Source organism: Hymenobacter ginkgonis (genome assembly GCF_009755225.1).
Taxonomy (GTDB): domain Bacteria; phylum Bacteroidota; class Bacteroidia; order Cytophagales; family Hymenobacteraceae; genus Hymenobacter; species Hymenobacter ginkgonis.
This window is the reverse complement of sequence record NZ_WQKZ01000003.1, coordinates 457,218-513,811: the sequence shown is the minus strand read 5'-3', so window position 1 is coordinate 513,811 and position 56,594 is coordinate 457,218. Positions and strand designations below refer to the sequence as shown.

Below are 56,594 nucleotides of genomic sequence, written 5' to 3'. Positions count from 1 at the left end.
CGGGGTCCACGTTCAGGTTGAAGCCCGTGGTGATAAAGCTCTTGGTGAATGTGGTATTGGCGCTGCTGTAAAAGCCGTAGTTCTGGTACAGCAATGGCTTGAACAACAGCGAGTGGTAGATACCAGCCGAGGTGTAGAGGTTGTTCACCTTCCAAAACTGCTCGTACTTGTTGTAGTTCACGTTCACCGACTGGCTCACGTTGTTGTTGCCGAACAGGATGCCCAAGTCGTTGGGGTTGTAAGTATCCGACTCGATGCCGTGGTCCACGTTCCAAGTGAAATTGCCCGAAATTTTGCCGTAGTTAAGGTAGTATTTGTAGCCGTTCTGGTCGTCAATCTTGGCCTCCGAGTTTAGCGTTTGGCCGCGCCGCTGCGAGTAATTAAGTTGCCCGCTGAAGGCGTATTTGTTCTTCTTATCCACGAGGCGAAACAGGCCAGCCGTCACATTGGCGTCGTAGGTGCTGCCCGCGCGCGTTACGTTGGTATTTATCAGCGACACGTACGAATTGTGGGGTAGGCTCTGGTCGAGCACCACAATGTTGTAATTGGTTAGCGGCTGGGTCATTACCTGGCGCTGCTGGCCGCTGGCCGAGTCCTGCACCGTGGCGTAGCTAGCCGCCGACACGGCATTGAACACCCCTATTCCCAGCCCTTTGCTAGTGCGGCCCGACACCTTGGTGGCGTTCAGCAAGCGCGTCACGCCGGGGTTTTGGTACACAAACTCGCCCTTAGCTAGCTGCCCACTTACGTCGCCAAAACCCAGCGGCTGCGCCCCTACCCTGCGCGAATAAAACAAGCCACCCTTGTTGAACAGCTCGGTGCCTTCGGTGAAAAACGCCCGGTTTTCCTGGTACTGCACCTCAAAGGGCGACAGGTTAAGCACTTGGTTATCACTGATGGTTTGCCCAAAATCCGGAATCAGGATGGCGTCCAGGGTAAAGCTCTCGTTGATGCCCCACTTGATGTCGGCCCCCGCGTTGAAGCTGGTACTCGTATTGCGCTTGCCCTGCTCGTTGTAGGGGTAGTGGTTGATGTAGCTGCTCACGTAGGGGGTAAGCGAAAGGCGCAGCGGCGGGTGCAGGTTTTCGAGCCCCGTGAGCTCGCCCCACTGGTTCACGAAGCCATCGACCTCGGGCCGCACGGGGTTCCAGGTAAACTGCTGGTTGTCTGCTTTGCGCTGCCGGAAGAACTGCATACCCCAGGTTTGAACCGGCGCTTGCGCAAAGCGGATGGCCGAGTACGGAATCCGGATTTCGACGCTCCAGCCCTTGCCGTCGGGCAGCAGGGCTACCCGGCTGTCCCATACGGCGTTCCAAGCGCCGTCTTCGCCGTTGGCGGGCGAGTAGCGGCAGTCGAACTGCACGCCGGTGCTCATTACAAAAAAGCCGTAGCCGTTGAGGTGGTCGCGGTAGGGGTCCAGGAAAAAGGCAAAAAAATCGGTATTGCCAATGTTGTCGCGCTGGGTTAGCTCGCGCTTGATGCTATCGGGACTGGCTTCTACTAGCTTGGCACCCACATACATGGCGGCATCGTCGTAAAGCACGCGCACCTCAGTGGGCAGGCGCTCGGTGGGGCCGGGATGGGGCCGAAACTGGGTAAACTGGCTCGCTACTGGGGCGTTGGCCCAAGCCGCATCGTCGAGCACACCGTCGAGCTTAATGGGGGTAGGCGTGCGCTGGGCGGCCAGCTGGCGGCGCGCCACTGCCGGCGCGGCGGGGGTAGGCCCCGGTTTTTTTTGGGCAGCCACGGGCTGGGCCCAGCTCAGGCAAAGACAGCTCAGCAGCAGGCCCAGGAGGCTGCGCTTGGCTAGTAAAAAGAACATGATGGGTGGGTGAATAAACGTGCGACAGGGCCATAGACACCGGGTTTAGCTCGACCGTTGTCTGGCGTTCTAAGTTTTTTGCAGCGGTTCTTGCGCGGGGGGCGGCACGTACCCCCACTCAGGAACCGTTGCCGCAGTAGGTGGCGTAGCGGCTGGGCGCACCCGGCCGGGGCTGCTGGCCGCAGCCCTTCGTTCTGGGCCCTACCCCCGCTCCGTGGCTAGGGCTGCTTTCGAAAAAACACGTCGCCGCTCACCGACTCGAGCTTCACAAAGGGGCCCGTGCCGGTGCCGTAGCTGCCGTGCAGTTGGTAGCCCACGTAGCTGTGCTCCTTCAAGTTGCTGAACGTCACGGCCGGGTCGGCATACACTTCACCAGTGATGGTTTTCAGGCTCAGCTCGACGCCTTTGGCAGGCGGCCAGCTCAGGTCCACGTTGCCGCTCACGGAGGTAGCCTCCACGGCGCTGCTGCTCAAGTTGCTCAGCTTCACGTCGCCGCTCACGCTGCGCGCCGTTACAGCTCCGGTGAGGGCACTTAGCAAGATGCTGCCGCTCACCGTTTTGGCCGTGATGGTACCATTCAGCCCGCTCAAATCCAAGTCGCCGCTAATGGTGTTGATGCGCAACGCCGTGCCGGTGGGCAGCGTCACGTCGTAGTCCACCTTCAGGCAGTAGCTATACTCGCCCTTGTGGTAGCTGAGGGTCGGCCGCAGGCCCCCCGTCCGGCTAGAGCGGGTGTAGCCGCCGTGCACACCACCGCCCGAGTTGTTGCGGCTCCCCCCCTCACAGTCGCCCTCGTAGTGCGTTTGGCGCAGCTTCTCTTCGTCGAGCTTCTCCACCACGCTTAGCTCAGTGCCGGGCTGCAAAACCAGGCTGTATAAGTCGTTATTCTGGTTATCGTTGATGCTCACGCGGGCTTGCACGCTCAGCCCCGCGCCCGGCCGCACCCGAATGGTGTGCGCAAATTTTAAGTCCAAAAATACCCCTTGCCCAGCGGCTAGGCTGGCGGTTTGGGTAACGAGGCGCTGCGCCAGCGCGGGGGCCAGGCTGCCAAGCAGCAACAGAGTAGCAAGTAGAAAGCGAAACATCTTGAATGAGCTAAAGAGGTGAGATACTGAGTAAAAATCACTACCGCAAAGCGGCCGTTGCGCAGAAGCAGACGCGTTGCGCGCACCGCCTCCACAGCAGCTTTACACCCTCATTTACTTTGATTTACGTACATAAATGTCGCCGCTAATCGTTTTGAGCGAGAACGTGGCACCGCCGCCGTTGGCACGGCCTTCCACGGTTTGGCCGCCCACGTGGCGCAGGCCGCCTTCACTACCCAGGTGGAGGTCAAAATCGGTGTAGATTTCACCCGAAATTGAGCGCATCGATAGGCTGACCTTGGAACTGGTGGGTAGGGTCACATCCACGTCGCCGCTCACCGACGAGATGGCGCTGGGCTGCGTCGGCGTGGCACTAAACTGCACCTTTATGTCGCCGCTGATGGTGTTGGCCACCACCGGCCCACTCACGTTCAGCAATCGAATATCCCCCGACTTAAGGCTTACCTCAATGCGCCCGGCCAGGTCGCGCATCGTCAGGTCGTCGGAGCCACCCCAGGTAGCTTGCTCAAACGAGATATTGGTTTGGCGCGGCAGCCGCACCGTATAGCGGTCGTCGCCGTGCACCATGCCCGACACCCGGATGGTATTGTCGCTGGCCGGCGTCACGGACAGCCCCAGGCGGGTATTGTCGGAGGCACCGCCGCTGTAAATGGGTCGCAAGCCGGTAGTGAGGGCGGAGGCGGGCGGCGTCTCGTAGTGGCCCGAGCCCCGGATAATGAGCTCGTCGCCGTCGTAGCCCTCCACCGTCACGTCGCTGCCGCGCATGTCGAGCACTACTTTTCGGTTTTGCGTGCTGGCAAATTTCTGTTTGTACTCCTGCGCCCGCAGCTGCGCTGGCAGGGTTAGCCCGAGGGCAAATAGCGGAATTAATGCGTATTTTTTCATGATAAAGGAAGACAAGAAGGGAAAGCAATGGCCTCTAAAACGCAGTGGCACTGCGCCTCCCCACCCGCGGCCAGCGCTTGAGGTGGGTTTACTAGAAGCGAAGTGCCACTTCGCTTCGTAGGTAAGTAAGTTGTTGTTTCTAAATCAATTGCCCCAGGCCGCTTTCGGCTTGCTGGCGCACGGCGGGCAGCGCTTCGGGCTTTTGGGCCAGCTCTTCGAGCTGCGGCACGGCGCGCTTTTCGCGCAGCGTCACCAGCACTTCGATAAGGGTAATCTGCACGTTAGGGTCCGTTTGCAGGGGTAGGGCTTCGACCAGCGCCGGGCCCACGCGCGGGTCGGCCCGCAGGCGAAACAGGGCATCGCAGGCCGCGAGGCGCACGTTGGGATTGGGGTCGGTGTCGAGGGTATGAATGAGCGTGAGCACAGCGGGGTCGTTGGGCTCGACCACCATGGCCGGCGCCTGGCTCACCAGCTGCAAGCGCTGGCTAGCCGAAGCCGGCTGCTGCCGCGCCGCCGCCAGCCGCATCGACAGCGTAGGTTGTGGCGGCGCCGTTTGGGCCAGCTGCTGGCCCAGCTGGCCGCCGCGCAGCAACAAACCCAGCACCGCCCCAATGGCCACCAGCGCCACGCTAGCCGCTATGCGCAGCCACTGCTGGGTGGCAGCCCGCGGCCCCACCGCCACCGCAGGGGCAGCCGGCGCGGCGGCAAGTGGCTGCCCACCCCGCGCGGCCCGCATGCCGCTGGGCGAAGCTGCGGCCAGCTTCGCCTTTTCTTCCTCCAGCATAGCCAAAAAGTTATCGCGCAGGGCCAACGGCGGCAGCTCGGGGGGTAGAGCGTCGAGGTCGTTGAAGAGCGTGCGCAGTTCGGCAAGCTCGGCCTGGCAGGCTGGGCAAGCCGGTAAGTGGGCGGCCAGGTGCGCCACCTCAGCCGGCAGCACCTGGCCGTCGGCCAGGTCGGGCAGCCAAGGCTGCAAGGCAGCGCAGGCTGGGTCGGTGAGGTGGGAGTTGCTAGCGGAGGGCATGATTATAATGATTGATTATTAACGAGTAGGTAGTAGTACGTTAGCTTAAATAAATCTTACGAAGCGCATCCAGCGCGCGGTGGGCTTTAACGCGGGCCGCGCCGGCCGAGCAACCTAGCTGCTCGCCGATTTCGGCGTAGTCGAAGCCCTGGAAGCGGTGCAGCACCAGCACTTCGCGCTGGGCGGCGGGCAGCAGGGCCAGGGCTTCTTGTAAGGCCTGCTGCTGGTCGGTGGCGGCGCGCTGGGCCTGGGCGGCGCGGCCATGGCTAGCGGTTTTTTCCACTTCTTCCAGGTCGGCGGTGGGGCGCTGGCGCTGGTAGTGGTCGGCCCACACGTGGCGGGCCATTTGATAGACCCAGGCCCGGAAGGGCTGGCCTGGCTGGTAGCTGGCGCGGTAGCGCAGCACCCGCATAAACACGTTCTGGGTCAAATCCTGGGCCAAGTCGCGGTCGCCATTGGCCAGGCGGGCCAGGAAGCCAAACAGGGGGCCCTGGTAGCGCTCAAACAGCCCGGTTAGCTGGTCGAGGTCGCCGGCCTGCACCTGGGTCATCAGGGCTTCATCGCTGAAAGTAGTAGCGGTGGCAAGCGACATACGGGGGGTAGCAAAAGGGCCAGGAGAAGCGGGGTTTGTAGGGAGTACCGGCGGCGTAGTCATTCGTTACAGCGAGGTTACAATTATTTTAAAATAAAGCCCACGGCCCAGCGCACCGGGCACAAAAAAGCGGGCCAGCCATCTGCGTTTCAGATAACCAGCCCGCTCACTAAAGCAGCAGAAATCAGCTACTTACCGCTCGTCTACCGATATTTTAAAATTTGACTTCGTTTTTCCTTTGCCCTTGCTTGCGGGCTGGTTTAGCAGCTGGCGGTATTTCGCCACCTGGGCCGGGGTAAGGTCTTGGTCGTTCACGCGGCCGCCCTGGTCGTTCAGCTCAAACGAGAAATGCTTTTCGTCCTTTAGCAGGCCATCGCGGCGCAGCTCGTCGCGCAGCCGGGCCGTGTTGGGGGAGGCGGGGGGTGCCGGGGGGGTAGGGCCCTGCGGCGGCAGGGGTGCTAGCGGAGCCATGGGCATTCGTGGGGCGCGGGGTGCCCGCGGCGGGCGGGGGGGCGTCGGTAGGCGGGTACTGCGGCCTTCCAGCGCCCGCAGCTCGGCGGCATCGGCGGCAATGCGGGCGCGCAGCTCGGCGCGGCGCCCGGCTGTTTCGGCGCGGCCCGCAGCCCGGTCAGCTCGCTCGGCATCTCGGTCCGCTTGGGCGGCGTCGCGGTCGGCCTGCTCGGCATCCCGGTCCGCTTGGGCAGCGGCTCGGTCGGCAGCGCGGGCGGCGGCCTCATCGGCCAGGGCGCGGTCAGTCTGGTCAAATTTCAACTTCCCGCCGCGCTTGTTGTATTCGATGTGAAAGCGCGGCTGGGCCGAATAAGTGGCGCCGGCACCGTTAAGATTGAGGCGGAATTCCCGAACCTCGCGCCCATTTTTAAGCAGGCGCACTTTGGCATTTTCTTTATCCAGCTTGCGCATTTCCTTCTCGATTTCCTGACGCTGCTCCGCGTTGAGGTCGGGGCTGCGCAAGGCGTCGGCTAAGCCCCGGCGAGCGGCGAGCGCCGCCTGGTTGGCTATTTCATCCGTCGAAAAATCGAAGCTGAACGAATTGATTTCGGGGCGCTCGATTGGCTCCAAACGTTCGAGCCTTTCCAGGCGCTCGGGGCGCTCTAACTGGCCAGGCACGCGCACTACTTCTACGGTACGCACCTTTTTGTTGCGCTTAGCTTTCTTGCCCGAAACTTCGGTTTCGACGGGTTGCCCGTCTACGAGCAGGTTCACCACACGGCCTTTTTTATCCTTTTCAATTACTACGGTGCTGGCTTGGCCGCGACGCGGCCGCCCCTGCTGCAACCGGTACAGGCGGGCCGGGCGGCCGTCATCGCCGGTTACTTCCACGCGCACGTTTTTTTCCATCTGCACGGGCGTATCAGTCAGCACAGGCTGGGGGGGTAGGGCTGGCGTGGCCGGGCCGGCCACGGCCTGCTGCCGGGCTGTATCGGCCGGGCTACTGGCCAGCGGGGCAGTTTGCTGTGGGGCAGGAGTTTGCTCGGGGCGCGCCGCCAGCACTACCCCCATGCTCAGGCCCAGCAAGCCCAGCAGCGTAAGCAGGCCGGCCAGTAGCCGCTCGCTTACGGTAGGCGCCTGGGGCCGGCCCAGGGCCAGCCGCCGCACCCGCGCCAGCAGCGAGCCGCGGCCCCCTACCCCGGCCGCGGCTAGGGCCAGGCGGGGGGCCGGCTGCGCGGCCACTTCCAGCTCGGCCAAAGCGGCCAGGGCGCGGGCCACCCGCAGGCGGTCGCCGCCGCAGAGGGCAGCGGCCTGGTCGTCGCAGCAGTTTTCGCGCTCGGCACGCAGGCAGCCCGCCATAAACCACACGGCCGGGTGGTAGAAAAACAGCACTTCGGCCACTGCCAAGCCCAGGTTAAGCAGGTAGTCGCGGCGCACAATGTGCGCTAGCTCGTGGGCCAGCAAGGCCTCTAGCAAAGCCGGGCTCAGGCCCGCCACGGCGCCTAGCGGCAGCAGTATCACAGGCCGCAGGTGGCCCAGCACCAGCGGCCCCGCTACCCGCGCCGATTCTAGCAAGGCTACTGGCCGCCGCACGCCGGCGCGGTGCGCCAGCGCCGCTAGGCGCTGCTGCCACTCGGCGCCCAGTGCCTGGGTGCCGGCCCAGCGCAGCCGGTTGGCCACCAGCAGGCCACCCGCCAGCCGGCCGCTCATAAGCAGCAGGCCCAGCAACCAGGCTACCACTACTATGGGTAGGTAAGCATCTACTAGTGCGCTATTTGCTTGCAGCCAAGCCCACGACGCAGCCAGGCCAGCAGGCGAAGCGGCCGGGCTAACCACGGCGGCCGCCAGCGGCGCCAGGGCTGCCGAGGTGGGGCTGGCCGCACTTACCCCGGCCACGGCTGGGGCGGCCACTACTGCGGCGGGCGTGCTTTGGCAGTAAATTCCGAACGTTAGCCCCACGGCCACCACCAGGCTGGCCAGCATGCTCGCCGCCACGGCGTAGCGCACTTCGGCGCGCTGCCGGCGTAGCAGCGGCAGCGCGCCGGCCAGCAGCAGTGCCAGCACGCCGCCCTGCCACAGCGAGTGCAGCAGCGCGTACCCTACCCCCCGCACCAGCGCGGGCGAATCTAATTCTCTAAGCAACGGGAGCGTCGTCATCGGCGGGAGAAGTGGATTGGTTAGCGTTTTGAATTTCAATGTCGTTGAGCAGGCGGCGAATCTGGGCCAGCTCGTCGGCCGAGGTGTGGCGGTTGCCCAGGGCCTGCATCACCAGCTTCAAGGCCGAGCCGCCAAACGTGGCTGCCACAAACTTATCGAGCAGCAGCCCCTGGGTGTCCTGCTCGCGCACGGCCGCCCGGTAAATGTGGCTGCGGCCTTCGTCGTCGCGCTGCACCAGGCCCTTTTCCAGCATCAACTGCATGATTTTGAGCGTGGTGGTATAGCCTACTTCGCGGTGCTGGCTAAGCTGCTCGTTCACGGTGCGCACGGTGGTGGGGCCGTGCTGCCACAGCACGTGCAGAATTTCCAGCTCGGAGTCCGTGGGTTTGGGGGGCGCCTTGGGCATGAGAAAAGCGAAAAAAGTTTCATACGAATTATTTCGTATGCCAAAGATTGTACGACAACCTTCGTAGTTGCAAAAGCAATGTACGAATTAAATCGTATATTAAGTCAATGGGTTGATTTACAGGCAAATTATTTTACAGGCTGTAATAAATGCAGCGTAGATTTTAGCTTGCCTAGCAAAAGAGGTTACCTCCTAGGGTTTATAGCCAGTAGCCGAGAAGATGTTACCCTTTGATAGTAGGCCGTCATGCTTCAGTATGTTCAGCATGGCGGCCTTTCAGATACTGTCTTGTCTGAGTCAATATAAGTAGACTGTCACTGAATACACTGTACTTCAGATAACTGAGCGCCTACTCCCCTATTTGCGCTTGCGCACCAGCGTCACGCGCGCGCGGTGGCAGATGCCGCCCAGCGGCGGGTTGAATTTTGACACGCTCACCTGCGCCCGTCGCACCTGCGGAAACTCCGTCATGAGGCGGTCGAGCACACGGTGCGCGAGGTGCTCCAGCAGGCGGGCGGGGCGCTGCATTTCTTCGAGCACCACCCGGTAGAGAATTTCATAGTTGACGGTTTCAGCCAGCTTATCGGTGGCGCCGGCGGCGTGCAGGTCGGTTTTGAGGTGCAGGTCGACGCCATACTTATTGCCGATTTTTTGCTCCTCGTCGTAGTAGCCGTGGAAGGCAAAAAACTCTAGTCCTTCGAGTGCGATTTGGCCCATGGGTGCATTGGTAAGTTGAATGAAAAAGAAGTGCGTGGGCGCCGCCGGGTGCTGAGGCAGCGCCGACCGGCGGCAGTCGGCCCGCGCAAAGGTGCGCGGCAAATGTTGCCCTGGCCCTACCCCCCGCTGGCCGCATTAGCACGCGCGCACCTAATTTGGGCCTTTCAAACTCACTTCCCCATGGACCCTACCCCCCAGGCTACCCTGCACCGCTGGAACGACATCCCAGTCGACCAGCTTTCCGACACGATTGGCCGCCGCCTCATCACCGGCAACGACATGATGCTGGCCCACGTTTACTTGAAAAAGGGCGCTATTGTGCCTCGCCATTTTCATGTAAATGAGCAAATTACCTATATTCTAGAAGGCGCGCTGCGCTTCCAGATAGGAGAGGGAGAAGGGGAGGAAATCATTGTGCGTGCCGGTGAAGTGCTGCACATTCCGTCCAATGTGCCGCACGCCGCCGAAGCGCTCGAAGACACGCTTGATGTAGATATTTTTAGCCCGCCCCGCCAAGACTGGCTCGACGGCAGCGACGCGTACCTCCGCCAAAAATAGCCCTGCCCTCACCTTTATGAACCTCGGAATAAAAGGCAAAATCGCGCTGGTAGCGGCCGCCAGCAAGGGGCTCGGCCGCGCCGTAGCCGAAGAATTAGCGGCCGAAGGCGCTTCCCTAGTGCTCTGCGCCCGCGGCGACGAAGAACTGCAAAAGACCTGCGCCGCCATTGAGGCGGCGACCGGCGCCGCGGTGCTCGGCGTAGCCGCCGACCTCGCTACCCCCGCCGGCGTGGCCCACGTAACCCAGGCTGCGTTGGCGCACTTTGGGCGGGTCGATATCTTGGTCACCAATGCCGGTGGGCCACCCGCCGGCACGTTCGAGCAGCACAGCGCCGAAACCTGGGACCAGGCTACCAAGCTCTTGCTAACCAGCGTGGTAGAGCTGACCCGCGCCGTGCTGCCCGGCATGAAGGAGCGCGGCTGGGGCCGCATTCTCAATATTACTTCCATCGCCGTGAAGCAGCCGGTAGCGGGCCTCATGCTGTCGAATAGTCTGCGGGCGGCCGTCACGGGCTTTGCGCGCACGCTGGCCACGGAGGTAGCGCCGTTTGGCGTCACGGTTAATAATATCTTGCCTGGCTACACCCGTACCGACCGCGTTGAGCACCTGGCCCAGGCCACCGCTACCCGCGAAAATATTAGCACCGCCGAAGCCACTGCCCGCTGGACGGCCGAAATCCCGATGCGGCGCCTCGGCGAGCCCGCCGAATTTGCCGCCTTGGCGGCTTTTCTATGCTCGGCCCGCGCCAGCTACATCACCGCCAGCTCGGTGGCCGTAGACGGTGGCTGGATTAAGTCGCTGCTGTAATCTGTATTGCAAACTTGCTGTATGCAAACACATTTCGCTACGGCCTAAGAGTACGACGGAGGGGGGTAGGGCGCACTGCTTAGTCAGTGCGCCCTACCCCCCTCCGTTTTCTTTTGTTATCAGCCGCCGAGGCTACAGTAGCAAACTCACCTTTTTATTCAGGCAGTGCCCATTGGCTAGCATCAGGGTAAGGTGGTAGATACCCGGCGCCAGGCTAGCGGTAGCTACCGGCATTTGGTTGGCGCCGAGCTGTACATCCACGTGCTGTTGCTGCACCAAGCGGCCCAAGGCATCGGTGAGGGTAAGCGCAGCGGTTTGTGCATCACTAGCTAAGTAGCTGATTACAAACATACCGTCGGTGCTGGGATTGGGGTATACGCTTAGCTCCTCGAGCGCCGGGGGCGGAGTTGCCACCAGCACAACGTCCATATTCAAGCGCACGCTGATGGTGCTGCTGCGCCCATTGCTAGTCACTATATCCAGCTTGCCGTCGCCATCCATGTCGCCGAGCGCCAGGCCGTAAGCGCCTTGCTCTACCCCCACCTCCTGGCCGGCGCTGAAGCTACCAGTGCCGTCGTTGCGGCGCACACTCACCTTGTTGCTGATTTCGTCGGTGGCCAGCAGGTCGAGGTCGCCATCGCCATCTACATCGGCCGCAACTATGTTGAAAGCGCCTTGCCCCAGGGGTACTTCTAGCTTTCCGCCAAAGGTGCCGCGGCCATCGTTGAGGCGCACACTCGAAGTGCTGCTGGTGAAAGCGCCCTGCGGATTAGCAAAATCGTAGTAGTTGGCGGTGGCCAAATCGAGGTCGCCGTCCCCATCCAGGTCGGCCAGCACCACAGCTTGCGTGTTGAAGCCAATGGGCACCTCTTGCGTACCCGAAAACTGCCCGGCCCCGTTGTTGAGGCGCACGCTGGCCTTGGTGGTATTAGAGCTGGCCGTTACAAAATCAAGGTCGCCGTCGTTGTCTACGTCGCCCACAGCGATATTGATAGGGCGCGGGGCTACCTCCACATTTTGACTCAGGATGAAGCTGGGCTGGGGGCTGGCGCCATCGTTGAGCAGCACGCTCACCGTGCTGCTGGTGCTGCTGCGGTCGTCGGTGTAAAACGCCAGCAGCACATCCAGCCGCCCATCGCCGTTCACATCGCCTACGGCCAAGCCATGCGGGTTTTTGCCGTCGCCCGCTAGCTCGTAGCCAGTGCTAAAGTCGCCCTGCCCGTTGTTGAAGCGCACGCTGAGCTGGCCCGTTAGGTCAGCGCTATTGGCCGAAAGCAAATCCAGGTCACCATCACTGTCAAGGTCGGCCAGCACTACCTGGAACGGCCCGCGCCCCACTAGCACTTCCTGGCTACCCCCCAAAACGCCGTGGCCATCGTTGCGGCGCACGCTGATGGTGCCGCCGCTCGGAGGGTTACTTAAGTTATTAGCCGTCAACACGTCCAGGTCGCCATCGCCGTCTATGTCACCCACCGTCACGCCCGTGGGGTCAAGGCCTACCGGCAAGTCGGAGCCCCCACCAAAAGTACCCAGGCTCGGGGCCGTAGCCGTCGTAAACTGAAAGACCTGCGGCTTGAGCAGGTTTTGGGTTTCGCTGCTGTTTTGCACCGCCGAGGTGAGGGTAACAAAGACCGTTTCGCCGGCCCCAAACGCTGCATTAGGCGTCTTGGTCAATGTATTACCGCTCACCGTAGCCGGGCCCGCTTGCTGGCCGCCCACCTGCTGGCTGAATATTTTTAGGGCCTGGCGGGTAGCAAGGCTGGTGCCTATCGGCTGGTCGAAACTGATGGTAACGGGAGTAGCACGCGGCACGGCAACCGCGTTGCGCAGCGGTAGCAACCCCGTCACAACCGGCCCTTGGGCAGCCACAGCACCAGCCATTAAGGTTAGGCACCCTGCTAGCCAACTAGTGCGTGAAGCATAAGAGCATGTAAAAGTAAATAAATTCATAATGGCAAAAAGCAGCAGTCAGCTGCTGGCAGGGTGGAAAAAAGGTATACTTCTGACTTTTATAAAAGCTACTATCCCAAAACTATCAAAATTCATTCCATAAGATTCAATTTACTCTTGGCATCCTTATATCGTGGGTCACCCCCTATCTGTTGCCTAATTAATATTTCTACCCTAGCATATACAGGCTTCACAACGGTTTTGAACCCCTAGCAAGCCAACTTCACTAAACTTAGCGAACCAGCTTTAAAGACGTGCTTACTAGTTTTCAGTCAATAGTATACGACTAGGCTTTCAGCTGTTCTTACCCCCCAACAGCGCAGTGGATAGATATGATTTCACCGCATTTTTAATACACCTAAATAGAGACTTGGTAATTAATTATAGTCTAATAGCACACGAAAAAGCCTTCTTGGACTAGCAGTAGCGTTGACTATTGCTAGCCCAAGAAGGCTTTTTATCTGATAAATCTTTTCTAAATCTCGTCGAAAAAAGATTTCTCGGCTACTGGCTCTTTTGCAGCCTGCATACCAGGGTGGGTTATGGGCTCGGGCTGTTGAATTTCGGGGTAGCTCGGGCCGATGGGCTCAAACTCGGGCCGGGCCGGCTCCACGTAGGGCGAGGGCGAATTGGGCACCTGCTCGGGGCCGGGCTGGTCGATGCGGGGCGGTGGCGCAATGCCGGGGTTTTCAGCTGGCGCATGGGGCCGCTCGATGTCGGGGCCGGGCGCCTGGTCGGGGTTGCGGGGGTCGGGTTGCTGGCCCGGCTTGGGGTTATACGCGCTGGGCGCGGCGCTAAAAGCGGTGGGGGCCGCCGCTACCGACGAGGCAGGCGACGCGGCCGAAAGGCGGGCGGTGGGCGAAGTAACCATGGCAGAGGGAGCGGGGGTAGGTTCGGGCGCGGCCGATTCCTGGGGCCGCTCTATCTGTACGCTAGCTGCCCGCGAAAGGATGGCCGACGCACCATTTTTGGGGCGTGCGTGAGCGCGTTGCGCTTTTTCGAGGGCCTCGGTGGCCAGGCGCTGGAGGTCGCGCACCAGCGTGTCGAGGTGTTGCTCCAGCTGCTGGCACTCTTGGCCCAGGCCAGTTACTTCTTTCTGCATATCGGCCACGGTGGTGGCCGCTTTTTGGTAAGCTTCGTCCACAATAGCGCGGGCACGCAGGCGGGCTTCGGCTAAGGTTTGTTCGGCTAGCAGCTGGGCTTCGCGGCGGCGCAAGTCGGCATCACGTTGGGCCTGTTCGGTGATGGAGTTGCCAGTGTCTTCGGCCGTTTTGAGGGTGCGGTAGAGTGAGCTTTCTACCTCGCGCATTTTTTGCACATCCTGCTGGGCATGGTCGAGCTTGAGGCGCAACTCGCGGTTTTCTTCGCCCATTCGCTCCCACTGCTGCGAAATAGTATTCAGGAAAGCCTGGACTTCGTCTTTATCGACGCCCCGAAAGGACTTTTCAAAGGTTTTCTGCCGAATATCAAGGGCGGTAATTTTCATGGTAGCTAGGAGCTGCTGACTTATAAGTAGTAGCCTGTATTTTAATAAATTAGGGAATAGTAATGGGGCATCAACACCTCTTGTCGCTCGCGGCCAGCTGCCGCGGGCTACGCACTTTCGACCTGCCACACGGCTAGGCTGCGGTCATCGCTACACGAAACTAGCCGATGCTGCCCACCCGGCCAAACCACCTTGTTGACGGAAGTGCCATGGCCCGACGCCCGCGCCTTATCCAGCACCCGCAGCAGGGCCAGGCTGGCCGCATCCCAGAGCTTGATGCTTTTATCGAGCGAGCAAGTGGCCATGTACAGCCCATCGGCGCTGAAAGCCACGTGATTAATGGTGTACATATGCGCTACCACGGCATCGGCAAGGGCATAGTTTTCGGCTACCGCGTAGCGGCGCAGGTGTGCATCGCGGCCGCCCGCCAGCAGCGCCGCGCCATCGGGCGAGTAGGCCACCGTAAAAACCGAGTTGGTCGCGTCGCAGAGCGTTGTCTTTATAGCGAGTGAATCGAGGTCTAAAATGTACGTTTGCCAGTCGGAGCTACCTACGGCTAGTTCGCCACGCCCTTCGTGCAAGGCTAGGCAGCGCAGGCTTTTTTGGCTAAGGCGCAGCAGGTGTTCGAGGCGAAAATCGAGGCCGCGCAGCACGGCCAGTGTGCCATCGGCCAGGGCGCAGTATAGGCGCTGGCGGCTTTCGGAGTACACCAGGTCGAAGATGGCAACGGGGGGTAGGGCCGTGGCGTAGGCCAGCGTTTTGCTCTGCAAATCAATGGCCTGCACGCCCTGAAAGTTGTGGCCTAGCAGCAGCAAGCCCCGCGTAGGCAGCTCGTGCAGGGCATACACCGAGTTCTCGACCCGCGCCAGTAGCTCGCCATCCTGCGCGGGGTTGGCGGCATTCCAGGCTACCACCATGCCATCGGCACTGCCCGAGAAAACCTGGTCGGAGCCGGCCCGGCCGGCTAGCGCGTACACCGCATCGCGGTGCCCGGCCAGCGTGCCAAGGCGGTGCGCAGTGGGGCGGGGCGAAGGGGTAGTTGGCAGCATAGCAAAAGCAGGGGGGAGGAAACGCCCGTCAAAGGTCGGGCAGCGCGGGCACTACCTTCGCGCCCGCGTCCTTATTTATGCCTTTTCACCTGCTCCAACCCCTGCCCGGCGGAGCCACGCTCGGCCTTTGGCACCTCACCGAAGCGCCGGCCGACCTCTGGCCCCAGTTAGCCGATGCGCCTACCTACGCGCCGCTGCTGCCCGCCCGCGCCGATGGTCCGCGCCAGGCGCAGTGGCTGGCTGGCCGGCTGCTGGTGCAGCACTTGCTGCGCACCGCAGCGCCGGGCCAACCCCTACCCCTTTTGCACAACGACACGCACGGCCGGCCTTTTTTAGTCGGTACTGGGTCGGTGGCGGCGGTATCGCTGTCGCATTCCGGCAACTGGGTGGCGGCCTTGCTGGCCCCACCCGGCGCGGCCGTTGGCGTCGATGTGGAGCTAGTGCGCGACAAAGCACAGCGCATTGCTCGCAAATTTTTGAATAACCCTGAACTAGCTGCTGTCGAACAGCTTACAGCACCCAGCGCCGTATCCCCTACCCTCGCCCCGGAGCTATACAGCCTGCTCTGGAGCGCCAAGGAAACGCTATTTAAGCTGGCTAACCGGCGCGGCATCATCTTCCGCGACAACCTATTGCTGGACCTGCCGCCCGGCCCTTGGCCCGCGGCCGGCGAGCTGCCCGCTACGCTTCAGCTAACCGGATGCAACTCCCGGCACCAGATTTGTTATCTTCGGCCAGCAGCGGGCTACGTTCTCACTTACTGCTACCAAATAGCTTTGTAGCAATCTTCTAGTCCTTAATCCCTACCCATTCGATTCTTCTTTACTTATCTAATGTCTTTTCGCAAATTCCCGTTGTTTTTGGCGGCGGCCCTGCTAGTGGCAACCGTTACTTTCGGCATCGCGCGGGCTCAGAGCGGCACCGTGAGCGATTTTACCGTGCAGAAAAGTGGCGGGGGTAGCGCCTCGCTCAGCGCTTACGCTGGCCAAAAGGCTGTGGTCGTGGTGTTTGTCAACCCGGCCTGCGCCTTTACCCGGCTCTACCAAGAGCGTCTGTCGGCTCTCAACAGCGCCTATAGTGGCCGCGGCGTGCAGTTTATGTTCATCAACGTGCCCATCAACCTCGATGCGGCCGAGGGCAGCGGCGCCTCGCTGGCCACCTTTACCGATGAGGGGGCGGCCAGCGCTGCCCTCGGCGTAAGCAAAACCACCGAAGCCGTGGTGCTCCAGCCGGCAAGTGGCTCGTTTGCGGTGCGCTACCGGGGCGCCATCGACGATAACCCCCAGGTAGCCAGCGGCGTGCAGCAGCACTACTTGCAGCAGGTGCTCGATAACATTCTAGCGGGCCGCGCGGCGGGCGTGGTTGATAAGCGGGCGGCCGGCTGCCTTATCAAGCGGTAAAACCGCGGACGACAAACCAACAAAAAGAACGTCATGCTTCGCTTGGCTCAGCATGACGTTCTTTTTGACTCCCTTAGACGTGGCTGCTACTCTTCATCGTCCTCATCATTCGCGGGCTCTTCGGTAAGGATGGTTAGTAGCTGGCCCACCTCCTCGGCTTTGGCAGGTTCTTGCAGCTTCTCAAAGCCAACTTGCAGGTTGCGCATGGCACGGCGCACAATATCGAGGTGCGAGCAGGGCTGGTAGAAGCTCTCCTGCGAAGTGATGCCGAGCTGACCCACATAGTGCTCAATATCAGCGCGCGACAGCACCACGCCCCGGTTGTAGCAATTGATGTAGAAGCTCAGCGGCTGGTCAGCCAACTGGTAGGTGAGCACGAACAGATTAGGCAAATTCACCCCAAAAACCGGCAAATCGAGCCGCTGGGCCACTAACAGGTAGATGACGCAGAGCGTGAGCGGGTTGCCGCGCTTCGACTCAATCACGCGCTGCAACATGGAGTTGGCCGGCGAGTGAAAGTGCTGGGTGTTGGCCGAAAACTTGTGGTTGCGAAAAATAACGTGGTTGAGCACCCGCACTTGGTCGGCGGGGTGCATTTCGGAACGCAGCAGCGTCCACGCCTCGAAGCGGAGCTGCTCGATGGCCCGGTTGAGGGCCTGTAAATCAGCGTCGGGGTACTGGTAAGAATTCAGTAGCCACATACCCTCCAGCAAATCCTGGGCGCCGGCATCGCGCCACACGCGCAGGCGTTGCTTCAACCCCTCAAACTGTAGCTGATGAATCAGGTCTTCCAGGCGTTGCTGCTGCTGCGGGTCGAGGGTCTCTTCCCACGATTCTTCTAGAAAAGGGATAATGGCCTCGCCCATATTCTGAATTTCGCCTTGGATTTGCGGCGCAATTTCGGGGTCATCCAGCAGGGAAATGAGGGCTTTTATTTCGTTGGTCGTCATGTACGCAAATTCGGCCCCGTAGCGGGTGGCAGGGCTTAATCCAACACACGCAAAGCGCCTTTTTGTTCAGTAAAAATGTCGAGCAGGCGCCCAAAAAGTCCCTACCCGGCATTTAATGCGCAAACGCTTTGGCTGCTAACGGAATAAATTTGCCTTGGCCAATTCCACCAATTCATCGCCGCGGCCGTTCATCAGGGCTTTCAGCGCATACATACTAAAGCCTTTGGCCTGAGCCACTTCAATATGCGGCGGCATGCTCAGCTCCTGGCGCTTCACGATGGCATCGACGACCACGGGGCCGTCGTGAGCTAGGGCTTGGCGCAGCACACTTTCTAGCTGGGCTGGGTCGTGCACCTGGTAGCCGGTGATGCCCGCCGCTTCGGCCAGCTGGCCAAAGTTGGGGTTGTCGAGCTGGGTGCCGTATTCGAGGGTGCCGGCGGCTTTCATCTCCAGCTCCACAAAGCCGTACGCGCTGTTATTGAAGATAATAACCTTGACGGGTACCTTCAATTGGCGCAACGTGAGCAGCTCACTCAGCAGCATGGCAAAGCCGCCATCGCCGCACAGCGCCACCACCTGCCGGCCGGGGTTGGCCAGGGCCGCGCCGATGGCCTGCGAGAGTGCGCCGGCCATGCTGCCGTGCACAAACGAGCCAATGAGCCGGCGCCGGCCGTTCATGTGCAGGTAGCGCGCCGCCCAGATGGTAGGCGTGCCCACATCGCAGGTAAAAATGGCGTCTTCGGCAGCTAGCTCGTCGAGCAGGCGCGCCACGTGTGGCGGGTGCAGGCTGGTATCGCCGGCGTCGCCGGTAGCCAGGTCGGCCAGGTGCTGCTCGTCGTGCTGGTGGCGCTCCTGGGCGGCTTGCAAGTGCGCCGAATCGGTACGAGGTCTTAGCTGGGGTAGCAGTTGGTGGAGGGTTTCGATTACGCTGCCGTGCAGGCCAACTTCCACCCGGGTACGGCGGCCGAGGTGCTCGGGGCGCAGGTCAATCTGCACTACCCGCGCCTCCTCCGGAAAAAACTGCCGGTAGGGAAAGTCAGTCCCCAGCATCAGGATGGCGTCGGCGTCCATGAGGGCGTGGTAGCCGGCGGGCATCCCCAATAGGCCTGTTAGGCCCACATCAAAAGGGTTATTGGGCTCGACGCACTCTTTGCCGCGCAACGCGTGCACTACCGGCGCTTGCAGCGCCTGGGCGGCTTGCAGCAGTTCGGCGTGGGCACCCGAGCACCCAATGCCGGCCAGAATCGTCACCTTGTCGCAAGCGTTGAGCAGCGCGGCAGCCTGGGCTATTTTGTCGGGGGTAGGCACAATGCCGCTGGCCTGGCCCAGCGAGAAAAGGCGCGGCGCGGGGGCTTCGGCTTCCAGGTGCGCCACATCGCCCGGAATGACGACTACCCCTACCCCTCGCAAACCCAGCGCCGCCTGAATGGCGCCTTCTACCATGCGCACGGCCTGCGCGGGCGTGGCAATTACTTCGCAGTAGTGGCTGCACTCGCGAAACAGCCGCTCGGGGTGCGTTTCCTGAAAGTAGCCGGTGCCAATTTCCTCGCTCGGAATTTGGGCGGCGATGGCCAGCACGGGCATGCGGCTGCGGTGGCAGTCGTACAGCCCATTGATGAGGTGGGTGTTGCCCGGCCCACACGAGCCGGCGCACACGGCCAAGCTCCCCGTGAGGTGCGCCTCGGCGCCGGCCGCGAAGGCACCCGCCTCCTCGTGGCGCACCTGAATAAATTCGATGCCTTCGCGGGTGCGAATGGCATCCGTAATGCCATTTAATGAGTCGCCTACCAAGCCGTAGACGCGCTTAACGCCCGCCGCTTGTAGCGTATCGATGATAATATCGGAAACTGTTTTTTTAGACATAAGCTAACTGCTGAAGGGCTTTGGAGTGCCAGGCGGCTGCCTAAGCATACGGCTGCCAAGCCTTCGCGTTGGCCGGGCAATGGCAACTGACCACCTCTCTTCAGCCCAGTTTATGGCCTTCATATAAAGCTCAGCTAATCTTCATAACTACTTCACCAACAAAAGAAAAGCACAAAAATTTCAGCACTCGGCGGGTGGTTTGCGTACTGTGGCAATCCACCCGCGCGGCGCGCCCTACCCTCCTTTTTTGTTATATGCCTGCTCCTCAGTTTCTTTTCGCCACTGGCATTGAAAATAGTAACCCAACCATCCAGAATGGCAAGCTGCGCCAGGATGAGTTGGAGAAGTGCGGCCACTACAAGTTCTGGCAAAAGGACTTCGACCTGGTGCAAGAGTTGGGTATTCAATTTTTGCGCTACGGCCCGCCCATCCACACCACCTGGACGGGGGTAGGGAAATACGACTGGTCGTTTGCCGACGAAACCTTCAATGACTTGCGCCGGCGCAATATTATGCCCATCGTGGACCTGTGCCACTTTGGCGTGCCCGACTGGCTAGGCAACTTCCAAAACCCTGATTTTCCGGAGCTTTTTGGGCAGTATGCCGGGGCGTTTGCGCAGCGCTTCCCGTGGGTGCAACTCTACACGCCGGTAAATGAAATGTACGTTTGCGCCGAGTTTTCGGCTCTTTACGGCTGGTGGAATGAGCAGCTCAGCAGCGACCAGGCCTTCGTGACGGCCCTCAAGCACATTGTGAAGGGCAATGTACTGGCCATGCACGCTATTTCGGCGGTGCGGCCCGATGCGCTATTTATCCAGAGCGAGTCATCAGAATACTTTCACGCCGATAGCCCAGCCGCTATCAAGCCCGCCGAACTGCTCAATGCCAAGCGGTTTCTCTCGCTCGACCTCAACTATGGCCGGCGCGTCGATTCGGATATGTATGAGTACCTGATGGACAGCGGCATGACGCGCGAAGAATACCACTTCTTCTTGGAAAATAACCTCAAGCACCAGTGCATCATGGGCAATGACTATTACAAGACCAATGAGCACCGCGTGCGGCCCGATGGCAGCACCACGGCTTCGGGCGAAATATTTGGTTATCATGTCATTACTACCCAGTACCACGACCGCTACCGCCTGCCCGTAATGCACACTGAAACCAACCTCTGGCAAGGCCCGAAAGGCACGGAGGCCGTGGATTGGCTTTGGAAAGAGTGGGCCAATGTCCTGCGCGTGCGCAACGACGGCGTGCCCATCGTAGGCTTTACTTGGTACTCGCTCATCGACCAGGTGGACTGGGATACTGCATTGCGCGAAAATAATGGCGTCGTGAATCCACTGGGGCTCTACGATTTAAACCGCAACATTCGCCCCGTGGGCGAGGCCTACAAAAAGCTCATTAGCCAGTGGCAGCAGGTGCTACCCGCCCAAAGCATGTGCTTGCAAATGCCGCTGGTGATGCCCAACGAAAGCAACGATGCCTGGGCCCAAAAGAAACGGCTCGACGCGCAGCTAGCGCAAGACGCCCCCATCGCTTCGGCCGATACACCGCTCCAAAGCGCCTCTTAACGTTGCTCGTAGCGCAGCCTTTGCGAGTCCGCTACGAGTAAGCCTGGTTTTTCTTCTTTCACAGCTTACTACCTCCCATGAGATTTCAGGATAAAGTGGTCATTATTACGGGTGGGGCTGGCGGTATTGGCCTAGCCACGGCCAAGCGCCTAGCCTCGGAAGGCGCCCGCATTGTGCTGGCCGACCTCAGCCAGGACAACCTCAACGCCGCCGTGCCCGACGTGCAAAAAGCCGGCGCCCCCGATGTGCTGGGCAGCGTTTGCAACGTGGCTATCGAAGAGCAGGTAATGGCCACGGTGCAGGCTACGTTGGCCAAGTTCGGCCGCCTCGATGTTATCGTCAACAACGCGGGCCTTATGCAGTTTAAGCCCCTCGAAGAGCTGACTGGCGACGACTGGCTGCGCGTGTTGAACGTGGATTTGCTGGGCACTTTTTACTTCACCAAGCAAGCGTTTTTGCATATGAAGCCCGGCGGCGCGGTCGTCAACGTGTCAAGCATCCACGCTATTGCCACCGAGGCACTGGTGGCGCCCTACGCCGCTGCGAAGGCCGCCGTGCTTTCGCTCACGCGCTCGGCCGCCATCGAGGGCAAGCCTAAAGGCCTGCGTATTAACTCGGTGCTGCCCGGCGCCGTCGATACCCCCATGCTCTGGAATAACCCGAACGTGAAGTCGGGGGTAGAGAAAATCAATCCCGACGACGTGGGCAAACCCGAAGATATTGCCGCTGCCATCGCTTACCTCGCCTCCGACGACGCGGCCTTTGTGCAAGGCACTGAGGTGCGCGTAGACGGGGGCAGGCTCGACCATTTGTAGCCCTACCCCACCCGGTAGGGCTCATGCCCGGCTATTGCTTAGAGGTACTTAATCAGGCTGCGAAGGCAGCGATTCCGTGGGCGTATTGGCCGCGCTGCGGTGCGATAGCTTGTAGGTAAAGTTGAGCACCACGTTGTTTTTGGCGGCGGTATTTTGCAGAATAAACTGGCCCTGGGTAGTTTGGTAGTTGTAGTTGGCTTGGTTGACGTAGCCAGCCTGCACAATAATGTGCGGGTTGAACTGATACCCTACCCCCAGGTACACGCGGTTGCGCTCAAATACGGGCCCCTTGGGATTGAGGAAAATCTCGTCGTAAGCCGACAAAAAAGCCGTGCCCGGCGCGATGGTCTTGGCATTGAGGGGTAGGAAGCCATTAAGCCGGTAGCGAAAGCGCTGCCGAAACTCGGTGGCGCCGTCGCGAAATGCCAGCCAGCGCTGCTCGATGCGGTAGCGGTGTTCCAACTTCAGCCGGTGCGAATACTGCGTGAGGGTAAATTGCTCCCACAGGCGTTTCTCCACGTTGAGCGGGCCGGCGCCCAGGTCTTGGTAGTCGGAGGTGGAGTAGCGCCCACCGGCCACCGTCACCGTAAAGTTGGGGTCGATGTCGAAGCTCCCCCCCGCTTTCAGCTCGTTGTAGAAGTAATCGTGAAACACGCCATTGGTGCGCGCCTGCACCTCAGCAAAACCGCCCCACTTATTGCTGGCGCTACCCGGCAGCTGCACCGTGCCTACCAGCCAGCTGCCCCACGGCTGCACAGGGTTTAGGGGCGTTTGGGCCTGGGCCGAGCCGGCGGTTAACAGCACTAGCAAGCCCGCGATAGTAGAAATGCGCATTTGTGAAGCAGCAGCTAACATTTCACTACTGCTTCACAAAGGTACCAAGGCTTGATAGGTAGTATGGGGATAGGGTATATTTCACTAACGCCTAACTAAGCTTGCGTCAGCTCAAGCAAAACCAACAAGCCGTTTATGCCTTACTGACGCAAGTTTAATGCAGCATAACTTGTGCTTTTCTAATCGTGGATGTTGCACCTCGACTGTCGTGCAAGCGGCAAGGCAATACTACGCAGGCAAGCTATCTACCCGCCCTATTACAGCCAGCGATGACATAGATGATTTCATATTATTGCCTATAATATCGGAGATACCTATCCGGATTAATTGTTCGAAACATCTCCTCCCATAGGGGTAGCGCAACAGCAGTTTCCCACGTATCGTCATCAAATATTATCCAGCTATCTGCCCCTTCCAATAGCTGTTTTAACTGCGAAATTGTTTGCTCGTCGATGAATTTATGGCCATAATTAGCCGGTCCATGAAGTATTGTATACCACAGCACATATTCTAAATCTTCCATCCAGCTAGCATGCCATGCTTCCTCTGAGATTTCGCTCATGAAGTTGCTCAACGCTTGCTGTTTTTCATTTAGCCAGTTGCCCATACCTACTAGCCCATACCTACTAATAATCACACTTGAATAACGCCCACATTATACGCCTTTTCAATTGGTGCGTGGTTCGCGGCTGCAATGCCTTCTGAAATAACCTTGCGAGTTTCGAGCGGGTCAATGACCGCGTCGACCCAGAGGCGGGCGGCGGCATAGTAAGGTGATAATTGCTCCTCGTAGCGGGCTTTGATACGGTCAAGTAGTTCCTTTTCAGCTTCGGGGGTAATGACTTCGCCCTTGGCTTTGAGGCTGGCGACTTGAATTTGCAAGAGTGTATTGGCCGCGGCTGCGCCGCTCATTACGGCGAGTTGGGCGCTGGGCCAAGCCACAATGAGGCGCGGGTCGTAGGCCTTGCCGCACATGGCGTAGTTGCCGGCGCCGTAACTGTTGCCAATGATAACGGTGAACTTAGGTACTACGCTGTTGGCCATGGCGTTGACCATCTTCGCGCCATCCTTGATGATGCCGCCCTGCTCGCTCTGGCTACCCACCATAAAGCCCGACACGTCGTGCAAAAACACCAGCGGGATGCGCTTCTGGTTGCAGTTCATGATGAAGCGGGCAGCTTTGTCGGCCGAGTCGGAGTAGATGACGCCGCCCATTTGCATACCCGTTTTCTTCGACTTCACGATTTTGCGTTGGTTGGCCACGATGCCCACTGCCCAGCCATCAATGCGCGCCAGGCCGCAAATGAGCGTTTGGCCATACAGGTCTTTGTAGGGCTCAAATTCCGAATTATCAACCAGCCGGTTGATGATTTCCATCATGTCGTAGGGCTTGGCACGGTCCGACGGTAATTGGCCGTAAAGCTCCTGCTCGGGCAAGGCCGGGGGGGTAGGCGCTTTGCGGCTAAAACCAGCCGTGGGCTGCGCGCCCAGTTTGTCGAAGATGTTGCGGATGTGGGTGAGCGCTTCCTCGTCGGTATCGAACTTATAGTCCGTTACGCCCGATACTTCGGAGTGCATGGCCGCGCCGCCGAGCGCCTCGTTATCAATCGTTTCGCCGATGGCTGACTTTACCAAATACGAGCCGGCCAGGAATACTGACCCGGTGCCGCTCACTATCATGGCCTCGTCGCTCATGATGGGCAGGTAGGCGCCGCCCGCCACGCACGGCCCCATAATGGCCGAAATCTGCACAATGCCCATGCTCGACATCACCGCGTTGTTGCGGAAAATGCGACCGAAGTGCTCCTTATCCGGAAAAATCTCGTCCTGCATGGGCAGGTACACGCCCGCCGAATCAACGAGGTAAATAATAGGCAGCTTGTTTTCAATACTAATTTCCTGGGCTCGCAGGTTCTTTTTGGCGGTGATGGGAAACCAAGCGCCGGCCTTCACGGTGGCATCGTTGGCCACCACGACGCACTGGCGGCCCTGCACGTAGCCGATTACCACCACTACCCCCCCGCCGGGGCAGCCCCCCTCTTCCTGGTACATGCCTTCGCCGGCAAAGGCCCCGATTTCAACCTGGGCCGCGCCCTTATCTAGCAGATAATCGATGCGTTCTCGGGCGGTGAGCTTGCCCTTGGCTTTGTGGGCAGCCAGGCGTTTTTCGCCGCCGCCGAGGGCCACACGCGCCAGCTTTTGGCGCAACTGAAAGGTGAGTTGTTTGAGTTGGTCTTCGTTGCGGTTGAACTCGACGTTCATAACTGTACTAGGGGTGGGTGGGGGTAGGGAGCAAGAAAAAACCCGCCCTTGTGAGGCGGGTTTCAAAGATACGGAGTAGGACAGCCGCCAGCTTTAGCGTACTACGGCGGGCACAGTGCTCACCTGCTTGGTTTCGGTAGTGACGGTGCCGTCGGGGCTTTTGGTGGTTTCCTTTTTGGTTTTATCCTTACCCCCACCAAATACCGAGAAGTGCACGTAGCGCTTCGGGTTTACCTTGAAATCGGTAATCAGGGCATTGGAGCTAGCGGCCGTAGCATTAAGGTTGTTATACAGCAGCGTGTCGTTAATAAGCTTGCCGAGCGAGCCTTTTTGGTCAGTCAGGGCTTTGTTGACGCCGCTCATCGTGGTTTGGGCTTCGGCTAGCGTAGAGTTGAGGCGGCGCAGTGCCGGGCCAACCGGCGCGCTCTTCAGCGAGTCAGAAAGCTGCCCAAAGTTGGTGGCAATGCGGTCGAGCTTGGCCGTGCTCTTGTTGAGGGCCGCGCTCATTTGCGCGAAGTTGCGGGTAATCTGGTTGATGTTGGCCTGGTTGGCGGCAATCAGGCGTTGGAGCGCCTCGGTGCTTTGGCGGGCGCCCACCAGCGTGCCCTGAATGTTGGTTTGGGCATCCTTATTCAAGAAGCCGTTGATGTGCGCCAGCGTAGCGCCCACCGTGTCAAGCACGGGGAGGGCCTTGGCCTGGAAGGCATCGGCGATGCCGATAGCGGTAGTAGTGCGAATAGTTTCGCCGCCGGTGAACTCCTTGCTGTTGCGCCCCAATATCAGCGTAATGGTTTTGGAGCCAAGCAATGAGCCGCTGAGGCCGGCCTTGGTCGAGTCGCCAAGCGTAACGCCCTTAGCTAGTTCCAGCGAAGCCCTAATGTTGTTGCCTTGTTCGGGTTGCAGCTCCAGGTTTTTGACCTGGCCAACCTTGATGCCGTTGAGCACTACGGGCGCCCCCACGTTGAGGCCGTCCACATTCGGGTAAATAGCATAGTAGGTGCGGTCGTTAGAGAGCAAATTACTGCCTCGCAGAAAGTTGAACCCCACGGCCAGGGCTACCAGTGCCACTACGGCCAACAGGCCCACTTTTATTTCTTTAGACACAGGAGAGTAAATTTAAACGGAAGTAAGCCGACTAGAAGATGGTGGGGCCGACCAAAAAGGTTGCGTTGGGCCCGCTTATGCTGCCCTTAACGGCAAACGGCCTCCGGATGTTGGGGCCGGCCCTACCCCCCATCCTGGCTTACTCGGCTGGGCCGCCTTCCAGGTCGTGCTTATACTCGCGAAAAGCTCGGTAGATTCCGCCGGCAATCGCTTGCTGCCCAGCTTTATCATCCAAATAATTTTCTTCGGTGGGGTCGGTCAAAAATCCGGCTTCGACCAGCACGGAAGGCATCGTGGACTTCCAAAGCACCAGAAAACCAGCTTGCTTCACGCCGCGTGAATTGCGCCCCACGCTGGTGCGAAATTGCCGGTCGATGCGCTGGGCAAAGCGTAGCGAATTGGTGATATAGGCGCTTTGAAAGAGGGAAAACAGGATGTGCGACTGCGGCGAGCGCGGGTCGAAGCCGTCGTAGCGGCGCTGATAATCTTTTTCTTGCAAAATAACCGAGTTTTCGCGCTGCGCTACCCCCAGGTTTGCTTCGGTCTTGTGCAGGCCCATCGTCCAGACTTCGGTACCGCGCGAGCCGCGGGGGCCCGCATTGCAGTGCACCGAGATGAAAAGGTCGGCGTGGTTGCGGTTGGCAATGGCGGCGCGCTCGTCAAGCTCCACAAACACGTCGGTTTTGCGGGTGTAAATAACCCGCACGTCGGGCATACTGTCCTCAATTTGGCGGCCCAGTGCCCGGATAATCGACAGCGCCACGTCGGCCTCGTGGGCATCGGCGCCGTTGCAGCCAATGTCCTTACCCCCGTGGCCCGCATCGAGCACCACGGTGCGCAGGCGGTAGCGGCCGGGCGTGTGCAAGCTGCCGGCCGCCTTGTAGCGACTGACGTTGGCCTGGGCGTGGTATATGGTTTTGGGGGCTTTGGCGCGCTTGCTAGCTGTGGCGTGGGCCGTGGCTTTGGTGCGCGCAATTACTTTGGCGTGAGCAAGTTTCTTTGCACGAACAACAGCTTTGGTGTGGGCAGAAGTTTTTACGCGGGCAGCCACTTTGGTACGTGAAAAAGTGCGGACGCGGGTAGCCTTCTTGGTATAAGCAACTGCTTTAGCGCGAGTAGCGGCCTTAGTGCGGGCGTTGGCTTTGGCTGCTTTTGCGTGCGTGGTTGCCTTAGTGCGCACAACGGCTTTGGCGCGCTTGCTGGCTTTGGCATGGGTAGCGGCCTTGGCGCGCTTGCTGGCCTTGGTGCGCGCGGCAGTTTTGGCGCGGGTAGCGGCTTTGTGCGTGGTGATTTTGGAGTGCCTGGCGCGCTTTTTAGCCATTGCCACGCTACCCAGGCGGCGCTGCGCCGCATTGCCTTGGCCAGCCAACAGGCTACCAGCTACCAGCCAAAAGCAAAAAGCCAACCAGGCAATAATCCGCACGTCGGTCGTTGGGGGAAAAACCAAGGCCAGGGCAACCATTTGGAGGGTAGCTGGCCTCTTATCTTTGTGTTGAGCCTCAAAAGTAATTCGCTCGGTGGCTTTATTTAATTTGCTTTCTTCTAACGTTCTCTTTTTGGGTCTTTTTCGGGGCGGGCGCCGGGCGCTGACGGGCACCCTGTGCCTGGTGCTGTGGCTGCTGGGTAGCGGCCTGTTCGGCGCGCAGGCGCAGACCACTACCGATTCGACCAGCACCAACCCGCGCCGTGCCGGCTCGGCGCCGACCCAGCCGGTGCGCAACCTCAATTTTGACCGCAACGCGCCCCAGACGCCCGCCCCGGCCGGCGAGGTAAACCCCGGCCAACCTTCGGTGCCGGGCACGCTGCGCAAGGCGGCGCCCAGTATTAGGCCCGACAGCGCTGGCCTGCTGGCCGATACCAGCCGCCGCACCCGCGACTCGCTCAACCTAGTGGTGCTCAAGCGCCGCAGCCAGGTCGAAACGGCGGTGAAATACGCGGCCAAGGACTCGATTCAGTTCGACGTTAACAGCAAGATTGCCAAGCTCTACAACAAGGCTACGGTTGACTACGGCAAAATGGGCCTCAAGGCAGCCCTCATCACCGTCAACTACGGCACCAACACGGTGCAGGCCGCCGGCCGCCGCGATACGGTGAAGAACAAGATGGAGGGTACGCCCGTGTTTCGCGACGAGGCCGGCACCTACCAGGCGGGCGCCATCAACTACAATTTCAAGTCGAAGAAAGGTAAAATCGCCGAAGTCGTAACCCAGCAGGGTGAGGGCTACATTCACGCCGAAGTAGTGAAGAAGCTGCCCGACAACGAGTTCTACGGCTTACACGGGCGCTACACCACCTGCAACCTGGCGCACCCGCACTTCTACATCGAGGCGGGCAAAATGAAGGTGGTGCCGGGGCAGAAGGTTATTACCGGGCCCTTCCATATGGTGATTGCCGATGTGCCGCTGCCCATCGGGCTGCCGTTTGGCTACTTCCCTACCCCCCACAATGGGCGCGGGTCGGGCTTTATCATTCCCACATTTGGGCAGGGCGCGCAGCGGGGCTACTCGCTCACCAACGGCGGCTACTACTGGGCGCCCAACGACTACATCGGCGTGCGCCTGACCGGCGACATCTACGCTGGCCAAGGCGATGGGTTCGGCGGCTACGGCCTCGCCAGCGAGGTTACCTACCGCAAGCGCTACAAGTACCAAGGCAGCTTCCGGTTCACGTTTGCGCAGCAGTCTGCCAACCTCTATAACACGGCTGGCGTGGTGGGTACCGACTACACGTCGCCCTTGAAAACCAATACGTTCTGGGTGAGCTGGAGCCACACCCCTACCCCCCTGCCGGGCGGCGGGGTGTTTTCGGCCAGTGTGCAGGCGGGCAGCAGCTCCTACAACCGCGTCAACACGCTTAATGCCCGCCAGCTGCTATCGGCTACGTTTAGCTCGACGGTAAGCTATAGCAAAACGTCGCGCACGCTGCCCATCAACTACACCATTCAGTTGGCGCAGAGCCAGAACGTGCAAACGGGCGTGATGGACTTTACGCTGCCCAACTTCAACCTGGGTGTGGCGCGGCAGTACCCGTACCAGTGGCTGGGCATTCAGCCCAGCGGCAAGTTCTACGAGCAGTTTGCCGTCAGCTACAACCTGGTGGCCCAAAACCGCATCAGCAGCCTGGTGCCGGCGCGCACGCTCGGCGGCGATATTCCGCTGCTCGGTGGCAATAGCACGAGCTACACGATTCCGGTGAGCTTCGGCAACCTCGGCAACTTGCTGCGCAACGCCCAGAACGGCGCCCAGCACCAGTTTCAGATTACGCTGCCTTCGGCGGCCGTCCTGAACCGCCACATCCAGATTCAGCCCTCGGTGAACTACGGCGAAACGTGGTACGCCCAGCGGCTCAACTACGAGTATAAGTCTGCGGCCCGCGCTATTGAGATTGATACTATTACGGGCCTGAAAGGCTTCAGCCGGGCGTATTCGTACTCGGCTAATTTGGCGGCCACGACCAACTTCTACGGCTTGGTGCAGATTAAAGGCGACCACTACGTGAAGGCCATTCGCCACAAGGTAACGCCCAGCCTGACCTACTCTTTCTCGCCCGATTTGTCGAATAGCAGCGCGTTCCAAACCATTCAGACCTCTGAATTTCAAGACCTGCGCGATGCCTACGGGCGCTTCCTCGACCCGCGCGTGTTTTCGCGCTACCAGGGCTTTGTGTACGGCACGCCCACTAGCTCGCGGGTGAGCCAGTTGGGCCTCAGCATCCAGAACAGCATCGAGATGAAGGTGCGCAACAGCCGCGACACCACCGGCACCAACCCCACCAAAAAGGTGAGCCTCGCCGATGGCATCGACGTGAGCCTGGCCTACAACTTCGCGGCCGACTCGCTGCGCCTCTCGCCCCTCAACCTGAGCTACCGCGTGCAGGTGGCCAAGAAGCTGAACGTGGTGTTTTCCAGCTCGTTTGAGTTTCACCAGCGCGACTCGACCGGGCGCCTGCTCGACCGCTATCTGTTCAACCAAAGCAAAATCCGCCTGGCTCGCCTAGTAGCCGCCAACCTCAGCCTAGGCTACCAGTTCAACCCCGCCGCCAAGCCCAAGAGCAAGGCCAACATCCCGCGGGCCGTGGCCCCGTCGAACGACCCCACGCTGGGCTCGCCCCTATCCCAGGCGATGTACGCCGACTACATCGACTTCGACATTCCGTGGGAGGCCAGCGTGCAGTACACGGCTAGCTACACCACGGCGTCGGCGCCCATCCGGCCTACCCTCATTGGCGTCACGCCGCTGCTGTCGGGCAATGCCGTCACGGCCAGCGGCTCCGTCAAGCTCACGCCTAATTTGCGCCTGAGTACCAGCCTCAACTTCGATTTCCGGGCGGGTACGCTGGTATACCCTACCGTCAATTTCTACCGCGACCTGCACTGCTGGCAGATTTCGGGGCTCTGGATTCCGGTGGGGCCGTACCGCGGCTACAACTTTACCATCGCCGCCAAGAGCAGCCTATTGCAAGACCTCAAGCTAAACCGCAACAAGACGATTCTTAACCGGTAAACGCAACGTAGCAGTTAAGTTAAATACAGCCCGTCATGCAGACCGAAGGGAAGCATCTCGCGCGCTTCGTTGGATTAGTAACCCAACGGCGCAAGCGAGATGCTTCCCTTCGGTCTGCATGACGGGCTGCTTTAATGCTGTTCTGGTTATCCAGAACAGCATTAATCATTAACCCCTACCCCCAAACTCAAATACGTCCTCGCGCACAAACATGTCGCCTTCGGGGCGCAAGATGGCGAGGTTACTGATTTCCAACTCCAAGTTAAACGTTTGGTTATTAAGGAACTGTAATACCGGGCCGAGTAGCTCGGGCGTAGTGTCGTGCAGGGCCAGCGACACGTGGGGCAGCCAGAGGTCGGGGGCGCTGAACTTGTCGGTGCGCGAGCACAGCGGAGCCGCAATTTCTAGGATGCGGTGGTGCAGCTGGTTGAGGTAATCGGAGCGCAACACCGGAATATGAATCACCGGCCGCTCGCCCGGAAACATACCCAGCCCGGTGGTGTGGGCGATAAACGGCTGGCTGGTAGCCGCAATCTCGCGCAGGCCAGCCTTCAGCATCTCCAGGTTGGCGGGCTCCACAATCTGGTAGGTAAGGTGCGGCTCGGGAGTAGCCTGCACATCGGTGAGGCCAAATTCCGTTTCGAGGCTCTTGATGAGGGCGTTGATGTGGTCGGAGGCCGGCGAGGGCAGCAAGGAAGTTATGGCGAGCATGAAGGAGAGCCGCAGCAAAAAGAGAAAAGCCGGCGCAATCCTGGCCAGGACTACCCGCGGCCCAAAGCTATGTGCCACTAAGGGATATTACTCAAAAAGCAATCCGCGTGAGGCTGAATTGTGAAACTGGTGGCGACTGCATTTTTTGCAAAGCGTTTAGGTATGAGTACAATACGTAGCTCTCGCTGCCGCGCCGCGCCAGCGTAGTGGGGTACACATCGCCGGTGGCAAAGCTGCCCGTGCGGCTCACCGTCACAAAATCGTCGGTGCTGCTGAGGCGATACACCTGGCCCTGGGCGTTGCAGGCGGCCAGCAGCGTGGTGTTGTCGAGGAGTTGCAGGCCATCGTCGCCGGCTAGGTTAAGGCCCGTGGCCGTAACCTTGGTGAAATTGGCGGGGGTAGCAAGCGGCACCTTAAGCAGCGCGCCCTCATCAGACTTGGCCACGAGGAGGTAGCCATTGGGGTGGTACACAATGCCATTGAGGCCAAACATACCCGCTGGGGCTGCCAGGGCGCTATTTTCAAGAAATACGGACGCCGTGCCGTTCACATCAATCTTGTAGATGATGGGCGCATAGCTATCCGTGACGTAGGCATTGCCCGCGTTGTCGACGGCAATGTCATTGGCGAAGTGCGCGGCGGCGCTGGGGCGCAGGGCCCCCAGGTTGACGTAGCCGGTTTTGGCGCCGCTATCGCGGTTGAAGATGGCCACGGCGGCCAGTTTTTTTAGGGTTGCCGCCGTGGTACGAGTTGCGTTGTAGCCGGGGTCCGACACGGCTACTAGCAAGCGGCTGCGGTCGGCGTCGAGCTTCATCCCAATGGTTGAAATCAGCTGCGCATCGTCGGCAAACTGCGTGTAGGTGCCATCGTCCAGCACCTGCCCAATGCGCCCGGCCGTTTGGGAACTCACCAGAAAGTGGCTGTTTTTTTCGTCGTATTGAGTCCCCTCGGGGTAAAGCGCAGTTTGCGTAAAGTTTACCTGGCTCGGGGCGCTAGCGGTATTCTCATCTTTATCGCAGGCCGTGGCAAAGAGTGCCGCAGCAGCTAGCACACCTAAGCGAGTGGCCAGCAAGGGGGTAGGGAAGCGCAGCATAGCAAAAATTAAGCACGCGTGAAAACTGCCCCCTGTACGGCAAGCAGGGGCAAAAAGGTTAAGCCCAGCCTAGCCCGCGACAACCCTTGCTGTCCAGTTTTCCGTTAGCAACAACTTCATCTACCCTGTTGCTGCGCTGTGCCTACTCAAGCTACTACGGCCCCCGCGGCTATTGCGCCTTCTCCTCACCGGCGCTGGGGCCGCTGGCTGCTAGTGGGTCTGGGGCTATTGGTAGTAGGCTTCGCGCTGGCCATCTGGCTGGGCCTCGACCCCTGGCTGCGCCGCACCCTCGAAAAACAGGTAGCTCAAAAGACCCACGGCCAGTACCAGCTGACTATTAGCCGCCTAAAAACTAACCTGTGGGCCCGCACCCTGCACCTGCGCGGCGTGGCCCTGCACCCTACCCCCCGGCCACTGGCCGACACGCTGCCCCGCGTGCAACTGCGGCTGGCCCGCCTCGACCTCAGCGGCGTGGGCCTGCTAGCCCTGCTGCGCCGGCAAACGGTGCCCGTCGATAGCCTCACCCTCGACTCGCTGCAAGTAGCTGTGTTGGCGCTGGCTCGGCGGCCAGCGCCCCACCCTACCCCCCCTTTTTACCAGCAGCTACCCGTGCGGCTGGGCTACCTGGCCCTGCGCCACGCGGGCGGCAGTTGGGGGCCCGCGGCGGCACCGGTAGCGCAGCTGCCCAGCGCCGAGGTGGTGGCCCATGAGGTGCTATTTACCTCGGCAGGGGCCACCGATACCCAGCGCTTAGCTTTTGCCGCTGCCTGGCAAGTGCTGCTGCGCTACCCCCGGGGCCAGGTGGGCGGCCACACGCTGGCGCTCGCCAAGGCGCGTTTTTCTACACAACGCAAGTCGCTGGTACTAGACTCGGTAAGTATAGAGCCTCCCGCGCCGCGCCAAGGCAAGCCGGGCGCCACGCAGGTAGCCTTGCTGCTGCCCCACTTGCGCTTTACCCGCCTGCGGGCGGCTACCTGGCAGCACCAGCACCGCTTCCGGGCCGACTCGCTGGTGGTGCAACAGCCGCGGCTGGCGTTTCGGCCGCCCGTGGTAGCCCCGCCGCCCCTGTGGCAGCTGATAGCCCCGCTGGCGCGCCGCGCCGACATTAGCCATTTGCTTATTAATGATGCTTTTATGGCAATTACGGGGCTGCGCCACCAGCCGGTGGCACGGCATATTTACGCCGCGGGCCACGCCATTCGGGTTGACTCGCTGGGCGGCCAGGCTGACCAGGGCCGGGTGCTGTATGCCCGCAACTGGACGGCCCGCAGTGGGCGCCTTACGGCTGTGTTTCAGGCGCCGGCCTACCCCGCCAGCATCGAGCGGGTGGCGCTCGATACAAAGGCCGGCACGCTGCGCCTGACGGGCCTGGCCCTACGCCCGGTATTTTCACCCGCTCAGCTCAACCAGCGCAGTGGCCATCAAACCACGCAGTTGCGCGTGTATATGACTGAGCTGCGGGCGCAGGGCCTGGACTTCGGTTTGCTTTCCGACCACAGCCACGTGCGCATTGCCCGCCTCACCGCCGAAAGCCCCTGGATTGGCCTGAGCAGCGATGGGCGTGGCCCCCTGGGCAAGCGGCCCTCGGTGATAACCCCGGAGGCTATGCGCAAGCTGCACCTGCATATGGAGGTAGGCCGGCTCGACCTGCGCAACGGCACCATTGCCACCCGCTACCGCGGCATCGAAACGCCGCGCGTGGGCACCCTCAACATCAATCGCTTGAACGCCACGCTGCGCAACGTCAGCAATAACCCGCGCCACCAGACGATGACCCACCCCCTTACGGGCTCGGCCACGGCCTACGTGCAGGGGCGCAGCTATTTGCAAGTCCACCTTACGGCGCCGCTGCTCGACCCCGAAGGCCGCCACCACCTGTGGGGCAGCTTCGGGGCGTCGCCGCTCAGCATCCTCAACCCCATGGTTACGCCCACCAAGCTACTGGCTTTCAAAAGCGGAGAGGTGCAGCGCATTGCTTTCGATATGCAGGCCAGCCGCCGGGGCGTGGCGGGTACCATGTGGGCCAGCTATACCGACCTGAAAATTGAGTTTTTTAAATACAAAGAGGGCGAGCTGAAAAAGCCGCTTTTCACGCGCCTCACCAACGGGTTGCTCAACGGCCTCGTCATTCGCGACAACAACCCACGCCCCAGCGGCCGCTTCGTGACGGGCGACATGCGCACGCGCCGCGAACCCCGCAACTCGGTGTTTTCGGCGTGGCGGCAGGGCCTCATCAGCGGCGGCCTCCACAGCGTGGGCGTGCCCCAAAAAATGGCCCAGAAGCTGAGCCAGAGCCAGAAAACAGTTCCGCTTCCCTAAGGGCCGCCGCGCGGCGCGGCATCTTTTAGCTTCGGCGCCTACCCCCTCCAAAATAGCGCAGGCCGCGGCCCAGCGCCCGGCACTACTACGCCTAAAAGGCTGTTCTATCTTTAGAAACGGCTTTTTTGTGGTCGCTTTAGTAGCTTTTACCGGCTCTTTTGGCGGCTGACGCACCGGGCGGGGGGTAGGGAATTGCGCCGCCAAGGCAGCAACCCCTACCCCCGGTGCCGTACCTTTGCCGCTAATATCTTCTGCGCAATGATTTCTATCTCTGACCTCGACTTTCACTTTGGCTCGCGTACCCTCTACGATGGGGCGAGCCTGCACATTAAACCCAAGGATAAAATTGGCCTGGTGGGCCTTAATGGCACCGGCAAATCGACCTTGCTGCGCCTGCTGGTGGGCGAGTACAAGCCCGACGGCGGCTCCATCTCGATGAGCAAGGACGTGAGCCTGGGCTTTCTCAACCAGGATTTGCTGAGCTACGACTCGCACGAATCTATCTTGCTGGTGGCCATGCAGGCCTTTGCCGAAGCGCTCGAATTGCAAAAGAAAATCGACGCCGTGCTCTTAGAGTTTGAAACCGACTACCGCGACGAGCTGGCCGATAAGCTGGCCGTGTTGCAGGAGCGTTTTGAGGCGCTGGGCGGCTACACTATGCAGTCGAAGGCCGAAGAGATTTTGGAAGGCCTGGGTTTCTCGACCGACGACTTGCAGAAGCCACTCAAGACGTTTTCGGGCGGCTGGCGCATGCGCGTAATGCTGGCCAAAATACTGCTGCAACAGCCTTCGCTGCTGCTGCTTGACGAGCCCACCAACCACTTGGACTTGCCGAGTATTAAGTGGATTGAGAACTACCTGGCGGGCTACGAAGGCGCGGTCATCATCGTGAGCCACGACCGCGAATTTTTGGACGGCACTACCAATACCACCGTGGAAGTGAGCGGCGGCAAGCTCAACCCCTATGCCGGCAACTACTCCTTCTACCAAGAGGAGAAGGTACTGCGCACCGAGATTCAGCAGGGTGCCTACGACAACCAGCAGGCCGCCATCAAGCAGGCCGAGCGTTTTATCGAGCGCTTCAAGGCTAGCGCCAGCAAGGCGAAACAGGCCCAGAGCCGCATCAAGGCACTCGATAAACTGGAGCGTATCGACGCAGTAGCGCCCGACGCGGCCAAGGTCAACTTCAAGTTTACGTTTACGCAGCAGCCCGGCCGCCACATCCTGCGCATGGAGCACGTGGGCAAGAGCTACGGCGACAAGCTCATCTTTCGCGATACGCACGTACACATCGAGCGGGGCGATAAAATTGCGCTCATCGGGGCCAACGGCAAAGGCAAATCGACGCTGATGCGCCTCGTAGCCGGGGCCGAAACGCCTACCGCCGGCAAGCACCAGTTGGGCCACAACGTCATTATGGCGTTCTACGCGCAGCACCAGCTCGAAAGCCTGACCGTGGACAACGAGATTATCCAGGAGATGAACGAGGCGGGCTCGAAGCGCAACGAGATGGAATTGCGCGGTGTGCTGGGCTCATTCCTGTTCACGGGAGACGACGTGTACAAGAAAATCAAGGTGCTGAGCGGCGGCGAAAAAAGCCGCGTGGCCCTGGCCAAAACCCTGATTTCGGAAGCCAATTTCCTGCTGCTCGACGAACCGACCAACCACTTGGATATGCAGTCGGTCAATATCCTCATTCAGGCCCTGGAGCAGTACGAAGGCACGTTCATCGTGATTAGCCACGACCGCTACTTCGTGGAGAACGTGGCTACCAAAATCTGGTTTATCGAAGATTTCCAGCTCAAAGAATACCCCGGCACCTACCACGAGTTCGAGCGTTGGCAGGACGACCGCGCCAAGGCGGAAAAGCTGAACGGCGGCGCGGCGGCCAAAGCTGCCCCAAAGCCCGAGCCAAAACCCGAAGCCGCCAAGCCTACCCCCCCTAGCAACAGCAACGCAAAAAGCGCCCGCGAGCTGCAAGAGGTTGAAACGCGCATTACCAAGCTCGAAAAAGAGTTGGCCCAATACGAAGCCCAGCTGGCCGACTCCACCATCTACACCAATGCAGCGAAGCTGAAGGATGCCACTGTCAAGTTTGAGCAAGTGAAAAAAGAGCTAGCAGCCCAAACGAAACGCTGGGAGGAGCTAGTGTAAGCAAGCCGCTTACTTGTGACCCATAAAAATTTATAGCCAACGGCCGCCCCTAGCAAGTAGCTAGGGGCGGCCGTTGGCGTTGGCAAGGGGCTGAGTGGGCTGGCAGCAAAGCCTACCCCCTTCCTACACTGCCACCTTCTTTTTCAACCACTGCCGAACGGGTTCGTCGTAGAATTTCAGGCAGGCATAAGCAATGCCGACCGCGAGTAGGAATACCAGTACGGCCACTGGCAGCGCGTCTCGCCACGGTATCTTTTTGTCCTGCACCCAAGCGGTGTACGTGTAAATGAGGGGGTAGTGGGTGATGTAGATGGGGTAGGAAATATCTCCTAAAAAGCCGCACAGCTTTTTGGAGAAGGAGGTCACCACTTCGCCGCTAGCGCCTAAAAACACGATGAGCGGAAAGACGAAAATGATGCTTAGCGAGTCGTACAGCCCGTTCATCCACAGGTGCTGCGGGCCGCCCACCCGGGGCATGGCCAGCGCGGCAATGACCAGTAAGCTGCACCACAAAAAAGCGTTGTTGACGGTGCGCAGCTTGGCCACGCGAAAGAGCAGCAGCCCCGCAAAAAACGGGTACGCCATGCGAGCAAAACCGATGTGCAGTTGCAGCGGCTCCAGCGACCAGCCCCCAATAACGTCGCCCGCAGGGCTCGTGACGGCCAACTGCACCAAGGCCACCGCGGCCAAAAATACCAGGATGCCGAGGGCAAGCTTAGAAAATTTTCGGACCACCGTGGCGTAAAGAATATTGGCTAAGTACTCAAAAAACAGCGACCAGCCCGGTCCATTGAGGGGGTAGGTTTCGTTCCAGCCTCTAATGTCGAGGGCGGGCGGTACGGGCAGCATCAGGCAGCCTACTACCATGATAAGCAGCACCTTCCACCCCGGCGTCTGGCCGATGGCAGGCCACAAGGCCGAGGTTTGCGCATAAAAAAGCACGGCCCCAATCACCATGCCCAGCACCACCATGGGCTGCAACCGCACCAACCGCCGCTTAAAAAAACTACCCACCGTCATGGCCTGCCACCGGTCGTCGTAGGCGTAGCCAATGACAAACCCCGACAGCAGGAAGAAAAAATCGACCGCCAGGTAGCCGTGGTTGATAACCTGGTCAAGGTGGCTGGTGGCGTGGGCCTCGCACAAGTGGAAGGCCACAACCACCAGGGCGGCCACGCCGCGCAAGCCATCGAGGATGGGGTAGTGAGGTTTTGATACCAGAGAAGTAGGCGGCATACGGGGCGGTTTTGGGTGGGAAGTAGCGGGCACGAATATCGGGGGCGGCGCGTTTGCACCCGCGGCCCGGCGCGCTCCTGGTAGTAGCCAGGGCTGCCGCCGGCTTGCGCCGGCCGTAACTTTCGCCATATGCGCCTTCGCCCCTACCTGCCCCTGCTGCTGTTAGCCACGAGTTGCGTGCCCCTGGGCACCCCCATCACCAACCCCAACGCGCCGTCCAGCCAGCAGGCCAAACCCGCCGAATACTACGCCGAACGCACCCTGCGCTACCAAGACTACATCTACGACCCCAGCGTGCGCAGCGTGCAGTGCTACGTGCCCACGGCGCAGGTCAACGATATTTTCAACCCGCCCATCGTGCCGCTGAGCCAGGACCAGCCTATCCGGCTGGAGTTTGATATTCTGGGCGAGCAAGCGCCGCGCCTCACGGCCAAGCTCATTCACTGCGACCTCAACTGGCAGCCCTCGCAGCTGACGGATATGCAGTTTTTGAGCGAGATAAACGAGTTTACGCTCACCAATTACCAAACGGCCGTCAATACCAAGGTGCCCTACTACCACTACGCCTTGCAGGTGCCGCGCGTCAAACTCAGCGGCAACTACGTGCTGGTGGTGCAAAACCAAAGCGGCGCGCCGCTGCTTTCGCGCCGGCTGCTGGTGTATGAAAACCAAGTGGTTGCGCGGCTAGAGCAAGGTATCTTGGCCGGTGGCCAAGCCGACCGCTACGCCTACCAGCAGCTCAATTTCAGCATCAATTACAGCGCCGTCAACCTCGTGAACCCGGCCGCGGAAGTGAAGGTGGTGCTGCGCCAGAATTTTCGCTGGGACAACGCCCACTACAACCTGCGGCCCACCTTCGTGCGCGATGCCGACCGCCTGCTCGAATACCAGTATTTCAACTTCGAAAATGCCTTTCCGGGCCTCAGCGAGTACCGCTACTTCGATGCCCGCTCGCTGCAAGCCAATGGCCTGGGCGTGGCGCGCCTGCTGCGCCAGCCTACCCCCACCCAGGTAGAACTGCTGGATGAAACTACCCGCAACGGCCTAGCCTACAACCAATACGTGGATGCCAACGGCCAACGTGTATTCGAGAACCGCGAGTTTGGCAACGGCGCCTACAACGCCGACTACGCGCAGGTTACTTTTCACCTCAAGGCTACGCAGCCGGCGCCCGGCCCCGTGTACATCTTCGGGGCGCTCAGCGACTGGCAGCTCAAGGAGGAGTTTCGCCTGGCGTATGACTCGTTGCAGCAGCGCTACACCGGCCGCGCGCTGCTCAAGCAGGGCTACTACAATTATAGCTACGCCTTGGCCCCCAAAACCCCGGGCGCGGCGCCCGACGAAGTGTACTTCGAAGGCACCCACACCGAGACGGAAAACCAGTACGATTTGCTCGTGTATTACCGCCCGCCGGGCACCCGCACCGACCTGCTCATCGCCTACCAAACGCTCGACCTCAACAAGCGCTAAGTATTGCGGCTGACCGTCTGGCTCCTACCCCCGCCTGCTGCGTTGAGGCTGGGCAGTGGCAATCCAATAGACTGGTTTTTGGCGTAAGTAGAAGCGTTCGACTAACGTTCGTTAGCCAACAATATTAGTTCCCGCTGGCGACGCTATTTTTTATAGGATAATCGCGTAGGGGTCAGGCAGGTTATTAAGGCCGACAATAGCATTTATTTGCCAGATTTTTTACCTAATATTATTAGCTTTTCGGCAATTTATTTGTATCTTTGGACATGCGTAAGACCCAGCTCCCTACCCCCCCGCCTGTGCAGCAATATGCCCGTTGCATCGACGATACTGCCCGCCCCGCCGGCTACATCGGCGACTGGCCCCAGGCCGGCCGCGTGTACCCCGTGCGCGTGTTGCCTCACGTGCGTACCGGTAAGGCCCATGTGCACGTGCTAGGCTTTTATGCCGAGCGCCCCTACGGTGCTTTTGCCGCCCACCGCTTCGAGGAAGTGGCTACCGTGTGGCTCAATTAATAGTTCGCCCGAGGCCGCTAAGCACCCGCTTAGCGGCCCTTCTTTTAGCTGTTTTGTTGGGCCCACCGTGCTGCGCACGCTGGGCTTTTTTGGCGCCCTACCCTACTCGATTACCTGCGCCGCCACGTCGAACGTAGCCGCTGGTGGTTGAGGATTCATGTCGGCTAGGGCTGCCACTACTATTTCGGCAATGGCCAAGTCGCGGGCGCGTTTGTTGTTGGCCGGAATGACGTACCACGGGCACTCGGGGGTGGCAGTGGCTGCCAGCGCCTCCTGGAAGGCTACCTGGTACGCATCCCAAAGCTTGCGCTCGACAAGGTCGCCGGGCTCAAATTTCCAGCGTTTCTTAGGGTTGTCGAGGCGCGCTTGCAGGCGACGGGCCTGCTCATCCTTCGAGATATGCAAGAAAAACTTTAGCACGCGCGTACCGTTGCGGGTTAGCAGCTGCTCAAAATTGGTGATATCCTGGTAGCGCTGCTGCCAGGTGTGCGGCTCAATGAGGCCGTGCACGCGCGTCACAAGCACATCTTCGTAGTGCGAGCGGTTGAACACACCGATGTGGCCGCGGCCCGGCGTGTGCGGGTGAATGCGCCACAAAAAATCGTGGTTCAATTCCTCCGAACTGGGAGTTTTAAAGGACGTTACTTCCACGCCGGCCGGGTTCACGCCTGTCAGCAAGTTGCGGATGGTGCCGTCCTTACCCCCCGTATCAATGGCCTGAAACACCAGCAGCAAGCTTTGGCGGTGCTCGGCGTAGAGATTTTCCTGGTAGTCGCTTAGCTGCTCACGTAGTTCTTCGAGGCGCTTATCAAGCTTCTTTTTGAGCGGAAACGGTTCCGTATTCGCGGGGTCGATGTCGGCGAGGCGAAACGGAGTGCCGGGTTGTACGCGCACGGCCGGGGTGAGGGGGGCAGCAGAGGTAGCAGTCATAGAGAAGGGTAGGAACTTGACAAAAACGGCGCGCAGCGGCCGCCAATCGGTTAAACGAAAGAGGCCTAGGTTACCGTTATGCTACTACGGTTTTTAGGCGCTGACAACCGGAATTTTTAGCGCTGAAATTGCCTTCCAGTAGTAGTCTTTTTTCGCTTACTGCCATGCCCTTGCTTCCTCGCTTTTTCCGCCAGCTGGCGGCGGCCTTTGGGCTGCCGGCCCTGGTGCTGCTTGCTGCCCCGGCCAGCCGGGCCCAGGCGCCTACCCCCTCCTCTTCGGCCGATGTACCTGCTAGCCAGGCGGCCGGCATCATCCGCGAAATCACGGAGGCGGTAGGCTTGCAGCCGCGCTTCGAGCTGCGCGCCACCTCGCAGGTAGACAATGCCGCCGCCGTGGTGTACAGCGGCAAGCGCTACTTGCTCTATAACCCCACGTTTTTAGCCGAGGTAAACCAAGCGGGCCACACCGACTGGGCCGGCATTAGCATTTTGGCCCACGAAATGGGCCACCACCTCAACGGCCACACGTTGCGCCCAGGCGGCTCGCAGCCGGAAGATGAGTTGGAGGCCGACGAATTTTCGGGCTTCGTGCTGCGGCGCCTGGGGGCTAGCCTGGCGCAGGCCCAGGCCGCTATGGCGGCCGTGTCGCCCGATGCGGGCTCGGCCACCCACCCCGGGCGCACGCCGCGGCTGGCAGCCATTAGCCGCGGCTGGGCCCGCGCCACGGCCCAAATAGTGGCTAGCACCAAGGCCGGCGCGGTGCAGCCTTCGGCCCAACCCATTGCCCTGGCGCCGCGCCCTACCCCCCGCCCCAACGCTGAGGCGGCTGACGCAGCTACCCCGGCCCTGCTGGCCCGCGGCGGCAGCGATGCGCCCGTGCGGCTGGTGGGCCAGCTTACATTTCGCAACAACCCCGAGGTGCCTTTCTACCTCACCAGTGCGCTGAATGTGGTGCGCTTGGCCGACGAAAGCAGCTCGGATGAAGACGACGCTACCCGCGTGCGCGACGCCGAGGTGGTGGGCCGCCTGCGCCGCACGGGCAATGCGGCATTTCCATTTGTGCTCGAAGACGGCCAGCAGCGCCCCCTTTTCGTCACGCCTCGCGGCGATGTATACGACCAAGAAGGCCAGCGCGTAGCCAAGCTGCACGATTAGAATTCAGGGTATTGAAGCGTGCGCAGTGAACAATGGGGCTAGCCTCAGGTGTTTACTGCGCACGCTTTACTACGCTCTGAATTCCTTATGCCCGAATTACCCGAAGTCGAAACCTACCGCCGCTTTATCAATGAAGTGGCAGTAGGCCAGACGATTGCTGGCCTAACAGTGCACGACACGCACGTGCTGGCCGTGCCCGAAGACGAGCTGCGCGCCGCCCTGCTGGGCCGCACCATCACCGGCACCGGCCGGCTAGGCAAAAACTGCTTTTTGGAGCTTGATAACGGTCGTTTGCTGGTGCTGCACTTCGGCATGACCGGCGACATTGGCGCCTACCGCGACGAGGCCGATGCCCCACGCTTCACCCGCGTGGCCTGGCAGCTCAGCGATTCGGGGCTCAACCTGGCTTTTATCGACCCGCGTAAGTTTGGCCGTATTCGCTTGGCCGACAGCGCCGCAGCCTATCAAAAAGCCAAGAAGCTCGGCCCCGATGCCCTGCAAATAACCGCCGCCGAACTGCACCAGAAGCTGAGCCGCCGCAAAGTATTCGTGAAGCCGCTGCTGCTCGACCAGGCCCTCACCGCCGGCCTCGGCAACTGGATTGTGGATGAGGTATTGTTTCAGGCTAAAATCCACCCCGAGCGGCTCGGCAATTCACTTTTGGAGCCCGAAACAACGGCCTTGCACGACGCTATCCAGCTGGTGCTGAGCACGGCGATTGCCCACGAAGCTAATTACCGGCATTTCCCAAAGTCGTTCCTCATCCATGCCCGCGAGTGGGACGATTCGGCCACCCCTGGCAGCGACGCGCATACCTTCTGCCCCCGCCACCCCAAAACCAAAATCGACAAATTTTATGTAGGCGGCCGGGCTACGTACACTTGCCCGCAGTGCCAGCCCGCGCCGTCGGTGTAGCCTTTACAAATACAAAAAGAACGTCCTGCTCAGACAAGCTCAGCAGGACGTTCTTTTATTAATGCGCTATTCTTCATTCGGTTAAGAAAGGCTAGTGCATGTTGCCCATATTCGATAGCAGCAGCGCGCATACGCCTAGCCCAATCAGCAGCAAGGCCAGTACGGAGAGTACAAAGGCGATGACGTAGTGGACGCGCCCTTTGGAAAAGCTGACGATAATGGCTGCCAACCCGTTGATAATCACCAGCCCAAACACGCCGCTGGCTATTGCGCCAGCATCGCCTCCACTGAAGCCAGCCACTACGAGCAGGAGCCCCAGATTAAGCACAATGGGCCAGGTAATTGGCTTTTTGCCTTCGGGCGAAGGCGGCGGCAGTTGCTGGGGCTCGCTCATATAATACCGGTTCGTTCGCTACGTAACTCTTCGAGGCGCGCCAGTTTTTCGGGGTCGCGGTAAAAGATGTTCATCGTTTCAAACGGAACGATTTTCAAATCCTTACTCACGATGTGCACGCAGGATTTTTTCACGGCCCGCACGTCGAAATTCCAGGCGTCCATGAATTGCAGAATAATCACCCGGAATAAGTTATCGTAGCTCAGATGGGGCGCCGACACCTGGGGTAGGCAGCACAGCAGCTGGTTGATTTCGGGCACCACCGTATCCACGGTATTGGCGGTGCTAAATAGCTTGAGCATGTGCTGGCGCAGGCGCGGGTCGCGCTCATACACAATGGTATTGCCGCCGCTAGTGAGCAGGTCGGCGGGGTCTACGTAGCGCGTAAGCGGAAATACTTCGCCGTCGAGCTTCAGGGCGTAGGCCATGGCCAGCGCGTCGGGGTTGCAGGGCACGGGCAGCAGGTCGTCGGCCGTGAAAACCGAGCTTTGCGCGATAATGCCCTGGCGCACCTCGGTGAGTGAAAACGAGTCGGTTTCGGGGTTGAAATTGTCGAGCCGCCCGGCCGCCTGGGTGGGCTGAAACGTGACGCCGCGCACGCAGCGCTGCTGCAAGGCAAAGTCGATGATGTTGCCCATCTCATCGTCGTTCAGCCCCTTTTGCAGCGTCACAACCAGCGTAGTGCTGAGGTTGTATTTGTTGAGGTGGGCCAGCGCTTGCATGCGCACCTCGCGCAAGTCGCGGCCGCGCATAGTCAGCAGCACATTTTCGCGAAACGAGTCAAACTGCAAATACACCTCGAATGCGCCCGCGTAGGTAGCCAGCCGCGCCACAAAGGCTTCATCCTTTGCCAGGCGTACGCCGTTGGTATTCACCATCAAGTGCTTGATAGGCTTGCGCTTGCACATATCCAAAATCTCCCAAAATTGCGGGTGCAGCGTGGGCTCGCCGCCCGAAATTTGGATAACGTCGGGCTCGCCCTCGTTGGCCACTACTAAGTCGAGCATGGCCTCGATTTCTTCGAGGGTGCGGTGGCGGCCGTGGGTAGGGCTGCTTTCGGCGTAGCAGGTGGGGCAGGTGAGGTTGCAGCGGTCCGTCACCTCAATCACAGTGAGGCAGGAATGCTGCTCGTGGTCGGTGCAGAGGCCGCAGTCGTAGGGGCAGCCGTAGTGCGTGGCCATGTTGAAGCGGCGCGGCGTCTCGCTGGGCTTCACGTAGTTGCGGATGCTTTTGTAATACTCAATGTCGGTGGCGATGCGCACCTTCTGCCGCCCGTGCTCGGGGCAGCGCTTGAGCATATACACGGCCCCGTCCTCAAACACGATTTTGGCTTCGATGCGCCGCAAGCACTGCGGGCACAAGCTTAGGGTGAAGTCGTAGTAGGTGTAGGGGCGTTCGGGCATGGAAGGTTAGACAATGAGGTGCTTATTCAAAAGACCCTTTTCTTCCTCGGTAAGCTGGTCAGTCCGCAAGTAGATAGTGGCTTTATCAGGCAATTTTAATGCATAATAGCCGGTTTGCCACCTAATGCTTTTGAACGCTTTGAATTGGACTACTAACTCCGCATCCGCTTCCTGAAATTTTAATTCCGCTACCCCTATCTTCACCCCGAAGTTGAGAGATTGAAATAGCGCTGGGCGCACAGCAATAATTAGTAAAGGCTTGAGGGTGTAGTAAATACCATATAAGAAACAGAAGCCACCATACGCAACCAATGACCGATGGGCATTAAAATAGAATTCTGCTCCTGCACCAATTATAAGCGGCCCGCCAACCAAGCGCACTGTTTTAATCCAAGCTGTTTGACCTAAATAATACTCACGTAAAAACAGCCTGATACGCTCAGACTTACTCAGTATTTGCTGTGACACTTTGTATTTAAAATAGCATTTGATATAGTCACTGCTCTAGCCGCAGGCGAGCGCGCAACCACAGCCAAACATAATACCCTACCCCCGCTACGCACGCCCACTGTAGCGCCGTGAGCCCTACCCCCGGTAGCGCCGTTGTAGGCTTTAAAAACTCCACCAGCAGGCGAAAGACTAGATACCCCGCCAGAAACAGCTCGAAGCGGCGGCCATTGGGTAGCGGCTGGCGGCGCTCCAGCAGCCAAAGTGCGCCGCCGAGCAGCAACAGAAACCCGATTTCGTACAAGTTGGTGGGGTGGCGCCGGATACCATCGCCAAAATTGATGCCCCAGGGCAGGCGGGTAGCGGTGCCGAAGGTGCCATCGGTGAGGCCGCTAAGGTGGCAGCCGAGCCGGCCTATAGCCAGCCCCAGCAGCAATGGAAACACCATGAGGTCGCCGCTACTGGCCGTGATGCCGAGGCGCTTTTTGGTCAGCTCTACCCCTATCAAACCGCCCAGGAAGCCGCCCACAATGGTTTTGTTGGTGGTGTAGTAGAGCCAGCCGCCGGGCGGGTGCAGCAGCAAGGCCGGGTGTTCGAGCAGGCCCAGCAGGCGCGAGCCGAGCAGCGCGCCGGCCGCCGCACCCACGAATATCCACTGCCGGCCCTGGTCGCTGATGCGGTCGGGGGTGCGGGCGCGCAGCGCCGTATAGAAGCGGTAGCCCAGCGAATAGGCCAGCACCTCGCACAGCAGGTGAATGGGCAGGTGAAACGAGCCTAGCGTAAGTTGAACGGGGTAAGTCAAACGAGTGGCAGAAAACAGGCCAGACGACGCTGCCGGCAGCGCGGGCGGCAGCCCCCAAAGCTACAAGCTGGCGTAAGTTAGCCGGTATGAGGATTCCAGTAGGCTTTATGCGCCCGTCATCTGCCAGCCTTGTGCTGCTGGGGTTACTCGGGCTGCTGCTGTGGGGGCAGTGCGCGTTTCACCTCAACGAAAGCGGGTCGAAGACGCCAGCAGCGCCTAATCTGCACCTCAAGACAACCGTGCGGGTGGTCAGCGTTGATAGCCTGAGCACCCACGGGCCCGAGCTAGTCTACCTCAGCATCGGCCTGCGCAACCAGGCGCGCCAGCCCCTGCAAGTGGTGAGCCTGGACGGCGCGCTGTTTTTTGACAAGCAGCGCCTGGGGTTCAATCGCCACCCGGTAGGGCGTGGGGTAGTGGTACCCGGCGGAGCCGAGCGCGTTTTTGCGGTGGCTATGCGGCCTTATCAAGCTGATGATACTCACCAGGGCACAAACTTCGTTCTATTGCGCGCGGCCTGGCAGCAGCGAAAGCTTGCGCGCCACCACAGCCAAGTAACTGTCTTTTACGCCTATCAGCCCTACCCTGGCACACCGGAGCAAGCCAACTGGCGCCGCCGCACCGTGCCTTTGGTACGCTAAGCCACGGCGGAACAAACGGCGAGTAGGCGCTACTCCCTACTCGCCAACAAAATATTCACCTAGGCAAGCGGTAAGTTAGCCGCCGTGTTTACTCCGCGTTTACCCCGCCCTGGGTCGGCTAGCCTGTTGCTTTTGGGCCTAGTGGCGCTGCTGCTGTGGGGGCAATGCGGCGGGCGCAGCGGCCCCGATTATGCCGTACGCGTGGTGCGCGTCGATAGCCTGCGGGCGCCTTTCGCGGGTGCGCCGCCTAGGTTGTACCTCACCCTTGGCCTGCACAACCGCGAGCGGCACGATTTTACGGTGGAAAGCATGAGGGGGGTGCTGGTTTTCCGGGGGCTTTACTGGAATGACGTTAACGACCCGCAGCGCCCGGCCGTGGTACCCAGCCACACCGAACTGCTTGTGCCGCTGGTGCTTTGCCTCACCGACTCGCTGGCTTGCGTGCCCGACTCGCTGCGCCTGCTGCAACGGGCGCTACGCGGCGGCACCGCCCGCGATTCTACCCTAGAACTGGAATTTGGCTTGGACCTAAATACCGGCAGCAATGTTTCGCTCCATTACCTGGACCGCAGCTATCCGCTGCCCGCCATGCGCCCGCGCGGCCGCCCCTAACGCCAAGGGGCGGGACAGCTACGGCTACCCCGCCCCTGGCGACTCATGCTACTTCGCCACTTGGATTACTCGCGTAAAATCTTCAACGTTAGCGGCCTATCATGGCCATCATGGCCTCGGGGTAGCGCGTGCCGGCGGCCGCGCCTAGGGGTAGCAGCTCGTCGAGGTGGCGCAGCTCGTCGGCACTTAGTTTCACGTCGAGGGCGCCCACGTTTTCTTCGAGGTAGTTGACACGCTTGGTGCCAGGAATGGGCGCCAGGTCGTCGCCCTGGGCCAGCACCCAAGCCAGAGCCAGCTGGCTGGCCGATACGCCTTTTAGCTTGGCCAAATCGCGCAGGTGGTTGACGAGGTGCAGGTTCTTGTCGAAGTTATCACCCTGAAAGCGGGGCGAGAAGCGGCGGTAATCGTCGGGCGCGAAGTCTTCAAACTTCTGGATTTCGCCCGTCAGGAAGCCCCGGCCGAGCGGCGAATACGGCACCAGGCCAACGCCCAACTCGCGCAGCACGGGTAGGATATCTACTTCCACATCGCGGCTCCAGAGGCTATACTCGGTTTGCAGCGCCGAAATGGGGTGCGTGGCGTGGGCGCGGCGGATGGTATCAGCGCCGGCTTCGCTTAGGCCGAGGTAGCGCACTTTACCTTCTTCCACGAGGCGGCTCATCGCGCCCACGGTTTCCTCGATGGGCACAGTGGGGTCGACGCGGTGCTGGTAATATAGGTCGATGTAGTCGGTGCCCAGGCGCTTGAGGCTACCTTCGGCGGCCTGCCGCACGTACTCGGGCCGGCCGCTGATGCCCCGCTTGGCGGGGTCATGGGGGTCGCGCACGATGCCGAATTTAGTGGCCAGCACTACTTTGTCGCGGCGGCCGGTGCTTTCCTTAAAAAAGCGGCCCAGCAGCTCCTCGTTGGTGTAGGGGCCGTACATATCGGCCGTATCGAAGAAGCTTATTTCCAGTTCTAGCGCGCGGGCCAGGGTTCGCAGGCTTTCGGCATCGTCGGTGGGACCGTAGAAATCGGACATGCCCATGCAGCCGAGGCCGAGGGCAGAAACGCGGAGGCCGGAGCGGCCGAGTGGGCGAGTTTGCATAAAGTACAGAGAATAACTTGCAGGGAACACTTGACGGTGAATAAAGGCGCAACGGGGCCGATTGTTCACCACTAGCCTGTTCCCTGCAAACGATTCCCGACCCCCGCCGCCCCGGCCGGCGTTACCTTTGCGGCATGAAAAAAATGCTGCTTCTGCCGCTGTGCGCGGCCTTATTCGCATCGGCCGCCACCCTAACTAGTTGTGGCAACGGCGGCACTACCGCTCAGGCTCCGACTACCCCCGCCGCCCAGGCCAAGGCGGCCGAAGACAGCGTAATGGCCCGCCACGACCGCCTCATGGGCCAGTCGGAGCAGGTAGTGGAGCTGGCGGCCAAGCTGCAAGCCACGCCGCGCCCACCCCGCCCCCTGCTGGCCAAGCTGCAAGCCGCCGACCAGGCTATGATGACTTGGATGCACCAGTACCAGGCCCCCGACAGCGCCGCCCCCGCCCCACAGCGCCTAGCCTACCTGCAAGACCAGCAGCAGCAGTTGGCGGCCATCGAAAAGCAACTGACTTCGGCCCTCGACTCGGCCAAAGCGGCCGTGGGGCGCATGCCTGCCGCGGCCACCGCGGCCCCTACCCCCGCACCGGGGCAATAGCCTTTTCGCGGACTTGGCCGGAACCGGATGGCCTTCATTTTTGCTTAGTAATTTGATGCTCTACCACGCTTTTTGTCGCCTTGCGGCGCCGGCTTTGTTGGCTGGCCTGCTCCTGGCTAGTTGCGGCGGCCCGGCCGCCACCCAAACCGCCCGCCTACCCTACCTCGGCGAGCCCGAGGTACGCGCCCCCGGCGATACGGTGTACCCTACGGTGCCCGCTTTCCGGCTGCACGACCAGGATGGGAAGCTCGTCACCAACCAGAGCTTGGCGCACAAGGTCTATATCACCGATTTCTTTTTCGCTACCTGCCCCGGCATTTGCCCCAAAATGCAGAGCGAATTGCTGAAAGTATACAAGCAATACGCTACCAATCCGGGGGTAGTTTTTGTGTCGCACACCATTGACCCCGACCACGATAGCCTACCCGTACTGCGCGACTACGCTCGCCGCTTGGGCGTGGCCGACAACGGCGGCCACTGGCAGTTTGTGCGCGCCAGCCGCGACACGGCCTACGCGCTGGCCAAGGCCTATTTCACCGGGGCCATGCCCGATAAGGCGGCGCCCGGCGGCATTGCGCACAGCGGCACCTTCGCGCTGGTAGACGACCAGGGCCACGTGCGTGGCCTCTACGACAGCCTCAACCCCAACGAAACCGCCCGCCTCCAGAAAGAGCTGCCCGAGCTGCTGGCCGAGGTGAAAACCCGGCAGGGCCAGCCGGCCACGGCGCAGCGCTAGGTGGCTATGGTGCTGGCTGGCCGCTCGTTTGCGCTTCGTTACCTGCTGCCACTGGCGGGGCTGCTGGCGCTGCCCAGCTGCTTCACCAACAAGGGCCACCAGGGCGAGCGCCTGTATGGCCAGCACTGCGCCAGCTGCCACGGCGAGCAGGGCCAGGGCATTGGCCAGCTGGTGCCACCGCTGGCGGGCTCCGATTATTTGGCCCAGCACTCGGCCTCGCTAGCTTGCATTGTGCGCCAAGGCCTGAAAGGGCCTATTGTGGTGAATGGCGTGAGCTACAACCAATTGATGCTGGGGGTGCAGGACACGACCTCGCACCGCCACTTATCGCCGGCCCAGATTACCAACTTGCTCAATTATATTGAAACCCACTGGGGCAACCACCCTGGTCCGGCGGGTGCCCGCACCATTGCGGGCACCGAGGCCGAATTGCAGGCCTGCGGCGAACGCTAAGCTACCTTTGTTTCATCTGTTCATCTCTCTGTTATTATGGGTCTCTTCGACTTCCTAAAAAAACCTGAGTCGGCCCCGGCCACCCCTACCCCTCCCACCCCGGCCGAAGGCACGGCGGCCCCGGCTTCTAAGTCGGGTCCCCGCTACCAGGGTTCCAACTATGTGGCGCCGCCTACCCCCGGCATTCCGCCCATGCCCGAGCCGCTGGCCCAGCAGGCCCCCGCGCCGCCCGAGCCGGAGTTCCCCTTCGAGCCCCAGAATATTCTGGAGCACTTGCTGCTGCTGGCCCCGGTGGATGAAAACGCCCGCCCGGCGTTTTACCAGGCTCTGCTGCAAGAAAACATTCTGATGGTGCTGGCGCCCGACGAAAACCTTAAGCCCGGCGAAGTACAACTCGAAGAAGGCCAGCAGATTCAACTACAAGTATTGCAAGATGGCCGCCTGCCCATCTTCACCTCGGAGGCACGCCTGCACGACGGCGGCCTCGACCACAGCGACATGAGCTGGGTGCCGATTCCGGGCCAGGCGTTCTTCGCCATGGTGCAGGGCCAAGACTGCGTGCTGAACCCCTTTTCGCCAGCTGGCAAGCTGCTGCCGGCCGCCGAAATCCAGGCCCTGCTGGCGGGCCAGCTCAGCCAGGGCGGTGGCCTACCCGCCGATGCCCAAGTGACGCTCAGCACCCCCGACCCGCTGCCCGAAGGGCTGGTAGAGTCGCTGGCAACTTTCGCCGCCACCCAGCCGGCTATCAACGCTATCTATGTGGCGCAGATGCAGCTAGCCGGCGACACCAGCCAGCCCCCGCGTCTGCTGCTAGGCTTTGCCACCACCGACCAGAACCCCGAGTTTATGAGCCAGCTTGGCCAAGCGCTGGAAGGCCGTACCGGCGATTTCCAGCACGTGGATTTGATGCTGCTCGATTTGACTTCGGACGAGGGTGTGAACCCGTACTTCCGCCAGCCCGAAGTAGCGCCTATTTACCAAGCGTAGGCTAAGAGCTAGTCTAAACTAGCACGTCCTGCTAAGCTTGCCGAAGCATCTCGCTCGCGCCATTGGGTTACTAATCCGACGATGCGGCCAAGATGCTTCGGCAAGCTCAGCAGGACGTTTTTATTTTTTGATTACTCAACTCCTACCCCTACTTTAGAACTACCGGCACCACTGCTTCGGCTTCTTCGTGGCGCTTCACCAGCTTGCGAAATAATGGTTGCAGCCCCACATAAAGTGCAAGCACCACGGGTATGGCGGCTACGGCCCAAATCAGGAGGGCCCCCAATTCGGCGCGCCATAATAGGTGCAGCACGCCCCAGCCTTGGGTGCTGATGAGGTGCTTTATCTGGTCGATGCTCAGGTGAGCCACTTCTTGGCCGTGGCCGAGCAGCGCGGCGCCCCAGCGCAGCAAAGGCAGCAGCAGCAGCACTTGCAGCGGGCTTAGCAGGTGGCATACTAGCTGCATAGCTGCCACATTGAGGCGCAGCCGCAGCGACACCAGCGTGCTGATAAGGGTGGTGAGGCCAAAGATGGGCGCCAGCCCAAACGCTACCCCCAGCCCCACCGTGAGCGCCAGGCTACTGGGAGCTAGGCCTGCCTTAAGCAGGCTCATAAACGGGTCGAGGAGCCGGCGCTGCACCCAAGTGCGAGGGGGCGGCTCGGGCAGCGCCCGCACGCCAGCGGCTGATATAGAAGTGATAGTCATGCGTAACTAGCCGAGATAATACGTGTTAGGTCCTACCCCCAGCCAGCCCGGCGGGGGTAGCGGCCAAGGTCAGCCGTGCTTTTTTACCCAGTCTGGCACAAAATGTTGTCTGACTGGCGTTAAGTTTCCTATGCCTAAGCCCCAAGCTTCCGTTTCTATCCTCCCTCCCCACCACCTGCCCTGGTGGCTAGAGCAGTGGCTGTTACTGCGCCGCGCTGCCCGCGAGCTGGGCGACAACGACCCCCTGCGGCTGGGCGCGGCCACGGCTTTCTTTACGTCGTTTGCCCTACCCCCCATCGTCATCATCTTGGTGCAATTGCTGGGCTCGGTGTACTCGGCGCGCGGCGCCCGCATGATGCTGCTAACCAAGCTGAGCCAACTGCTAGGCGCCTCGGCGGCCGGCATGGTCGAGCAAACGGTGCACAACGTGGCCAATGCGGGCCGCACCCGGCTCATTACGTGGCTGGGGTTTGCCTTTTTGGTGTTCGTAGCCACTACGCTATTCACCGTTATTCAACACTCGCTCAATCAGTTATGGCACGTGCGGCCGCGGCGTCAGCTTAGCCAGGTGGCGGTGGCGCTGCGCGAGCGCGTGCGCTCGGCGGGTGTGCTGCTGGCCACGGCGGGGCTATCGGTTCTAGCTTTTTCGGCCGATGCCGCGCTGGGGTTTTTCGCCAATGCCATTGCCGGCTTCGACGCCACGTTTGCCTACTACTTGGTGCAGGGCCTGAACGCAGTGGTGAGCCTGCTCATTCTGGCGGCGTGGTGTGGCTACGTGTTTCGCACGCTCAGCGCAGCCAAAGTACCCTGGCGGGCAGTGCGGCGCGGCGCGGTGCTCACGGCAGTGCTCATTGAGGCGGGCGAACGGGTACTGAGCTTGCTGCTGGTAGGCCGCGACCTAGGCCCCATCTACGGCCCAGCGGCCAGCTTGGTGCTGGTGCTGCTGTTCGTGTTTTACTCGGCCATGATTTTTTATTTTGGCGCGGCTTTTACCCAAGCCTACGCGCACCATGTGGGGCTCGACATCCGGCCCAAGAAGTCCGCTGTGCGCTACCGGTTGGTTAATATAGCGGAGTAAGTCACGGATGTAGCAGGTGGAATTATAGCCTCAACTTTGCTCATTTCTCCTTCCAAACGCCTGATTTTAAACTCCAAACCTTTCCTGCCAAATTCCCCATTGCCGCCGGCCGTACCTTTGCTGAGTGAATACCCCCGCATCTTTCGCCGATTTTAACCTCTCGGCCCCGCTCCTCCAGGCACTGGCCGAGCTGAACTTTACGCAGCCTACCCCCGTGCAGGCGCTCGTGCTCGCGCCCGCCCTCGAAGGGCAGGACGTGGCTGGCCAAGCGCCCACTGGCTCGGGCAAAACTGCGGCCTATGGCCTCGCCATCTTGGCCCAAATTGACCCCAAGGTGAAGGCCGTGCAGGCCATCATTATTGTGCCGGCCCGCGAGTTGGCCTTGCAAGTACGCGAGGCGCTCAAGTCGCTGGGCAAGTACCTAGAGGCGCCCGGCCTGCGGGTAGCGGCCCTCTACGGCGGCCACGCCATGCGCGACGAGGTGAAGACCTTGCAGCAAACGCCGCACATAGTGGTGGCTACCCCCGGCCGTTTACTCGACCACCTAGAAAAGCGCAATATCATCCCGAACCAGCTCAAAGTCATGGTATTGGATGAGGCCGATAAGTTGCTGGAGCTGAAATTTCAGCAGGAAATGGCGACCATCGTTAGCCGCTTGCCCCGGCGCCGGCAAACGCTCTTGTTCTCGGCCACCATGCCCGATAAGGTGATGGCCCTGGTGCGCGATTACCTCACTCGCCCGCGCATGCTGGCCGCCTCCGGCGGCCTGGGCAACGACGCCCACGGCGAGGCGGGCGCGGCCAGCATGCCGTCGTCGCTCACGCTGCGCGGCCACTTGTTGAACGCCGTGGAGCAAAAGCCCGCCGCCCTCTACCACCTGTTGCAGCAGCCCGGCACCGGCCAAACGCTCATCTTCGCCAATACCCGCGAGTTGGTGCAGGAGCTGGCGCAGTTTCTGCGCGGCCGGGGGGTAGCTGCCGAGGTACTGCACGGCAAATTGCCCCAGCCCGAGCGCGACAAAGCCCTCATGAAGCTGCGCAATAACTCGGCGCAGGCCTTGGTAGCCACCGACGTAGCTGCCCGCGGCCTCGATGTGCCTTCGCTCGACACGGTCATCCAGTACGACCTGCCGCATGATGCCGAAACCTTCCAGCACCGCGCCGGGCGCACGGCGCGGGCGGGCGTAGCGGGCACCGCCCACCTGCTCGCTACCCCCCCCGAGCAAACCAGGGTACAGGGCTGGCCCGCCGCCCAAGATGTGCAGTGGGCCCGCCTAAGCCCGCCGCCTCTGCCCGCCGCCAGCGCCCCGCGCCCGCCCCGCCCCGAAACGGTGACGCTCCACGTTACGGCCGGCAAAAAGCACAAAGTGAGCGCCCACGACTTGGTAGGTGCCTTCGTCAACGTGGGCGGCCTCGACCGCGAAGCTATTGGCCGCATCGAAGTGTTCGATTTTTATTCGTACGTGGCCGTGCCGCGCGCGCAAGCCGCGCAATTGCTGGAGCGCCTGAATGGCGCCAAGGTAAAAGGCGTGAAAGTGCGCGTAACGGATGTGGATTAAGTAAGGAATTATCGTAAAAAGGGACCGTTATGCCGAGCGCAGCGCAGCATCTCGCGTGCAGCAGTAATTTCTAACGCCAGGGGTTACTGCCCCACGCGAGATGCTGCGCTGCGCTCGGCATAACGGTCTATTAGAAAGCTGTCTATCCTTGCTTTCAATTAATGCCTCTATCGCCAACCCCTACCCCCTCCCTACCACGCCAGCTGCTTTTTATTTGCAGTCAAAACCGCTGGCGCAGCCTCACGGCCGAGCGCCTTTTTGATGAGCATCCGCTGATGCAGGCCCGCTCGGCAGGCACCGAGCCGGGCGCGCGGATACGGGTTTCGGCCGGGCACCTGGGCTGGGCCGACATCGTATTTGTGATGGAAAAACGGCACGCCGACCGCCTGCGCGCCAAGTTTCAAGACGAGCTGCGCGGCAAGGCAATTATCAACCTGCGCATCCCCGACGACTATCCCTTTCAGGACGCGGCGCTTATCGACTTGCTGCGTGCGCGGCTGCACGATTACTTCGGCACCGATATTCTGCACCTGCCGTAGCGGGCGCGGCCCGTACTTTTGCGGCCTATGGAATTTACCGTTGGTCAGATTGCCCACGTGCTGGGCGGCACCGTCGAAGGCGACGCCACCGCTGCCGTTACCGGCCTGGCAAAAATTGAAGAAGCCGGCCCCGGCTCCTTGGCGTTCCTGGCGAATGCCAAATACGAGCCCTACCTCTACACTACTGGCGCTACCGCCGTCATTGTCAGCCCCGAGTTGATTTTGCGCCAGCCGGTAAGCCCTACCCTCATCCGGGTAACCGAGCCCTATTTGGCCTTTACCAAGCTGCTCGAATTTTACCAGCAAGCGACCCGCACGGCGCGGCGCGGCGTTGAGCAGCCCGCCTTTATGGGCGAGAGCTCCACAATTGGCGCCGGGCATTACCGCGGCGCTTTTTCGTACATCGGCGAGGGCTGCGTGCTGGGCGAAAACGTGCTGATTTTTCCGCACGCCTACATCGGCGACCGGGTGCGCATCGGCGACAATAGTATTATTCACGCGGGGGCCAAGATTTATTCCGACACCGTCATCGGCCAGCGTTGCGTGGTGAAGGCCGGCGCAGTCGTGGGCACCGATGGCTTTGGCTTCGCGCCGCAGGCCGACGGCTCATACAAGGCCATTCCGCAGATTGGGAACGTGGTGCTCGAAGACGATGTGAGCATCGGCGCCAACGCCACCATCGACTGCGCCACCATGGGCAGCACGGTGGTGCGGCAAGGCGCTAAAATTGACAACCTTGTGCAACTGGCGCACAACGTGGAAATTGGCCGCCACACCGTGATAGCGGCTCAAACCGGTATTGCGGGCTCGGCCAAAGTGGGCGACTATTGCGTGTTGGCCGGGCAAGTAGGCATGGCTGGCCACGTATCGCTGGCCAACAAAACCACCGTCACAGCGCAGGCTGGTATCGGCAAAACGGTGCGGCAGGAAGGCCAGATTTTGCAAGGCTCTACCGCCTTCGATTTTAAGCAGAACCAGCGGGCCCAGGTTGTTTTTCGGCGCCTGCCCGAGCTGGAACAACGCGTGGTGAACCTCGAAAAAAACCAGCCAGCGCCGGAAAAGCTTTAGCTTTGCACCCGGTTTGAGCCGTTGGCTGTTAGCTGTTAGCTGTTAGCGACGTTCTGACTTCTTTTTTTAGCTTTCCTGACCCCAAAGCTATTAGCCAACAGCTGACAGCTAACAGCTTCTAAATGAACGACAAACAACACACCATCAAGGCCCCCGTTACGGTGCGGGGCATTGGCCTCCACACTGGCGCCGAGGCTACCATGACTTTCTGTCCTGCGCCCGTGGGCCACGGCTACAAGTTTCAGCGCGTTGATTTGCCTGGCCAGCCCCTCGTGGATGCCGACGTCGACAACGTGGTGGACCTTTCACGCGGGACGACCATTGAGCAGAACGGCGCTCGCATCAACACCGTGGAGCACACGCTGGCGGCGCTAGTGGGCTTGCAGCTCGATAACGTGCTCATCCAGCTCAGTGGCCCCGAGCCGCCCATCATGGATGGCTCGTCGTTTGAGTTCATCAAGGCCCTTAATACGGTGGGCTTTGAGGAGCAAAATGCACTGCGCAACTATTACGAGATTCCCGACACTATCCGCTACATGGATAATGCGCGGGGCGTCGAAATAGCAGCCCTACCCCTCTCCGACTACCGCCTCACGGTGATGGTTGACTACAACTCGCCGGTCCTAGGCTCGCAGCACGCGTCGCTCACCGATATTGGGCAGTTTAGCGACGAGATTGC

52 protein-coding genes (2 of these 52 cut by a window edge) are annotated in these 56,594 nt (G+C 60.5%); 24 read left to right on the top strand and 28 right to left on the bottom strand.

Annotated features, from left to right (window positions below; translation table 11 throughout):
• The 8 genes from GO988_RS13655 to folB all read right to left on the bottom strand — a co-directional run.
• Positions 1–1,822, bottom strand: partial view of a DUF5916 domain-containing protein gene (locus GO988_RS13655; RefSeq protein ID WP_157566353.1) — the 5' portion only. 773 nt of this gene lie to the left of the window's left edge; only the first 1,822 of its 2,595 coding nucleotides appear in the window; its start codon is at positions 1,820–1,822; its stop codon lies off the left edge, out of view.
• Between the two features lie 218 nt (positions 1,823–2,040).
• Positions 2,041–2,907 (bottom strand): DUF4097 family beta strand repeat-containing protein, encoded by an 867-nt coding sequence (locus GO988_RS13650; protein WP_157566351.1) that lies wholly within the window; start codon positions 2,905–2,907, stop codon positions 2,041–2,043.
• 114 nt (positions 2,908–3,021) lie between these two features.
• Positions 3,022–3,813, bottom strand: a complete 792-nt coding sequence (locus tag GO988_RS13645; RefSeq protein WP_157566349.1) for a DUF4097 family beta strand repeat-containing protein — start codon at positions 3,811–3,813, stop codon at positions 3,022–3,024.
• A gap of 139 nt (positions 3,814–3,952) precedes the next feature.
• Positions 3,953–4,834, bottom strand: a complete 882-nt coding sequence (locus GO988_RS13640) for a HEAT repeat domain-containing protein (protein ID WP_157566347.1) — start codon at positions 4,832–4,834, stop codon at positions 3,953–3,955.
• Positions 4,835–4,874: 40 nt separating this feature from the next.
• A complete protein-coding gene (locus GO988_RS13635; RefSeq protein ID WP_198172723.1) occupies positions 4,875–5,426 on the bottom strand; it encodes an RNA polymerase sigma factor in 552 nt (183 codons plus the stop codon).
• Between the two features lie 192 nt (positions 5,427–5,618).
• Positions 5,619–8,033: a M56 family metallopeptidase gene (locus tag GO988_RS13630; protein WP_157566343.1), complete on the bottom strand. Its 2,415-nt coding sequence runs from the start codon at positions 8,031–8,033 to the stop codon at positions 5,619–5,621.
• Positions 8,011–8,439: a BlaI/MecI/CopY family transcriptional regulator gene (locus GO988_RS13625; protein WP_157566341.1), complete on the bottom strand. Its 429-nt coding sequence runs from the start codon at positions 8,437–8,439 to the stop codon at positions 8,011–8,013. Before GO988_RS13625 ends, GO988_RS13630 begins: the two co-directional genes overlap by 23 nt.
• Before the next feature lie 357 nt (positions 8,440–8,796).
• The gene (folB, locus tag GO988_RS13620) at positions 8,797–9,156 is read right to left on the bottom strand and encodes a dihydroneopterin aldolase (RefSeq protein WP_157567310.1); all 360 of its coding nucleotides are present in this window, start codon (positions 9,154–9,156) and stop codon (positions 8,797–8,799) included.
• Between the two features lie 180 nt (positions 9,157–9,336).
• Here folB and GO988_RS13615 point away from each other — a divergent pair, with 180 nt between their 5' ends.
• Positions 9,337–9,714 carry a cupin domain-containing protein gene (locus tag GO988_RS13615; protein ID WP_157566339.1) on the top strand — a complete coding sequence of 126 codons (378 nt, stop codon included), beginning with the start codon at positions 9,337–9,339 and terminating at the stop codon, positions 9,712–9,714.
• A 16-nt stretch (positions 9,715–9,730) separates the two neighbouring features.
• Entirely contained in the window at positions 9,731–10,522 is a 792-nt protein-coding gene (locus tag GO988_RS13610; RefSeq protein WP_157566337.1) for an SDR family oxidoreductase, read from the top strand.
• Positions 10,523–10,654: 132 nt separating this feature from the next.
• On the opposite strand, the gene GO988_RS13605 is transcribed toward GO988_RS13610, so the two are convergent.
• From GO988_RS13605 to GO988_RS13595, 3 genes are all read right to left on the bottom strand, one after another.
• Positions 10,655–12,403: an FG-GAP-like repeat-containing protein gene (locus tag GO988_RS13605; RefSeq protein ID WP_198172721.1), complete on the bottom strand. Its 1,749-nt coding sequence runs from the start codon at positions 12,401–12,403 to the stop codon at positions 10,655–10,657.
• A 544-nt stretch (positions 12,404–12,947) separates the two neighbouring features.
• Entirely contained in the window at positions 12,948–13,958 is a 1,011-nt protein-coding gene (locus tag GO988_RS13600) for a DivIVA domain-containing protein (RefSeq protein WP_157566334.1), read from the bottom strand.
• Positions 13,959–14,065: 107 nt separating this feature from the next.
• A complete protein-coding gene (locus GO988_RS13595; protein WP_157566332.1) occupies positions 14,066–15,007 on the bottom strand; it encodes a WD40 repeat domain-containing protein in 942 nt (313 codons plus the stop codon).
• 77 nt (positions 15,008–15,084) lie between these two features.
• On the opposite strand from GO988_RS13595, the gene GO988_RS13590 reads away from it, so the two are divergent.
• Together GO988_RS13590 and GO988_RS13585 are read left to right on the top strand one after the other, a co-directional pair.
• Entirely contained in the window at positions 15,085–15,789 is a 705-nt protein-coding gene (locus GO988_RS13590; RefSeq protein WP_157566329.1) for a 4'-phosphopantetheinyl transferase family protein, read from the top strand.
• Positions 15,790–15,840: 51 nt separating this feature from the next.
• Positions 15,841–16,407, top strand: coding sequence for a thioredoxin domain-containing protein (locus GO988_RS13585; RefSeq protein WP_157566327.1), 567 nt, complete (start codon positions 15,841–15,843; stop codon positions 16,405–16,407).
• 86 nt (positions 16,408–16,493) lie between these two features.
• On the opposite strand, the gene GO988_RS13580 is transcribed toward GO988_RS13585, so the two are convergent.
• Both GO988_RS13580 and poxB read right to left on the bottom strand, forming a co-directional pair.
• Positions 16,494–17,357, bottom strand: a complete 864-nt coding sequence (locus GO988_RS13580; protein WP_157566325.1) for a transglutaminase-like domain-containing protein — start codon at positions 17,355–17,357, stop codon at positions 16,494–16,496.
• Between the two features lie 135 nt (positions 17,358–17,492).
• Positions 17,493–19,220 carry a ubiquinone-dependent pyruvate dehydrogenase gene (gene poxB, locus GO988_RS13575; protein ID WP_157566323.1) on the bottom strand — a complete coding sequence of 576 codons (1,728 nt, stop codon included), beginning with the start codon at positions 19,218–19,220 and terminating at the stop codon, positions 17,493–17,495.
• 254 nt (positions 19,221–19,474) lie between these two features.
• On the opposite strand from poxB, the gene GO988_RS13570 reads away from it, so the two are divergent.
• Both GO988_RS13570 and GO988_RS13565 read left to right on the top strand, forming a co-directional pair.
• The gene (locus tag GO988_RS13570) at positions 19,475–20,794 is read left to right on the top strand and encodes a family 1 glycosylhydrolase (RefSeq protein WP_157566321.1); all 1,320 of its coding nucleotides are present in this window, start codon (positions 19,475–19,477) and stop codon (positions 20,792–20,794) included.
• A 77-nt stretch (positions 20,795–20,871) separates the two neighbouring features.
• Positions 20,872–21,609, top strand: coding sequence for an SDR family NAD(P)-dependent oxidoreductase (locus GO988_RS13565; protein ID WP_157566319.1), 738 nt, complete (start codon positions 20,872–20,874; stop codon positions 21,607–21,609).
• A gap of 48 nt (positions 21,610–21,657) precedes the next feature.
• Here GO988_RS13565 and GO988_RS13560 read toward each other — a convergent pair whose 3' ends face one another.
• From GO988_RS13560 to GO988_RS23785, 5 genes are all read right to left on the bottom strand, one after another.
• The gene (locus GO988_RS13560; RefSeq protein WP_157566317.1) at positions 21,658–22,443 is read right to left on the bottom strand and encodes a DUF2490 domain-containing protein; all 786 of its coding nucleotides are present in this window, start codon (positions 22,441–22,443) and stop codon (positions 21,658–21,660) included.
• A gap of 289 nt (positions 22,444–22,732) precedes the next feature.
• Complete coding sequence (locus GO988_RS13555) at positions 22,733–23,050, bottom strand: hypothetical protein (RefSeq protein WP_157566314.1); 318 nt, start codon at positions 23,048–23,050, stop codon at positions 22,733–22,735.
• A 26-nt stretch (positions 23,051–23,076) separates the two neighbouring features.
• A complete protein-coding gene (locus GO988_RS13550; RefSeq protein WP_157566312.1) occupies positions 23,077–24,705 on the bottom strand; it encodes an acyl-CoA carboxylase subunit beta in 1,629 nt (542 codons plus the stop codon).
• Positions 24,706–24,798: 93 nt separating this feature from the next.
• Positions 24,799–25,809 (bottom strand): MlaD family protein, encoded by a 1,011-nt coding sequence (locus tag GO988_RS13545; RefSeq protein WP_157566310.1) that lies wholly within the window; start codon positions 25,807–25,809, stop codon positions 24,799–24,801.
• Between the two features lie 139 nt (positions 25,810–25,948).
• A complete protein-coding gene (locus GO988_RS23785) occupies positions 25,949–27,271 on the bottom strand; it encodes an N-acetylmuramoyl-L-alanine amidase family protein (RefSeq protein ID WP_232341514.1) in 1,323 nt (440 codons plus the stop codon).
• Positions 27,272–27,365: 94 nt separating this feature from the next.
• On the opposite strand from GO988_RS23785, the gene GO988_RS13535 reads away from it, so the two are divergent.
• Positions 27,366–30,311 carry a putative LPS assembly protein LptD gene (locus GO988_RS13535; RefSeq protein ID WP_157566308.1) on the top strand — a complete coding sequence of 982 codons (2,946 nt, stop codon included), beginning with the start codon at positions 27,366–27,368 and terminating at the stop codon, positions 30,309–30,311.
• 168 nt (positions 30,312–30,479) lie between these two features.
• Here the strand turns inward: GO988_RS13535 and GO988_RS13530 are convergent, their stop codons facing one another.
• Together GO988_RS13530 and GO988_RS13525 are read right to left on the bottom strand one after the other, a co-directional pair.
• Positions 30,480–31,022 carry a 2'-5' RNA ligase family protein gene (locus tag GO988_RS13530; protein ID WP_157566306.1) on the bottom strand — a complete coding sequence of 181 codons (543 nt, stop codon included), beginning with the start codon at positions 31,020–31,022 and terminating at the stop codon, positions 30,480–30,482.
• A 91-nt stretch (positions 31,023–31,113) separates the two neighbouring features.
• Complete coding sequence (locus tag GO988_RS13525) at positions 31,114–32,115, bottom strand: hypothetical protein (protein WP_157566304.1); 1,002 nt, start codon at positions 32,113–32,115, stop codon at positions 31,114–31,116.
• Positions 32,116–32,253: 138 nt separating this feature from the next.
• On the opposite strand from GO988_RS13525, the gene GO988_RS13520 reads away from it, so the two are divergent.
• Both GO988_RS13520 and GO988_RS13515 read left to right on the top strand, forming a co-directional pair.
• Positions 32,254–34,434 (top strand): hypothetical protein, encoded by a 2,181-nt coding sequence (locus tag GO988_RS13520; RefSeq protein ID WP_157566303.1) that lies wholly within the window; start codon positions 32,254–32,256, stop codon positions 34,432–34,434.
• A 258-nt stretch (positions 34,435–34,692) separates the two neighbouring features.
• Positions 34,693–36,588, top strand: coding sequence for an ABC-F family ATP-binding cassette domain-containing protein (locus GO988_RS13515; RefSeq protein ID WP_157566300.1), 1,896 nt, complete (start codon positions 34,693–34,695; stop codon positions 36,586–36,588).
• A 123-nt stretch (positions 36,589–36,711) separates the two neighbouring features.
• On the opposite strand, the gene GO988_RS13510 is transcribed toward GO988_RS13515, so the two are convergent.
• Positions 36,712–37,824, bottom strand: coding sequence for an acyltransferase family protein (locus GO988_RS13510; protein ID WP_157566298.1), 1,113 nt, complete (start codon positions 37,822–37,824; stop codon positions 36,712–36,714).
• A 129-nt stretch (positions 37,825–37,953) separates the two neighbouring features.
• Here GO988_RS13510 and GO988_RS13505 point away from each other — a divergent pair, with 129 nt between their 5' ends.
• Together GO988_RS13505 and GO988_RS13500 are read left to right on the top strand one after the other, a co-directional pair.
• Entirely contained in the window at positions 37,954–39,294 is a 1,341-nt protein-coding gene (locus GO988_RS13505) for a type IX secretion system plug protein (protein ID WP_157566295.1), read from the top strand.
• A gap of 266 nt (positions 39,295–39,560) precedes the next feature.
• Positions 39,561–39,809, top strand: a complete 249-nt coding sequence (locus GO988_RS13500; protein ID WP_157566293.1) for a hypothetical protein — start codon at positions 39,561–39,563, stop codon at positions 39,807–39,809.
• A gap of 102 nt (positions 39,810–39,911) precedes the next feature.
• Here GO988_RS13500 and GO988_RS13495 read toward each other — a convergent pair whose 3' ends face one another.
• On the bottom strand, positions 39,912–40,739 hold the full coding sequence (locus GO988_RS13495) for a polyphosphate kinase 2 family protein (protein ID WP_157566291.1): 828 nt from the start codon (positions 40,737–40,739) through the stop codon (positions 39,912–39,914).
• A gap of 164 nt (positions 40,740–40,903) precedes the next feature.
• Here GO988_RS13495 and GO988_RS13490 point away from each other — a divergent pair, with 164 nt between their 5' ends.
• Both GO988_RS13490 and mutM read left to right on the top strand, forming a co-directional pair.
• Positions 40,904–41,893: a M48 family metalloprotease gene (locus tag GO988_RS13490; protein ID WP_232341513.1), complete on the top strand. Its 990-nt coding sequence runs from the start codon at positions 40,904–40,906 to the stop codon at positions 41,891–41,893.
• 87 nt (positions 41,894–41,980) lie between these two features.
• The gene (gene mutM / locus GO988_RS13485; RefSeq protein ID WP_157566289.1) at positions 41,981–42,808 is read left to right on the top strand and encodes a DNA-formamidopyrimidine glycosylase; all 828 of its coding nucleotides are present in this window, start codon (positions 41,981–41,983) and stop codon (positions 42,806–42,808) included.
• Positions 42,809–42,899: 91 nt separating this feature from the next.
• On the opposite strand, the gene GO988_RS13480 is transcribed toward mutM, so the two are convergent.
• The 4 genes from GO988_RS13480 to GO988_RS13465 are packed head-to-tail and all read right to left on the bottom strand — an operon-like array spanning position 42,900 to position 45,854.
• Positions 42,900–43,202 (bottom strand): hypothetical protein, encoded by a 303-nt coding sequence (locus GO988_RS13480; RefSeq protein WP_157566287.1) that lies wholly within the window; start codon positions 43,200–43,202, stop codon positions 42,900–42,902.
• A complete protein-coding gene (locus GO988_RS13475; protein WP_157566284.1) occupies positions 43,199–44,605 on the bottom strand; it encodes a radical SAM protein in 1,407 nt (468 codons plus the stop codon). The genes GO988_RS13480 and GO988_RS13475 overlap by 4 nt, the downstream gene beginning before the upstream one ends.
• A gap of 6 nt (positions 44,606–44,611) precedes the next feature.
• Positions 44,612–45,073 (bottom strand): hypothetical protein, encoded by a 462-nt coding sequence (locus GO988_RS13470; RefSeq protein WP_157566282.1) that lies wholly within the window; start codon positions 45,071–45,073, stop codon positions 44,612–44,614.
• Positions 45,074–45,101: 28 nt separating this feature from the next.
• Complete coding sequence (locus GO988_RS13465; RefSeq protein WP_157566280.1) at positions 45,102–45,854, bottom strand: prolipoprotein diacylglyceryl transferase; 753 nt, start codon at positions 45,852–45,854, stop codon at positions 45,102–45,104.
• A gap of 107 nt (positions 45,855–45,961) precedes the next feature.
• On the opposite strand from GO988_RS13465, the gene GO988_RS13460 reads away from it, so the two are divergent.
• Positions 45,962–46,492 (top strand): hypothetical protein, encoded by a 531-nt coding sequence (locus GO988_RS13460; protein ID WP_157566278.1) that lies wholly within the window; start codon positions 45,962–45,964, stop codon positions 46,490–46,492.
• A gap of 84 nt (positions 46,493–46,576) precedes the next feature.
• Positions 46,577–47,104, top strand: coding sequence for a hypothetical protein (locus tag GO988_RS13455; protein WP_157566276.1), 528 nt, complete (start codon positions 46,577–46,579; stop codon positions 47,102–47,104).
• An 88-nt stretch (positions 47,105–47,192) separates the two neighbouring features.
• Here the strand turns inward: GO988_RS13455 and GO988_RS13450 are convergent, their stop codons facing one another.
• Complete coding sequence (locus GO988_RS13450) at positions 47,193–48,191, bottom strand: aldo/keto reductase (RefSeq protein ID WP_157566274.1); 999 nt, start codon at positions 48,189–48,191, stop codon at positions 47,193–47,195.
• A 134-nt stretch (positions 48,192–48,325) separates the two neighbouring features.
• On the opposite strand from GO988_RS13450, the gene GO988_RS13445 reads away from it, so the two are divergent.
• From GO988_RS13445 to GO988_RS13430, 4 genes are read left to right on the top strand one after another with little or no spacing between them, the layout of a single operon-like run.
• On the top strand, positions 48,326–48,790 hold the full coding sequence (locus GO988_RS13445) for a hypothetical protein (RefSeq protein WP_157566272.1): 465 nt from the start codon (positions 48,326–48,328) through the stop codon (positions 48,788–48,790).
• Positions 48,791–48,845: 55 nt separating this feature from the next.
• Positions 48,846–49,526 (top strand): SCO family protein, encoded by a 681-nt coding sequence (locus tag GO988_RS13440; protein WP_157566270.1) that lies wholly within the window; start codon positions 48,846–48,848, stop codon positions 49,524–49,526.
• A gap of 6 nt (positions 49,527–49,532) precedes the next feature.
• Positions 49,533–49,979 (top strand): c-type cytochrome, encoded by a 447-nt coding sequence (locus GO988_RS13435; RefSeq protein ID WP_157566268.1) that lies wholly within the window; start codon positions 49,533–49,535, stop codon positions 49,977–49,979.
• A gap of 36 nt (positions 49,980–50,015) precedes the next feature.
• Positions 50,016–50,966 carry an enhanced serine sensitivity protein SseB C-terminal domain-containing protein gene (locus GO988_RS13430; protein ID WP_157566266.1) on the top strand — a complete coding sequence of 317 codons (951 nt, stop codon included), beginning with the start codon at positions 50,016–50,018 and terminating at the stop codon, positions 50,964–50,966.
• 148 nt (positions 50,967–51,114) lie between these two features.
• On the opposite strand, the gene GO988_RS13425 is transcribed toward GO988_RS13430, so the two are convergent.
• Positions 51,115–51,672, bottom strand: coding sequence for a DUF2062 domain-containing protein (locus GO988_RS13425; protein WP_157566264.1), 558 nt, complete (start codon positions 51,670–51,672; stop codon positions 51,115–51,117).
• Positions 51,673–51,802: 130 nt separating this feature from the next.
• Here GO988_RS13425 and GO988_RS13420 point away from each other — a divergent pair, with 130 nt between their 5' ends.
• From GO988_RS13420 to GO988_RS13400, 5 genes are all read left to right on the top strand, one after another.
• Positions 51,803–52,750 (top strand): YihY/virulence factor BrkB family protein, encoded by a 948-nt coding sequence (locus GO988_RS13420; RefSeq protein WP_157566262.1) that lies wholly within the window; start codon positions 51,803–51,805, stop codon positions 52,748–52,750.
• Between the two features lie 124 nt (positions 52,751–52,874).
• Positions 52,875–54,308: a DEAD/DEAH box helicase gene (locus GO988_RS13415; RefSeq protein WP_157566260.1), complete on the top strand. Its 1,434-nt coding sequence runs from the start codon at positions 52,875–52,877 to the stop codon at positions 54,306–54,308.
• Between the two features lie 161 nt (positions 54,309–54,469).
• Positions 54,470–54,847 (top strand): low molecular weight protein tyrosine phosphatase family protein, encoded by a 378-nt coding sequence (locus tag GO988_RS13410; RefSeq protein WP_157566258.1) that lies wholly within the window; start codon positions 54,470–54,472, stop codon positions 54,845–54,847.
• A gap of 27 nt (positions 54,848–54,874) precedes the next feature.
• A complete protein-coding gene (gene lpxD / locus GO988_RS13405; protein WP_157566256.1) occupies positions 54,875–55,915 on the top strand; it encodes a UDP-3-O-(3-hydroxymyristoyl)glucosamine N-acyltransferase in 1,041 nt (346 codons plus the stop codon).
• A gap of 122 nt (positions 55,916–56,037) precedes the next feature.
• Positions 56,038–56,594, top strand: partial view of a bifunctional UDP-3-O-[3-hydroxymyristoyl] N-acetylglucosamine deacetylase/3-hydroxyacyl-ACP dehydratase gene (locus GO988_RS13400; RefSeq protein WP_157566254.1) — the 5' portion only. 841 nt of this gene lie beyond the right edge of the window; the window shows 557 of its 1,398 coding nt (coding positions 1–557); its start codon is at positions 56,038–56,040; the stop codon falls past the right edge of the window.

Coding starts and splice junctions, on each gene's coding strand:
- GO988_RS13605 (WP_198172721.1), bottom strand. CDS start 12,403: ATGGCTGGTGCTGTGGCTGCCCAAGGGCCGGTTGTGACGGGGTTGCTA.
- GO988_RS13430 (WP_157566266.1), top strand. CDS start 50,016: ATGGGTCTCTTCGACTTCCTAAAAAAACCTGAGTCGGCCCCGGCCACC.
- GO988_RS13640 (WP_157566347.1), bottom strand. CDS start 4,834: ATGCCCTCCGCTAGCAACTCCCACCTCACCGACCCAGCCTGCGCTGCC.
- GO988_RS13435 (WP_157566268.1), top strand. CDS start 49,533: ATGGTGCTGGCTGGCCGCTCGTTTGCGCTTCGTTACCTGCTGCCACTG.
- GO988_RS13500 (WP_157566293.1), top strand. CDS start 39,561: ATGCGTAAGACCCAGCTCCCTACCCCCCCGCCTGTGCAGCAATATGCC.
- GO988_RS13450 (WP_157566274.1), bottom strand. CDS start 48,191: ATGCAAACTCGCCCACTCGGCCGCTCCGGCCTCCGCGTTTCTGCCCTC.
- GO988_RS13410 (WP_157566258.1), top strand. CDS start 54,470: ATGCCTCTATCGCCAACCCCTACCCCCTCCCTACCACGCCAGCTGCTT.
- GO988_RS13615 (WP_157566339.1), top strand. CDS start 9,337: ATGGACCCTACCCCCCAGGCTACCCTGCACCGCTGGAACGACATCCCA.
- GO988_RS13595 (WP_157566332.1), bottom strand. CDS start 15,007: ATGCTGCCAACTACCCCTTCGCCCCGCCCCACTGCGCACCGCCTTGGC.
- GO988_RS13505 (WP_157566295.1), top strand. CDS start 37,954: ATGCGCCTTCGCCCCTACCTGCCCCTGCTGCTGTTAGCCACGAGTTGC.
- GO988_RS13480 (WP_157566287.1), bottom strand. CDS start 43,202: ATGAGCGAGCCCCAGCAACTGCCGCCGCCTTCGCCCGAAGGCAAAAAG.
- GO988_RS13635 (WP_198172723.1), bottom strand. CDS start 5,426: ATGTCGCTTGCCACCGCTACTACTTTCAGCGATGAAGCCCTGATGACC.
- GO988_RS13650 (WP_157566351.1), bottom strand. CDS start 2,907: ATGTTTCGCTTTCTACTTGCTACTCTGTTGCTGCTTGGCAGCCTGGCC.
- folB (WP_157567310.1), bottom strand. CDS start 9,156: ATGGGCCAAATCGCACTCGAAGGACTAGAGTTTTTTGCCTTCCACGGC.
- GO988_RS13440 (WP_157566270.1), top strand. CDS start 48,846: ATGCTCTACCACGCTTTTTGTCGCCTTGCGGCGCCGGCTTTGTTGGCT.
- GO988_RS13425 (WP_157566264.1), bottom strand. CDS start 51,672: ATGACTATCACTTCTATATCAGCCGCTGGCGTGCGGGCGCTGCCCGAG.
- GO988_RS13630 (WP_157566343.1), bottom strand. CDS start 8,033: ATGACGACGCTCCCGTTGCTTAGAGAATTAGATTCGCCCGCGCTGGTG.
- GO988_RS13645 (WP_157566349.1), bottom strand. CDS start 3,813: ATGAAAAAATACGCATTAATTCCGCTATTTGCCCTCGGGCTAACCCTG.
- GO988_RS13565 (WP_157566319.1), top strand. CDS start 20,872: ATGAGATTTCAGGATAAAGTGGTCATTATTACGGGTGGGGCTGGCGGT.
- GO988_RS13560 (WP_157566317.1), bottom strand. CDS start 22,443: ATGCGCATTTCTACTATCGCGGGCTTGCTAGTGCTGTTAACCGCCGGC.
- GO988_RS13555 (WP_157566314.1), bottom strand. CDS start 23,050: ATGGGCAACTGGCTAAATGAAAAACAGCAAGCGTTGAGCAACTTCATG.
- GO988_RS13510 (WP_157566298.1), bottom strand. CDS start 37,824: ATGCCGCCTACTTCTCTGGTATCAAAACCTCACTACCCCATCCTCGAT.
- GO988_RS13515 (WP_157566300.1), top strand. CDS start 34,693: ATGATTTCTATCTCTGACCTCGACTTTCACTTTGGCTCGCGTACCCTC.
- poxB (WP_157566323.1), bottom strand. CDS start 19,220: ATGTCTAAAAAAACAGTTTCCGATATTATCATCGATACGCTACAAGCG.
- GO988_RS13570 (WP_157566321.1), top strand. CDS start 19,475: ATGCCTGCTCCTCAGTTTCTTTTCGCCACTGGCATTGAAAATAGTAAC.
- GO988_RS23785 (WP_232341514.1), bottom strand. CDS start 27,271: ATGGTTGCCCTGGCCTTGGTTTTTCCCCCAACGACCGACGTGCGGATT.
- GO988_RS13585 (WP_157566327.1), top strand. CDS start 15,841: ATGTCTTTTCGCAAATTCCCGTTGTTTTTGGCGGCGGCCCTGCTAGTG.
- GO988_RS13610 (WP_157566337.1), top strand. CDS start 9,731: ATGAACCTCGGAATAAAAGGCAAAATCGCGCTGGTAGCGGCCGCCAGC.
- GO988_RS13490 (WP_232341513.1), top strand. CDS start 40,904: ATGCCCTTGCTTCCTCGCTTTTTCCGCCAGCTGGCGGCGGCCTTTGGG.
- GO988_RS13550 (WP_157566312.1), bottom strand. CDS start 24,705: ATGAACGTCGAGTTCAACCGCAACGAAGACCAACTCAAACAACTCACC.
- GO988_RS13625 (WP_157566341.1), bottom strand. CDS start 8,439: ATGCCCAAGGCGCCCCCCAAACCCACGGACTCCGAGCTGGAAATTCTG.
- lpxD (WP_157566256.1), top strand. CDS start 54,875: ATGGAATTTACCGTTGGTCAGATTGCCCACGTGCTGGGCGGCACCGTC.
- GO988_RS13460 (WP_157566278.1), top strand. CDS start 45,962: ATGCGCCCGTCATCTGCCAGCCTTGTGCTGCTGGGGTTACTCGGGCTG.
- GO988_RS13525 (WP_157566304.1), bottom strand. CDS start 32,115: ATGCTGCGCTTCCCTACCCCCTTGCTGGCCACTCGCTTAGGTGTGCTA.
- GO988_RS13590 (WP_157566329.1), top strand. CDS start 15,085: ATGCCTTTTCACCTGCTCCAACCCCTGCCCGGCGGAGCCACGCTCGGC.
- mutM (WP_157566289.1), top strand. CDS start 41,981: ATGCCCGAATTACCCGAAGTCGAAACCTACCGCCGCTTTATCAATGAA.
- GO988_RS13495 (WP_157566291.1), bottom strand. CDS start 40,739: ATGACTGCTACCTCTGCTGCCCCCCTCACCCCGGCCGTGCGCGTACAA.
- GO988_RS13600 (WP_157566334.1), bottom strand. CDS start 13,958: ATGAAAATTACCGCCCTTGATATTCGGCAGAAAACCTTTGAAAAGTCC.
- GO988_RS13420 (WP_157566262.1), top strand. CDS start 51,803: ATGCCTAAGCCCCAAGCTTCCGTTTCTATCCTCCCTCCCCACCACCTG.
- GO988_RS13475 (WP_157566284.1), bottom strand. CDS start 44,605: ATGCCCGAACGCCCCTACACCTACTACGACTTCACCCTAAGCTTGTGC.
- GO988_RS13445 (WP_157566272.1), top strand. CDS start 48,326: ATGAAAAAAATGCTGCTTCTGCCGCTGTGCGCGGCCTTATTCGCATCG.
- GO988_RS13530 (WP_157566306.1), bottom strand. CDS start 31,022: ATGCTCGCCATAACTTCCTTGCTGCCCTCGCCGGCCTCCGACCACATC.
- GO988_RS13580 (WP_157566325.1), bottom strand. CDS start 17,357: ATGACGACCAACGAAATAAAAGCCCTCATTTCCCTGCTGGATGACCCC.